Here is a 50,369-nt window from a genome sequence, read left to right as displayed (position 1 = left end):
CTCGGCGCAGGGATGCGCCACCGACGTCCAGGCGTCCCCGCTTGAGCCCCCTCCGACGCTGGACTATGCTTCGGCCATGATCCGGCCGGCACTGCTCCTCGCGTTGTTGCTGCTCCCCTGCCTCATCGTCCAGGCCGGCGTCTATCGCTGGGTCGATGCCGACGGGCGGGTGCACTTCTCCGATCGACCCGCCGACGCCACCGCCGAGCGACTCGATCTCCATGTCGACGCCCCGGTCTCGCGCGGCGCCGACAGCCCCGTCGATCCGCCCCCTGCCAGCGCCCCCTTCCCCGGGCCCTATGCGCGCTTCGAGATCCTCTCCCCTGTCGATGCGGAGGTGCTGATGCGCGGCGAGGGTCGCTTCGCCGTCGAACTCGGACTCGAACCCGCGCTGCAACCGGGGCATCGCTTGGCGATGGTGCTCGATGGACTCGAGACGGTGATCGAGGCCGGCGCCACCCGCTTTGCCCTCAATGGCGTGGCCTTCGGTCCCCACCGCCTCGGCGCGTTGATCCGCGACGAGCAGGGTGTGCTGATCGCCCGCGCCCCGACACTTCGCTTCGAGCTGCGTCGCGACGCGCCCCCCGGCGAGCTCTGAGCACTCCTCCTGGCCGCACTGGCCTGTCTCTTGCTAGTCTTTTCTTCGACGACAGGATGCCCTGTCTCGTCCTCCGGTCTCGGATGACCTCACTCAGTCGCGCAGATGGACCATGACAGCTCAAACCACCGGTAAGCGCTCGCTGGAGCGGACGATCCTCGATCACGTCAACATGGCGGTGCTGCTGTTCGATCGAGGGCTGCGGCTCGAATACCTCAACCCGGCGGCCGAGATCCTCTTCGAGGCCAGCGCCCGACACATGATCGGTCAGGCTGCCGCCGACCTGCTGCCCTGCCCCGATGGCCAGGTCGAGGCCCGGCTGGCGGCGGCGCTGCGTTCGCGCCACCCCTTCACCGAACGTGAGATCAACGTCACCGTGGCCGACGGGCGCACCAAGACGGTGAACTGTACCGTGCTGCCCCTGCACCATTTTGGTGCGGACGAGGGGGTGCTGGTCGAGCTCTATCAGGTCGATCGTCAGCTGCGCATCACCCGCGAGGAGCACCTGCTCACCCAGCACCGGGCCACCCAGGCGCTGATCCGCGGCCTCGCCCACGAGATCAAGAATCCGCTCGGCGGGTTGCGCGGCGCGGCCCAGCTGCTCGAGCAGGAACTGCCCGACCCCGCGTTGTGCGAATACACCCGGATCATCATCGACGAGGCCGACCGCCTGCAGTCGCTGGTCGATCGCATGCTGGGGCCCAACCGCATGCCCCAGCGCGAGACGCTCAACATCCACGACGTGCTCGAGCACGTGCGCGGGCTGATCCTCGCCGAGTTCCCGCGCGGCCCCGAGGTGGTGCGCGACTACGACCCCAGCATCCCCGACCTGATGGGCGACGGTGACCGGCTGATCCAGGCCTTCCTCAACCTCGCGCGCAACGCCGCGGCCGCCACCGGCGCGGACGGACGCGTCGAGCTGCGCACCCGGGTGCTGCGTCAGTTCACCATCGGCAGTCGTCGCTATCGGCTGGTGTTGCAGACCCAGGTTCGGGACGATGGCCAGGGGATCCCCGAGGACATCCGCGACAAGATCTTCTTCCCGATGGTCTCGGGCAAGCAGGGTGGCACCGGACTGGGGCTGCCCATCGCACAGGAACTCATCAACCAGCACGGCGGGCTGATCGAATGCGAGAGCCGGCCGGGCGAGACGGTGTTCTTCGTCTATCTGCCGCTGGAGTCGGAGCATGCATAGGAACCTGCAACCACCCCATTCGCCAACCTCGTCGGCGTCGCCGTGCCCACGCCGCCCGAGGCATGCCGTCGGCATGCCGGGAGCGCGATGATGCCGCACAGTCTCGAGCGCGGGAATCGCGAGCCCCGGGTCTGGGTGATCGACGACGATCGGTCGATCCGCTGGGTACTGGAACGGGCGTTGCGCAAGGCGCAGATGCACGTCACCTGTTTCTCCAACGGGGTCGGGGTGATGGAGGCGCTGGAGCGCGAGCAGCCCGACGTCATCCTCTCCGACATCCGCATGCCGGGGATCGACGGGCTCGATCTGCTCGAACAGGTCTCGGCCCGCTACCCCGGGCTGCCGGTGATCATCATGACCGCGCACTCGGACCTCGACAGCGCCGTCTCCGCCTTCCACGGCGGCGCCTTCGAGTACCTGCCCAAGCCCTTCGATCTCGACGAGGCGGTGGCGCAGGTCAGCCGCGCCTGCCGGCGTGGTCGCGAGGAGCGTCAGGAGGAGGTGGCGCGTCCGACCGGACCCGACATCATCGGCGAGGCGCCGGCGATGCAGGAGGTGTTCCGCGCCGTCGGGCGGCTGGCGCGCTCCAACATCACCGTGTTGATCAATGGTGAGTCGGGCACCGGCAAGGAGCTGGTGGCCCAGGCGCTGCATCGTCACAGCCCGCGCAGCGAACGTCCGTTCATCGCCCTCAACATGGCGGCGATCCCGCGCGACCTGCTCGAGTCCGAGCTGTTCGGTCACGAGCGCGGTTCCTTCACCGGTGCCCAGGCGCGCCGCGAGGGGCGTTTCGAGCAGGCCGACGGCGGTACCCTGTTCCTCGACGAGATCGGTGACATGCCCGCCGAGCTGCAGACCCGGCTGCTGCGGGTGCTCGCCGACGGCGAGTTCTATCGTGTCGGCGGGGTCGCGCCGATCAAGGTCGACGTGCGCATCATCGCCGCCACCCACCAGGACCTCGAGTCGCTGGTGCGCGAGGGACGCTTTCGCGAGGACCTGTTCCACCGACTCAACGTCATCCGTATCCATCTGCCGGCGCTGCGCGATCGCCGCGAGGACATCCCGCTGCTGATGCGCCACTTCCTCGCGCAGGCGGCGCGCGAGTTGAGCTGCGAGCCCAAGGTGCTGATGCAGGGGGCGATCGAGCGGCTCGAGCGACTCGACTGGCCGGGTAACGTGCGTCAGCTCGAGAACACCGCGCGCTGGCTCACGGTGATGGCCTCGGGCAAGCAGATCCATGCCGAGGACCTGCCCGAGGATCTCAGCGCCTCGCTGACCCAGGAGCAGCCCGAGACATCCTGGGAGACGGTGTTGCGGCGCTGGGCGCGGCAGCGGTTGCAGCAGGGCGAGCGCGGTCTGCTCGACGAGGCGCTGCCGGTCTTCGAGCTGACCCTCATCCAGTGCGCCCTCGAACAGACCGGCGGGCGGCGCCAGGAAGCGGCGCGGCTGCTCGGCTGGGGGCGCAACACCCTGACCCGCAAGATCAAGGAGCTCGGGCTCGAGAGCGAGTCCGAGACCGGGGTGGACTGAGCGCCGGGCTTGGCTTGGGCGGCGGCTGCCGCGACACTAGGTCGACGAGGCCCGGACGTCGTGGACCGGGCATGGCGATGGAGTGAGTCGAGTGGACAGCATCAGTATCGATCTCAAGGGCTCGACGGTCGATGCCGTCGAGCAGCGCGGCGGGCAGCTGCGGATCCATTTCTCGCGCGCCTATCAGCTCAAGACCATGACCGGCTCGCGCGAGCGGACACGCTGGTGGCAGGCCGGAACCCTGGTGTTCGAAGGGGCCGACGAGACCGTCCTGCCCCCTCCGGGTGAGCTGTGCTGCAGCGGTGGCGAACTCGAGGACAACCTCTATGTCTATCGCGACATGATCCCGGTGCCCTTCGAGAGCCGGGGACGGGTGGGGTGCAGTCTGGAGTTCGAGGGGCTGGAGGCGCCGCTGGTGGTGCGGGGCGAGGCGGTGCGGCTGGAGCTGGAGGCGGTGCCTCGATATATCGAGCACCTGCGCCCGGAGACGGGGTGACTGCGGCGGCCCCGGCGGCTGCCGGGGCCTGTCGGGTCAGAGTCGCGAGGACCCGACGAGTTCGTGGGCGATGTCGACAACACGGTTGGCCATCGTCATGTACTCGTCACGGTAATTGGCCAGCAGGCCCTCCTGGGACCCCCAGTAGTCCTTACCCGAGACGCCGTTTTCGTGTTCGTAGTCGATGAACTGCTGCTGCATCTCGACCATCTTCTCGATCAGCGCTTGCTTCTCTGCTTTCAGCGCGGCGATGTCACTCATGGACCTGTCCCCCACTATGGCGTGAGCCGTCTGCGACGGCGAATTTAGCAAATGCCGAAGTCTTAATATATCATGCGTCCGCGCGCCGGGGACAACCGTTAAACCCTGGTGCGCGGGCGGATATCTCGCCGTCCGCAAAGGATTTTCCTCCGCCCTCCGCTGCTTCCTGACGAGTCCCGCCCGCGATGTTCGATATCATCCTCTACGAGCCCGAGATCCCGCCCAACACCGGCAATGCGATCCGTCTGAGCGCCAACGCCGGGGCCCGGCTGCACCTGATCGAGCCGCTCGGTTTCGTGCTCGAGGACAGCAAGCTGCGTCGCGCCGGGCTCGATTATCACGAATGGGCGGAGGTTCGCGTACACGCCTCGCTCGAGAGCTGTCTCGGGCAGCTCGCCCCGCGGCGGCTGTTCGCGCTCACCAGTCATGGTCAGGTGCCCTATACCGAGCCCGACTACCAGCCCGGCGACGCGCTGCTGTTCGGTCCGGAGACCCGGGGGCTGCCGCGCGCGCGCATCGAGGCGCTGCCCGAGTCGCAACGGCTCTATATCCCGATGTGTCCGGGCAATCGCAGTCTCAATCTCTCCAACGCGGTCGCGGTGGTGGTCTTCGAGGCCTGGCGCCAGCAGGGGTTTGCCGGTGCCGCGCCACGCTGAGGGCGGGCGCCCGGACCGCGTGCGGTCCGGGCGTGGGGGTCAGTGGAACTCGGGCTTGGGTTCGCGCTCGAGCAGTGCCTGGGTCGCCTGTGCCGGCGAGACCCCGGCGTGGAGCACCAGATAGACCTGTTCGCTGATCGGCATCTCGATGCCGAGACGCTGGGCCAGGCCGTGGATCGCCTTGGCGGTGATCACGCCCTCGACCTCCTGGCCGATGCGCGCGCGTGCCGCCTCGATGCTCTCACCCCGGGCCAGCGCCAGCCCCATGCGGCGGTTGCGTGACTGGTCGTCGGTGCAGGTGAGCACCAGGTCACCCATCCCGGCCAGCCCCATGAAGGTCTCGGGGCGGCCGCCGAGTGCCTGACCGAGCCGGATCAGCTCGGCCAGACCGCGGGTGATCAGCGCCGCACGGGTGTTGGCGCCGAAGCCGAGACCGTCGGCGATGCCGGTGGCGATCGCCAGCACGTTCTTCGCCGCGCCGCAGATCTCCACCCCGACCATGTCGCTGCTGGTATAGGCGCGGAAGCGCCCGCCGTGGAGCAGGCCGGCGACGTGTTGGGCGAAGGGCTCGCGTTCGGCGGCGACGGTGACCGCCGTCGGCAGGCCGTCGCCGACCTCGCGGGCGAAGCTCGGCCCGGAGACCACCGCCAGCGGGCGCTCGCCGAGCTCCTCCTGGGCGACCTGATGGAGCAGCTGGTTGCTGCCCGGGTCCAGCCCCTTGGTCGCCCAGGCCACGCCGAAGCCCTTGGAGAGGTGTGCGGCGAGCTGACGGGCGACGGTGCGGAAGGCATGGCTCGGCACCACCACCAGACAGTCGCTGGCGTCGGCCAGGGCCTCGGCGAGCGAGGCGGTGGGGATCAGCCCTTCGGGCAGCGCCACGCCGGGGAGGAACTGGCGATTCTCGCGGTCGCGCTGGAGTGCCGCGATCTGTTCCGGCTCATGACTCCAGAGCCGTACCTGATGGCCGTTGGCCACCAGCTGCAGCGCCAGCGCCGTGCCCCAGGAGCCGGCGCCGATGACTGCGATCCGGGCGCTGGGGGTGGTGCTCAATGCTGGACCGCCTCGGCCGGCTCGGTGCCGCCCTGCTGGGCCTCCTGCTGGGCGCGCTGCTGCTGGTGCTGGGCGAAGAGCATGTCGAAGTTGACGTGCTGCAGCACCAGTTGCGGGAAGCTGCCCTTGACCACCAGGTCGGAGACCACCTCTCGGGCATAGGGGAAGAGCAGGCTCGGGCAATAGGCGCCGAGCATCGGGCCGAGCTCCTGTTCGGGGAAACCGGCGATGTTGAAGATGCCGGCCTGCTGCACCTCGACGATGAAGGCGGTCTTGTCGCCGACCTTGACCGTCACCGTGACCTCGAGCACCACCTCGTAGTGGTCCTTGTCGAGATCATTGATCCTGGTGTTGAGGTTGAGGGTGTGCTTCGGGGTCCAGTCGCCGCGGAAGAGTTCGGGCGCGTTGGGGGACTCGAAGGAAACATCCTTGATATAGACGCGCTGGACGGAGAATTGACGCTCGGGGGTCTGCTGTTGCTTGTCGGCCATGCCGCGATTCCTGTGTCTGGTGGTGCCCCCGACGTCCTTGACTGGCGTCGGGCGGCGGGAACGGATCGGGCCCGGCCCCGGCGCGCCGGGACGGGGCGAGGGTGCCCGCGCTCGCGCGGGCCGATCAGGCCCGCCGCGCGGCGGGGCTCAGCGCTTCTTCTTGCCGCCGCGGGCCAGCGGCAGGCTCGCCGCCTCCCAGCCCATGATGCCGCCGCGGAGGTTGTAGACCTCCTCGAAGCCCTCCTTGCGCAGCTGGGCGCAGGCCATCTGCGACTGCGAGCCGGAGCGGCAGTTGACGATGATCGGCTTGCCCTTGTGCTTGGCGACGGTGGCGAGCTGATTCTTGAAGCCGTTCATGGGGATGTTGATGGCGTTGAGGATGTGACCCTTGGCAAAGTCGGCCGCCGGGCGCACGTCGATCACCACCGCATCCTGGCGGTTGATCATCTCGGTGGCCGCGAGCGGTTCGACGCTGCCCTTGCTGCCGACGATCAGGTTGTGGATGAGCAACCCGAGGATGACGACGAGCGCCAGGAACAGGAGCCAATGGTTGCCCACGAACTGGACGAGCTGGTCTAGCGACATCGCGATGCAGTCTCACATGAATGTTGGAGCGCCGCCCGCGTGCCGCCCGTCACCGCTGCTGATCGGGGTGCGGCGGCGAGATCGCGCGAACCGGCGCTGGTGCAAAGGGGGTTCAGAGTATAAGGAGCCGCGGCGGTGGGCGACACCCCGGAGGTGTCAGCGCACGTGCTGACAGAAGACCTCGCGCATCATCCCGATCAGCTGCAGGGTGCGACCGTCGCTGACACGGTAGTAGACACGGTTGGCGTCCTTGCGCGAGGCCAGGATACCCTTGTCGCGCAGGATCGCCAGATGCTGGGAGATATTGCTCTGCGAGGTGCCGACATGGTCGACGATCTCCTGCACGCTGACCTCCTGCTCGCCGAGCGTGCACAGGATCTTCAGTCGCAGCGGATGCGACATCGCCTTGAGCGAACGCGAGGCGCGTTCGATATCCGCGTCGTCGGCGAACAGGTCGAGTGGCTCGGAGCCGGCGGCGTTGAGGATCGGGGGAGGAGACTGGCTCAGCTTGCTCACCATCGTGATCGTGTCTAATCAATGTTTCACCATATGATGATAAACGCTTTGCCCGTCAAGCGCGATGCGGCGCGCTGTGAGCCGAATCCGCCCGGATCGATCGCGGATGCCGGGGCTGGGGCGGCGACCGCGCACGCCGCGGCGGAGAGCGCATCATCGAGCAGACATTGACCGGGGGTGGGTGAGTTGAACGCGGCGTCCTGTGTCCCTCGTGCCTGGCCGTGGCTGTGTCTCTGCACGCTGCTGGCGGTCGCGGCGCCGACGGCCGGCTCCGAGCCCGCGCTCGAGACGCGCCAGCGCGACCTCGTCGAGCTCGAGCGCGAGGTCGAGCGCCTCGGCACCGCGCTGGCCGATCAGCAGCGCACCCGTGGCGAGCTGATCGCCGCGCTCGAGGGGCACGAGCGTGAGATCGCCCGACTCGCGCTGGCCGAGCGCGAGATCGCGCAGCAGGAGGCCCGTCAGCGCGTCCGTGCCGAGGCGCTCGCGCAGCGTCGCCTCACCGCACGCGCCGCGCTCGACGGCCAGCTCGGCGAACTGGCCGAGCTGGTGCGTACCGCCCACGTGGTCGGGCGCGCCGACCGGTTGCGGCTGCTGCTCAATCAGGAGGACCCGGTTCGCGCCGGGCGGGTGCTGTCCTACTTCGCCTATCTCAATCGCGACCGGGTGCAGCGCATCGATCGGGTACGCGGCGAGATCGAGCGTCTCGCCGCGCTCGCCGCCGCCGCCGCCGAGCAGGCCGCGTTGCTGGCCGAGCTCGGCGCCGAGCGGGGCGCGACGCGCGCCCGGCTGGAGGCCGCCCAGGACGAGCGCGAAACGGTCCTTGCCGCGCTCGAGACGGCGATCGCCGCGCGTCGTGACGACCTCGCCGCGCGCCGCGCCGATGCCGAGACGCTGCGTCGGTTGATCGAGCACCTGCGTCAGCGCGCCGCCATCCAGGCCGAGCTCGAGATCCGTCGCGATCCCTTCGCCGCACGCAAGGGGCGGCTGACCTGGCCGCTCATCGAGGGTCGGGTGCTGGCCGGCTTCGGCAGCCGCAAGGCCGACTCCCAACTGCGTTGGGACGGCGTGCTGCTCGCCGCCGAGGCCGGCGAGGAGGTGCATGCGGTCTACGACGGCCGGGTGGTCTACGCCGACTGGCTGCGCGGCTTCGGCCTGCTGCTGGTGCTCGAGCACGGCGACGGTTTCATGAGCCTCTATGGCCACAACCAGGCGCTGACCAAGGAGGTCGGCGAGTGGGTCGGCGCCGGCGAGGTGATCGCACTCAGTGGCAACAGTGGCGGCCAGCCGCGCCCGGCGCTCTATTTCGCCATCCGCCACGACGGCAAGCCACAGGATCCGACCCAGTGGTGCAGTCGTCCCGGCGCGCGCGCTGCGCTCGGTCACCCACCGGTCGCCGGGAACATGTCGCCGCGCGCGTCGTCCAATGCGCCGTTGCCCGGGGCGGCGCTGTCGGCGCGTGCGGAAACATGCGATCCTTACGCCATCAGGGATGTCCGCGGTGCGCCGGTCGGCCGCCGCGTCGCCGAATCCATCATCGATCGAGAGATCCCCGCGTCATGATGATCATGCCTCGTCCGCTCGCCCTGGCCCTGGGGCTGTTGCTCGCCGTCGGTCCGTCGGCGTATGCCGCCGAACCCGCCGGTGATGAGATCGCCGCCGCTGACACCGCCTCCGAGGCGCTGCCGCTCGACGAGCTGCGCACCTTCGCCGAGGTCTTCGGTCGCATCAAGACCGACTATGTCGAGTCGGTCGCCGACGGCGAGCTGCTCGAGAGCGCCATCCGCGGCATGCTCGCCGGACTCGATCCGCACTCGGCCTATCTCGACGCCGAGGAGTACCGCGACCTGCGTGTCGGTACCAGCGGCGAGTTCGGCGGACTCGGCATCGAGGTCGGCATGGAGAACGGCTTCGTCAAGGTGATCGCGCCGATCGACGACACCCCGGCACAGCGCGCCGGGCTGCGCGCCGGCGACCTGATCGTGCGCATCGACCACAAGCCGGTGAAGGGGATGAGCCTCAACGATGCCGTCGAGCTGATGCGCGGCGAGCCAGGCACCGAGGTGGTGCTGATGCTGATGCGCGAGGGCGAGGAGGCGCCGCTGGAGCTGACCCTGGAGCGCGCCGTCATCCAGGTCGAGAGCGTCAGGAGCCGGGTGCTCGAGCCCGGCTACGGCTATGTCCGCATCGCCCACTTCCAGTCGCGCACCGCCGAGGACATGACCGCGGCGATCGAGACGCTGAAGGCGGGCGAGACCCCGCTCGCGGGGCTGGTGCTCGACCTGCGCAACAACCCCGGCGGGGTGCTCAACAGCGCCGTCGGGGTGAGCGACGCCTTCCTCACCGGCGGGCTGATCGTCTATACCCAGGGGCGCGATCCGAGCAGCCGGCTCGACTTCAAGGCCGGTCCCGACGACGTGCTCGACGGCGCCCCGCTGGTGGTGCTGGTCAACGGTGGCAGCGCCTCGGCCTCGGAGATCGTCGCCGGCGCGCTGCAGGATCAGCGCCGCGCCATCGTCATGGGTGCCCAGACCTTCGGCAAGGGGTCGGTGCAGACCATCGTCCCGGTCGACGACGAGACCGCGCTCAAGCTCACCACGGCGCGCTACTACACCCCCTCCGGACGCTCGATCCAGGCCCAGGGGATCAGCCCCGACATCCTGCTCGAGCGCGGCGAGTTCCGCCCCCTCGCCGGCGCCTCGGTGGAGCCGCTCAAGGAGGCCGATCTGGTGCGTCATCTCGACGATCCGGACGGGGACGGGACGGTTCCGGTCGAGGCGGACGAGCCCGCCGAGGCCGCGACCACCGAGTCGCTCGACGCCGAGGTCGAGCCGACGCCGTTGCGCGCCCGCGACGACTACCAGTTGCTCGAGGCGCTCAACGTGCTCAAGGGTGTCAACATCCTCGGGCGGTCACGCGCCGATTGAGTGCGCCCCTGGCCGCCGATCCATCCATCACTGCAAGTTAAGGAGTGTCAAGCCATGCCCAGGGTACTCGTCCCGCTCGCCGAAGGTCTCGAGGAGCTCGAGGCGGTGACCATCATCGATCTGCTGCGTCGCGGTGAGGTCGAGGTGGTGACGGCCGCGCTCGGTGCCCGTGAGGTCACCGCCAGTCACGGTACCGTGCTGGTGGCCGACACCTCCCTCGACGCGGTCGCCGATGAGCAGTTCGACATGGTGGTGCTGCCCGGCGGCCTGCCCGGCGCCGATCATCTCGATCAGGACCCGCGGGTGCGCGCCCTGCTCCAGCGCCATCACGCCGCCGGCGCCTATACCGCCGCGATCTGCGCCGCGCCCAAGGCGCTGGCCAACCTCGGGCTACTCGACGAGCGTCGCGCCACCCACTATCCGGGCGCGCTCAATGCCGCCGACTTCCCGCGGGCCGAACTGGTCGACGCCCCGGTGGTGATCGACGGCAAGGTGGTCACCGGCCGTGGCCCCGGCACCGCGATGGACTTCGCCCTGGAGCTGCTCGAACTGCTGCAGGGCAGCGAGTGTCGCGCCCGGGTCGAGACGGGGCTGACACGCGCCGCCTGACCCCTTCCCGATGCAACCGCGCCCGGCCCGCGCCGGGCGCCGACCTCGAACCATTCCGAGATGATCCCACAGACCCCGATCCTGGCCGTGGCGGTGCTCGCCGCCCTGCTCCTGAGCGCGCTCGCCACGCGCTGGCTGTCTGCGCGCGCCGGCACCCGGTTCGGTGCGCTCGACGTCCCCAACGCCCGCTCGCTGCACAGTGCGCCGGTGCCCCGCACCGGCGGTCTGGCGGTGCTGCTGGGGCTGGCGCTGCCGCTGCTCGCGCTCGCCGTGCTGGGGCTGGCGCCGGGCGTGCTCGGCTGGATCGCACTGGCGCTGGCGCCGGTGGCGGCGGTCGCCTTCGTCGACGACCTCGGCGAGGTCGCGCCGCGCTGGCGGCTGCTCGCCCAGGTGCTCGGCGCGCTGGTGCTGATCGCCGTCGGGTTGCGCTGGGGCGTGGTCGAGCTGCCCGGGGTGGCGTGGGCGCTGCCGCTGGTCGCGAGTCTGCCGCTGACCCTGCTGGCGGTGGTGTGGATGACCAATCTCTACAACTTCATGGACGGCATGGACGGGCTGGCGGCGAGCATGACCCTGTTCGGTTTCGGTGCCCTGGCGCTGCTCGGCTGGAACGGCGGCGAGCCGGGCTATGCCGCCGTCGCCGGTTGCGTTGCCGCTGCCGGTGCCGGCTTCCTCAGCGGCAATTTCCCACCGGCGCGGATCTTCCTCGGTGACGTCGGCTCGGCCTCGCTGGGGCTGCTGGCGGCGGCCCTGGCGCTGTGGGGCGCGCAGCTCGGGTTGTTCCCGCTGTGGGTGGCGCTGCTCGCCTTCTCGCCCTTCGTGGTCGATGCCACCTGGACCCTGCTCGTACGGCTCGCGCGCGGCGAGCGGGTGTGGCAGGCGCATCGCTCGCACCACTACCAGCGCCTGGTGCTCGCCGGCTGGTCGCACCGCCGCACCCTGCTGCGTGCCCAGCTGCTGATGGCCGCCGCCAGCGCCTGCGCGGTCGCCGCGCCGGGGCTGGTGGCGCGCGATCAGTGGCTGGTGATCGGTGCCTGGTGCGCGATCTATCTGCTGGTACACCTCAAGGTCGGGCTGGTCGAGCGCGCCGCCGCGGGGTCGCGCGCATGAACCCGGTGCTCGACCGGCTGCGCTCGCGCACCGCCGCCTTCGCCCACGATCTCGTCACCATCCCCGCGGCCTGGCTGCTGGCCTACTGGCTGCGCTTCAACCTCGGCGAGATCCCCCCCGAGTTCCTCGCCGGGGCGCTGCAGGTGCTGCCCTGGGTGATGCTGGTGCAGGGCAGCGTCTATTGGGCCTTCGGGCTCTATCGCGGGGTGTGGCGCTTCGCCTCGCTGCCGGACCTGATCCGTATCCTCAAGGCGGTGGTGGTCGGCTCGCTGCTGGTGATCGCGGTGCTCTTCATCGTCAACCGCTCGCTGGCGCTGCCGCGCTCGGTGCCGGTGATCTATCTCGGCCTGCAGCTGGCGCTGCTGACCGGGCCGCGCCTGCTCTATCGCTGGCTCAAGGATCGCAAGCTCGACCTCTCCGGCGGTCAGCGGGTGCTGATCGTCGGTGCCGGGCGCGCCGGCGAGATGCTGGTGCGCGACATGCTGCGCGACCCGCGCCGCGCCTATGTCCCGATCGGCTTCCTCGACGACAAGCTGCGCCGTCAGGGCAGCGAGGTCCACGGCGTGCCGGTGCTGGGGTCGACCACGGCGCTGCCGGCGCTGGCCGCGCGTCACGACGTCGAGCTGGTGCTGTTGGCGGTGCCGAGCGCCGGGGCGCGACAGATGCGCCGCCTGGTGGCGCTGTGCGAGCGCGCCGGGGTGGCCTTCCGCACCGTCCCCGAGCTGGCCAGCCTGATGCGCGGCGAGGTCAGCATCGGCCAGCTGCGCCCGGTGTCGATCGAGGACCTGCTCGGGCGCGACCCGGTGCGGCTCGACTGGGACGGGATCTGTGCCGGGCTCTCGGGACGGGCGATCCTGATCACCGGCGCCGGCGGTTCGATCGGCTCGGAGCTGGTGCGCCAGCTCGCCGGCGCCGCCCCCGAGCGACTGATCCTGGTCGACAGCTGCGAGTACAACCTCTATCGCATCGAGCTGGAGCTGCGCGAGCGCCACCCCGGGCTGGCCTTCTCGCGCCACCTGCTCGACGTCACCGACGCCACCGCGATCGATGCCCTGTTCGCCGCCGAGCGCCCGGCGATCGTCTTCCACGCCGCCGCCTACAAGCACGTGCCGATGCTCGAGGATCAGGTCGGGGTGGCGGTGCGCAACAACGTCGGCGGCACCCGGGTGGTAGCCGAGGCGGCGGTCGCCCACGCCTGCGAGCGCTTCGTGCTGATCTCCACCGACAAGGCGGTGCACCCGGCCAACGTGATGGGTGCGACCAAGCGGCTGGCCGAGGCGCTGTGCCAGCGCCTCGATCGCGCCGAGGGCTGTCGTTTCATCACCGTGCGCTTCGGCAACGTGCTCGGCTCGGCCGGGAGCGTGGTGCCGCTGTTTCGCCGTCAGCTCGAACGCGGCGGTCCGCTCACCGTCACCCATCCCGAGATCGAGCGCTTCTTCATGACCATCCCCGAGGCCTGCCAGCTGATCATGCAGGCGGCGGCGATCGGCGAGGGCGGCGAGATCTTCGTTCTCGACATGGGCGAGCCGATCCGCATCGCCTATCTCGCCGAACAGATGATCCGGCTCGCCGGGCGCGAGCCCGGGGTCGACGTGGCCATCGAGTACGTCGGCCTGCGCCCCGGCGAGAAGCTCTACGAGGAGCTGTTCTACGACGGCGAGGACCTGGTCGAGACCGCGCACCCGAAGATCCGCGCCGCGCGCGGCGCCGGGGTCGCGCTCGATCCAGATCGCCTCGAGGCGCTGTGCCGCAGCGCGGTCGATGGCGACGAGCGCGCCGCCCGCGCGCTGCTGCAGGGGCTGTTGCCGGAGTGGCAGAGCCCGGTGATCGCGCCGGAGGGCGCCTGCGCATGTCCGCCGCCCCCGAGCTGAGCGCGGCCGAGTCCGCGGCGCTGGCGCGTCTGGCGCGCGCCGGCCGGCTCACCGAGAGCGATCTGGCGCGCGCCCGGCGCCTCGCCGAGGAGGGCGGCGAGGCACTGCTGCCGATGCTGTTGCGGCTCGGGTTGGTGGCCGAGCGCGCGCTCGCCGAGGCGCTGGCCGCCGAGCTCGGGCTCGAACTGGTCGAGCCCGAGCGCTTTCCGGGTGCGCCGGTGGCCGAGGAGCGCTTCACCCCGCGTTTTCTCAAGGACGCCCGGGTGTTGCCGCTGGCCGAGCGCGACGGCGTGCTGGAGGTCGCACTCGCCAACCCCGCCGATTCCTTCGTCGTCCAGGCGGTGCGACTCGCCGCCGCCGGCCCGGTGCGTCTGGCGGTGGCGCTGCCGAGCGTGCTCGAACAGAGCTTCGAGCGGCTCTACGAGGCCGCGCCCGAGCCCGCGGCGGAGGAGCCGAGCGGCGAGATCGACGCCACCGACATCGAGCAGCTCAAGGACCTCGCCAGCGAGGCCCCGGTGATCCGCATGGTCAACCAGCTGCTGCAGCGCGCCGTCGAGGCGCGCGCCTCGGACATCCATCTCGAGCCCTTCGCCGACACCCTGCGGGTGCGCTATCGCGTCGACGGCGTGTTGCAGGAGGTCGAGGCGCCGCCGGTGCGCTCGAGCGCGGCGGTGATCTCGCGGGTCAAGATCATGGCGCGGCTCAACATCGCCGAGCGCCGCCTGCCGCAGGACGGGCGCATCCCGCTGCGGGTGCAGGGGCGCGAGCTCGATCTGCGCGTCTCCACGGTGCCGACCCTGTTCGGCGAGAGTCTGGTGATCCGGCTGCTCGACAAGGACCGGGTGCGCTTCGATCTCGACGTCCTCGGTTTCGACGGCGCGCTGCGCGCGCGGCTCGATCGGGTGCTCGAACACCCCTACGGCATCCTCCTGGTCACCGGGCCGACCGGCTCGGGCAAGAGCACCACCCTCTACACCCTGCTCGCGCGGCTCAACACCGAGTCGCGCAAGATCATCACCGTCGAGGACCCGGTCGAGTATCAGCTCGCCGGGATCAACCAGATCCCGGTGCGTCCGGCCATCGGCATGACCTTCGCCAGCGCGCTGCGGGCGATCGTGCGCCAGGACCCGGACGTCATCATGGTCGGTGAGATGCGCGACCTGGAGACGGCGCGCATCGCGGTGCAGTCGGCGCTGACCGGACACCTGGTGCTCTCCACCCTGCACACCAACGATGCCGCAAGCGGTGCCACCCGGCTGCTCGAGATGGGGGTCGAGGACTATCTGCTGACCTCCACCGTCAACGGCATCCTCGCGCAGCGGCTGGTACGGCGGCTCTGCCCCCACTGTCGCGCGCGCTATCGCGCCGACGCCGAGCTGGCCGCGCGACTCGGCCTCGCCACGGACGCGCTCGACCTCCACCGCGCCGTCGGCTGCGACGCCTGTCGCGGCACCGGCTATCACGGCCGGCTGGTGATCGGCGAGCTGCTGATCCTCTCCGAGGCGGTCCGTGCCGCCGTGCTCGATCATGCCGGGGCCGCCGAGATCCGCCGCATCGCCCGTGCCGAGGGCATGGTGACCATGTTCGAGGACGGGGTGACGAAGGCGCGCGCCGGGCTGACCAGCATCGAGGAGGTGCTGCGGGTGGCCGAGGACTGAGACCATGGCGCGCTTCCAGTTCCGCGCAGTCAGGCTCGAGGGCGAGACGCTCGACGGCGAGCGCGAGGCGCCGGATCTGGCGGCGCTGCGCGCGCAGCTGCAGCACGAGGGCCTGCTGGTGCTGGAGCTGCGCCCGGCCGGCGGGCTGCGGGCGCGGTTGCGCGCGCGCGCGCGTCGTCGGCTCGGGCGCGCCGAGGTCACCGCGCTGACCCGCCAGCTCGCCACCCTGCTGGAGTCGGGCATGGCCCTCGATCGTGCGCTGCAGATCCTCATCGAGCTGGCCGCCGCGGGGCCGACCACCCGGGTGCTCGGCGACCTGCAGCAGCGGGTGCGCGGTGGTGCGAGCTTCTCGGCGGCACTCGCCGAGCAGGACGGTCAGTTCTCCAGGCTCTATGTCAGCATGGTGCGCGCGGGCGAGGCCGGCGGCGCGCTCGATCGCGTGCTGGGGAGTCTGGCCGATTATCTCGAACGCATCGCCGAGCTGCGCCAGACGGTGATCTCGGCGCTGGTCTATCCGGCGATCCTGGTCACGGTGGCGGGGCTGACGGTGGCCCTGTTGCTGATCTTCGTCGTCCCCCAGTTCGCCGGCCTGTTCGCCGACATGGGCGCGACCCTGCCGCGCTCGACCCGCATCCTCATCGGTCTCGGCGAGCTGCTGCGCGACCACTGGTGGGTGCTGCTCTGTCTGCCCGCGCCGATCGCCCTGGCGCTCGAACGCTGGCTGGAGGACCCGGCGCGCCGCGTCCGGCTCGATCGCCGCCTGCTCGGGCTGCCGCTGGCCGGTGCGCTGTTGTGGCGGCTGGAGACGGCGCGGCTCTGTCACACCCTCGCCACCCTGCTCGGCAACGGTCTGCCGCTGGCCGGCGCGCTCGATCTGGCCCGCGAGGTGGTGACCAACCGCGCGCTCGCCGAACGGCTCGAGGCCGCCGGCGACGAGCTGCGTCGCGGGCGTGGTCTGGCCGGCCCGCTGGCGCGCCACCAGGCGCTGCCGCCGCTGGCGCTGCAGATGGTCCGGGTCGGCGAGGAGTCGGGCGGACTGGAGCCGGTGCTGGCGAAGGTCGCGACGATCTACGATCGCGAGACCCGCGCTGCGGTGCAGCGCCTGCTCGCGTTGCTCGAACCGGCGCTGATCCTCGGCCTCGGGGTGGTGGTCGCCGGGATCATCCTCTCGATCCTCGGCGCCATCCTCGGTGCCAACGCCCTGGTGGTTTGAGGCCGGCGCGGGCGTTTGCCCGTGCTTTCCCCGGCCCTCTAGAATGGCCTCCCCTTCACTCGCGTATCGGCATTGCCATGGATTCTCAGCGTTCGCGTACGTACGGTTTCACCCTGGTCGAGCTGCTGGTGGTGCTCGCCATCCTCGGACTGCTCGCCGGGGTGGTCGGTCCCCAGGTGATGAAGTTCCTCGACAGCTCCAAGAGCAAGACCGCCAAGCTGCAGGTCGACAGCCTCGCCGCCACCCTCGATCTCTACCGGCTCGAGGTCGGGCGCTATCCGAGCACCAGCGAGGGGCTCGAGGCGCTGGTGCGCAATACCGCCGACCTCGACACCTGGAACGGCCCCTATCTCACCAAGGGCGAGGTGCCCACCGACCCCTGGGGCAACCCCTATCATTACCGTTTCCCCGGCGAGCACGGCGGTTTCGACCTGTGGACCTTCGGCGCCGACAACCGCGAGGGCGGCGAGGGCGAGAGCGCCGACCTCCACAGCTGGGACTGAGCGCGTGCGCGCCGCTCGCGCGCCCGGGTTCACCCTGGTCGAGCTGCTGGTGGTGCTGGCGATCCTCGGCCTGGTGCTCGCCGCGCTCCCCGGCGCCTTCAGCGCCGCGCTCCCCGGGGTCGAGGCCAAGGCTGCGGCGCGGCGCACGGTGGCCGCGCTGCGCCTGACGCGCGAGCGGGCGATCCGCGAGGCCCGCGCCGAGGCGCTGCTGGTGCGCCCCGCCGCGCACCGTCTGGAGCCGCCGGGTGCGGCGCCGGTGCAGCTGCCGCGGCGTCTGGCGCTGCATCTGGAGACGGCCCGCGCCGAGCTGGTCGGTGCGCGCGCCGGGGCCATCCGTTTCTTCCCCGACGGCAGTTCGAGCGGCGGGCGCATCGTGCTGAGCGCCGAGGGGCGCGGCTATCAGGTCGGGGTGCACTGGCTGACCGGGCGGGTGTACATGGCCCCCTGGAGCGCGCCATGAGCCGGGCGCGCGAGCGCGGCTTCTCGCTGCTCGAGGCGGTGGTCGCCTTCGCCATCCTCGCCCTTGCCCTCGGGGTGCTGCTGGAGATCTTCTCGCGCGCCTCGCTCGCCAGTCAGCGCGCGACCATGCTGGCACGCGCCTCGGCGCTCGCCGAGTCGCGCCTGGCGCTGGTCGACGGCGGTGCCGTCGACCTCGTCCCCGGGGTGATCGAGGGCGGCGAGGCGGCGGGGATGCGCTGGAGCCTGGCGATGATCCCGCTGGCGCGCGCCGGGCTCGCCGCCGGCGATCCCCAGCCCTACCGGGTCGAGGCGCGGGTGCGCTGGGTCGAGGCCGGGCGCGAGCGTCGGCTGGTGCTGCCCACCCAGCGTCTCGGCGCGCCGCTGCCATGAGCCCGCGCCGCCGCGCGCGCGGCTTCACCCTGCTCGAACTGCTGGTGGCGCTGGCGCTGCTCGGGCTGATCGCGACCCTGGTGTTCGCCGGTCTGCGCCTCGGTGCGCGCACCTGGGAGGCGGTCGACGCGCGCGCCGAGGCGCTCGCCGAGCTGCGCGCGGTGCATGGTTTCGTCGGTCGCGCGCTGCGTCAGGGGCGGGCGCTGGCGCTGACCCGCGAGGACGGCGTGCACCCGGTGTTCGCCGGTGACAGCGAGCGTCTGGAGTGGGTTGCGCCCTTGTCGACCCATGTCGGCCTGCCCGGTCTGCATCTGCTGCGTCTGACCCGCGAGCGGGGTCCGCGCGGCGAGGTGCTGATGCTCACCCACTGGCTGTTCCATCCCGAGGTGCTCGCCGGCGCGTCCGGTACGCCGCCCTGGGTGGCGCTGGCCGATGAGCCGCCAGCGCCCGGTGCGCCGGGCGAGGAACTGGACCTGGGCGACGGCGCCTTTGGCCGGACCCTGCTGCTGGCGGGGCCGATGCGCTTCGTGCTGGCCTATTACGGCACCCGCGAGGGCGAGCCGGGCCCGGCCTGGCATCGCGACTGGCTGGGTCAGCCGCGCCCGCCGCGGTTGGTGCGGATGCGGTTGCGCACCGCGGCGCTCGACTGGCCCGAGCTGGTGGTGGCGCTCGCCGATGAGGCGGCGCGATGAGTGCGTCGCGTCAGCGCGGGGTGGCGCTGCTGCTGGTGCTCTGGGTGCTGGCGCTATTGACGGTGATGGCCGCCGGGCTGACCGCCACCGGGCGCAGCGAGTTGGCGCTGGTCGACAACGCGCTCGCCGCCGCGCGCTTCCGCGCCGCCGCCGATGCCGCGCTCGCCGAGGTGGCGCTACGCCTGACGCTGCCGCCGGGGCGGCTTGGCGAGCCGCTGTGGCGGGTCGACGCCACGCCCCATCCCTGGACCTTCGGCGGCGAGCGGCTGGAGGTCCGCATCCAGGACCTCGGCGGGCTGATCGATCTCAACCGCGCCGACCCGCAGCGGCTCACCGACCTGTTGCGGGTCCTCGGGGTCGAACCGGGGCGAGCCGGACGGCTGGCGGCGGAGATCGTCGACTGGCGCGATGGCGATGCATTGACCCGCGCGGGGGGCGCCGAAGACGCCGATTACCGCGCCCTCGGTCGCGCCTTCGGGGCCCGCGATGGCGATCTGCCGCTGGTCGACGAGCTGGCGCTGCTGCCGGGGATGACGCCCGAGCTGGTCGCGGCGCTGGCGCCGCTGACGCGGGTGACGGGTGACGCTGGCGGGATCGCGCGCGCCTTCGCCCCGGCGGCGGTGCTCGCCGCACTCGACGGTCTCGGGCTGGAGCAGGCGCAAGCACTGCGCGCGGCGCGCGAGATCGATCCCAGGCTGCGCGGTGGGCCGCGCTATCGCGTCGAGGTGCGCGCCCGCGACGGTGGCTGGCGGTTGCTGGCGCTGCTCGAACTCGGTGCCGACCCGGGGCGCCCCTATCGCGTGCGCTGGCGCCGTCTCGTCTATCCCGGCGCCTGAGCCGGGCGGTTCAGACGCCGGGCTCGGCGAGCAGCCGCTCCAGGGCGGGGAGGTCGGCGCCGCGCCAGGGGCGGTCGTCGACCGGGTCGAGCGGCGGCTGGCGCCGCGCCCGTGGCGGCAGCACGATCAGCTCGAAGGGCTGGTCGCCGGCGACGAAGCTGAAGGCGGGGTGGGCATTGCGGGCACCGCCGGGATAGCGCAGGGTGCGCTCGCCCTCGTCCCAGGGAATGCCCTGGTCGTGGAGACGGAAGAGCACGTCCTCGGGGCGCTCGGCATAGAGCAGCAACTCGACCCCGAGGCTGGGGTCGCCGACGCCCTGCAGCGCCGCGCCGACCAGTCGCGGCGAGAAGTCGGCGAGGTTGCGCATCGCCCCGGCGGCGGCCTCGCGCATCCGCCGCAACTGCGCGGCGTCGTCGTCGCGGAACAGCCGGCGCTGGGTCAGCAGCGCCTCCTGCACGGTCTCGTTGTCCGGCCAGTGCCGACGGTCGCGGATGCCGGTGCGGGTGGCGGCCTTGCGTCTGGCCCGGTCGAAGTCGGACAGGCCCTGTTCGATCATGATGCGCGCGGCCTCGTAGGCCATTCGCGCACGCAGGGCGTCGGTGCGCGCTCGTGCGGTCATCGCTGAACCCCTCCGCTCGTTCGCCGGTCCCGCCGGGGCGGGTCTGTGGACGACCATCGCGGGCGTCGTCACGCCCGTATCGGCACCGACACTAGCATGGCCGACGGCGGCGGCGGAAGGGTGTTCCGGCAAGGGCACCGTGCGTGGCGCGGCGATGAGCTCGGTTGTCGGGGCGCGGACCGGGTGGTGGTGCCGCCAGGATGGTCGTCGCGACGATGAATGCTCGCGAAAGCGCAAAATTTTGATATCTTTAGAGCCATTATCGTAGAAGTCGGTTTACCCGCTCCGGGTACGATCGAGCAGACGAGATCACTGAATGTTCGGCCTCATCAGCAAGAACCGTACACTGATCGGTGTCGATATCGGCTCGACCTCGGTCAAGCTCATCGAACTCTCGCGCGGGCACGCCAACGCCTCGAGCGGGTTGCGCCTCGAGCACTTCGCCATCGAGCCGCTGCCGGCCAATGCGGTCGCCGAGAAGAAGATCGTCGAGTCCGAGGCGGTGGGCGAGACCATCGCCCGTGCGGTGAGTCGCTCGGGCACCGAGACCAAGCGTGCCGCCGTGGCGGTGGCCGGCTCGGCGGTGATCACCAAGATGATCGTGATGCCGGGCGGACTCGAGGACGCCGAGCTGGAGAGCCAGATCGAACTCGAGGCCGACCAGTACATCCCCTATCCGCTCGAGGAGGTCAATCTCGACTTCGAGGTGATCGGTCCCTCGCAGACCAACCCGGGGATGATCGACGTGCTGCTCGCCGCCTCGCGCACCGAGAACGTCGACGACCGGGTCAACGCCCTCGAGACCGCCGGGCTGGTGCCGGCGATCGTCGATGTCGAGGCCTATGCCATGGAGAACGCCTGTGCGCTGCTGCTCGAGGAGGACGGCGAGCCGGGCGCGACCGTCGCCCTGGCCGACGTCGGCAGCGCGACCACCACCCTGCACGTGCTCCACGAGGGGCGCATCGTCTATACCCGCGAACAGAACTTCGGCGGGCAGCAGCTGCGTGACGAGGTGCAGCGTCGCTACGGCTTCTCGCGTGAGCAGGCGGCGGCGAAGATCCTCGACGGCGATGTCGCCGAGGGCTACGACATCGATGTACTCGCGCCCTTCAAGGAGGCCTTGGCGCAACAGATCGGCCGTGCGCTGCAGTTCTTCTATTCGGGCACCAGCTACAACCGGGTCGACCGGCTGGTGATCTCCGGCGGCGTGGCCTCGCTGCCCCGGCTCGATCAGCTCGTCAGCGAGCGACTGCGTATTCCGACCACCATCGCCAATCCCTTCGCGCGCATGACCCTGGCCCCGACGCTCGACGCCCAGGCGTTGATGCGCGAGGCGCCGGGGATGATGCTCGCGCTCGGCCTGGCCCTGCGGGGAGTGGACTAGAGATGCCACGGATCAACCTGCTGCCGTGGCGCGAAGAGGCGCGACAGCGGCGCAAGAAGGAGCTGGCGATCGCCGCCGGCGCGGCGCTCGGCGCGACCCTGGTGCTGGCGGTGCTGGTGCACCTTCATTACGACGGGCGCATCGCCTATCAGGAGAGTCGCAACCAGCTGTTGCAGCAGGAGATCGCCCAGCTCCAGCGCAAGATCCGCGAGATCGACCGGCTCGAGCAGACCAAGGCCGACCTGCTTGCGCGCATGGAGGTCATCCAGAACCTGCAGCAGAGTCGGCCCGAGATCGTCCACCTCTTCGAGGAGCTGGTGGTGACCATCCCCGAGGGGGTCTATCTCAACCGTCTCGAGCAGAAGGGGCGTTCGGTGGTGGTCGAGGGGCGCGCCCAGTCCAACGCCCGGGTCTCGGCCTTCATGAGCAGCATCGAGTCATCGGACTGGGTCGGCAATCCGCGGCTGATGCTGATCGAGAACAAGGACAAGACCGGGACCGGGCTGAGCCACTTCCGGCTGTCCTTCGATCAGGTCCGCCCCGGCGGCGAGGACGAGGACCAGCCGGCATGATCGGCGCGACACGTGGCTCGCCCCCGACGGAGACCGCGACGCGGCGGAGATCGTCATGGATCTGAATCAACTCAACGAACTCGATCTCAGCACCATCGGCGACTGGCCGCTGCCGGCCAAGGCGGCGGTGATCGCGGTCGGCTGTCTGCTGCTCGGCGTCGCGGCCTACCATTTCGACATCAAGAATCAGCTGATGCTGCTCGAGACCGCCGAGCGTCAGGAGCAGCAGCTGCGCGCCGATTTCGAGAAGAAACAGCGCAAGGCGGCCAACCTCGCCGGCTATCGTCAGCAGCTCGCCGAGATGGAGGAGTCGTTCGGCGCCATGCTGCGCCAGTTGCCGAACAAGACCGAGGTCGCCTCGCTGCTGATCGATGTCTCCCAGACCGGGCTGGCCAACGGGCTGGAGTTCGAGCGCTTCGAGCCCGAGGGCGAGAACCAGCGCGACTTCTACGCCGAGCTGCCGATCCGGATCCGCGTCAACGGCAGCTATCACGAGTTCGGTCGATTCATCAGCGGGCTCGCGGCGCTGCCGCGCATCGTCACCATCCACGACATCGAGATCGAGCAGCCCGGCGGTCGCGACCGGGATGTCGCCGAGGCGGGGCGCAAGCTCTCGCTCGATGCCACCGTCAAGACCTATCGCTATCTCGACGAGGGGGCGGCGCAATGAACCGGATCCGCCTGTCCGTCCCGGTCGCCGCGCTGCTGGTGCTGGCCGGCTGTGGTGGCGGCAACATGTCCGATCTCGAACGCTATGTCGGCGAGGTCAAGTCGCGTCCGCCGCGTCCGGTCGAGCCGCTGCCCGAGATCCAGCCGGTCGACAGCTTCGTGTTCGACCCCGGCGATCGACGTGACCCCTTCGTCCCCGATCGCGGGCTCGCCCCGCTCGCCGCCGAGGAGAGCGACAACGGTCTGGCGCCCGACCCCAATCGCCGCAAGGAGGTGCTCGAGGGCTATGCACTCGATGCCTTGCGCATGGTCGGGACGCTCGAGCAGACGGACCTGCGCTGGGCGCTGGTGCGGACCCAGGACGGGGTCCTGCACCGGGTGCGGGTCGGCAACTACATGGGGCTGAACAACGGGCAGATCGTCAGCATCGACGAGGACTCGATCGAGCTCATCGAGATCGTCGCCGACGCCCCGGGGCAGTGGCGCGAGCGCGACGCGGCCCTGGAGCTTTCCGAATGATTTCTGGAGGGGACCCCGGCATGAACGCACCATCTCAATCCGATGCACGCCTCGGGAGGGCGCTGGCGCGCGGCGTGCGCCGGCCGGTCGTGTCGCTGTGTCTTCTGCTCCTGCTGCTCGCCGGCTGGAGCACCGCGACGATGGCCGTGGAGCTGCGCGACGTGCAGTTCGCCGCCCAGCCCGGCAACCGGGTCGAGATCCAACTCGAGCTCTCGGCGCCGGTGAGTCCGCCCGAGACCTTCGCCACCGATGCGCCGGCGCGGATTGCGCTCGACTTCCCCGGGGTGAGCAACGGGCTCGATGAGCGCTCGCTGCCGATCGGCATCGGTTCGGTGCACAGCCTAGTGGCGGTGGAGGCGAGCAATCGCACCCGGGTGGTGATCAATCTCAGCGATCCCGTCCCCTATCGGGTGAGCAGCGAGGGCAACCGGGTGCGTCTGATCATCGAGACCCAGGCCGACGCGGCCGGCTCGCCGCCGAGTCGGCAAACGACAGCGGCGCTGTCCCGACCGACCGCGACGCGCGCGCCGTCGACGCCGGCCTCCGGCGGTTCGGTGCGCGATATCGACTTCAGACGCGGCGCCGAGGGTGAGGGGCGGGTGCTGATCCGTCTGCCCAACCCCGAGACCCGGGTGACGGTGCGCGAGCAGGGGCGGCGGGTGATGGTCGAACTGCACGACACCTCGCTGCCGCGCCGGTTGTTCCGCCGACTCGACGTGGTCGACTTCGCCACCCCGGTGGTGGCCGTCGAGTCGCGCCCGCGCGGGCGCAACGTCGAGGTCGCGGTGGAGACCGGCAGCGATTACGACTACATGGCCTATCAGACCGACGACCTCTTCACCCTCGACTTCCGTCCGCTGACCGCGGCGGAGAAGGAAGAGCAGCTGCGCAGCAAGGTCGTCTACGAGGGCGAGCGGCTGTCGCTGAACTTCCAGGACATCGAGGTGCGGGCGGTGCTGCAGGTGCTGGCCGACTTCACCGATCTCAACCTGGTGGCCAGCGACACCGTCACCGGCAACATCACCCTGCGGCTGAAGAACGTCCCCTGGGACCAGGCGCTCGACATCATCCTCAAGACCAAGGGACTGTCGATGCGCCGTACCGGCAACGTCATCATGGTTGCGCCGACCGAGGAGATCGCCAGCCAGGAAGAGCTGGAGATGCGCTCGATGCAGAAGATCGAGGAGCTGGCGCCGTTGCGCTCGGAGTTCATCCAGGTCAACTACGCCAAGGCCGCCGATCTCGCCCGTCTGCTCAAGAGCGAGGAGAATCAGCTGCTGACCAAGGATCGCGGCAACGTCACCGTCGACGAGCGCACCAACACCCTGCTGGTGCAGGACACCGCCGCGCGGCTCGAGGACATCCGCGGCATCGTCACCCGGCTCGACGTACCGGTGCGCCAGGTGATGATCGAGTCGCGGGTGGTGATCGCCGAGAGCAACTTCGCGCGTGATCTCGGCGTGCGCTTCGGGCTGTCGACCTCGTTCGGCGCCGCGGGCGGCAACGAGGTGATGATCGCCGGCGCCCAGCCCGGCACCCTCGAGATCGGTGGCTTCGACAAGGGCCCCTTCGGTCTCAACGTCGACACCGGCAGCCCCTACAACTCCGGGATCATCGACGAGGACGACAACCAGACCCTGATGGTCGACCTCGCCGCCCCCAACCCATCCGGCGCGGTCAACTTCCTGATCGGCAAGGTCGGCTCCTATCTGCTCCAGCTCGAACTCTCGGCGATGCAACAGGAGGGACGCGGCGAGATCATCTCCAGCCCGCGGGTGATCACCTCCGATCAGCACCAGGCGACGATCAAGGTCGGTCAGCAGATCCCCTATCAGACGGTGTCGCAGAACGGCACCCAGACCCAGTTCAAGGACGCGGTGCTGCAGCTCGACGTCACCCCGCACATCACCCCCGATGACAGGGTGATCATGGACCTGTTGGTCAACAAGGACGCGCCCAACTATACCAACGAGACCGATAGCGGCATCGCCATCGATACCCGCTCGGTGGAGACCTCGGTGCTGGTCGACAACGGCGAGACCGTGGTGCTCGGCGGCGTCTACGAGCGCACCCGCGGCTTCAAGAAAGAACAGGTGCCCTGGCTCGGCGACATCCCGGTGGTGGGACGGCTGTTCAAGCAGGAGCTGCGAGAGGATAACAACAGCGAACTGCTGATCTTCGTGACCCCCAAGATCCTCCGCGGCGATCTCGCGCGACGCTGATGGCGCCGTCCCGGCGCCCTCGGGAACCCGCATCTTTCCCGGGGATGCCGGCGTTTTTTTCGCGTATCCGGGACGCAACTTACCCCATGGGGCTAGAATGTCGCGCGAGCCGGGCGTTGCCCCGCTCCGCTGATGGGCGCGCTCGACCCGTCCCGCCGTGCCTGCGACCGCATGCGTGCCGGGGTGCCCGGTCGATCGTCCATGTCATCCGAGGGCTGCCTGGGGAGTCGGTCTCGAGCCGGGCAAGGCGTGCACGGTGGCCGGCATCCCGCCGCCGTCGTCGCCCGCGTCGAGACACCTCCTTGGTCCTCGTTCCAATGTTTCCGCAGCCCGAGCAGGCGCTGGCCCACCGTTCGCCGGTGTCGTCGGGTCGCCCGGGTCGGCAGGCGATGTAGGTCACCGCCATCCCCGCCGGTTCGCGCTGCGCGCTCATCCAACTCGATGCGAGGGAGGACGCGAACCTCACCCGCGTACAGACAACCTGGCATATCTTTCGCTATGATCCGTGCACAGAACATCTTCATCGTCGGCCCGATGGGGGCCGGAAAAAGCACCGTCGGGCGTCAGCTCGCCGAGGCGCTCTCCTACACCTTCAAAGACAGCGACCAGGAGATCCAGCGTCGTACCGGTGTCGATATCCCCACCATCTTCGAGTTCGAGGGCGAGGCCGGCTTCCGTGCCCGCGAGCGTCAGGTCATCGTCGACCTGATCGCCGGTGAACGGATGGTGCTGGCCACCGGCGGCGGGGTCATCATCGACCCCGAGAACCGTCAGGACCTGGCCGCGCGTGGCGTGGTCATCTATCTCCACTGCAGCGCCGAGCAGCAGCACGCCCGCACCGCCCGCGACCGCAATCGTCCGCTGCTCGACACCGAGGAGCCGCTGCAGCGCCTGCGCGAACTGATGGAGGAGCGCGAGCCGCTCTATCGCCAGGTCGCCGACATGGTGGTGACCACCGAGAAGCGCGGCACCGGCTCGGTGGTCAAGGAGATCGTGCGGCGGCTCGAGGAGGGCGCCACCGGCGTGCTCTGACCCCGATTTACGTTTGGGGTCGAACCCCTTCGCTCTGTGAGGGCGTCGCCCGGGACGGTCACAGCCACGGGCGCGTCGTGTCGGCGTCGGCGGTTGATGCGGACGATCGGGCGGGGTGTCTGGTCGGGTGATGCGATTGCAACTCCGTGTCAGACCGCTAAGATGCCAATAAGACCGATCATCAACCCGTGCGCGCGCATCCCTTGCGCCAGCCGTGCCAAGGACCGGGCTGGCCCCGGTCGCTGACGCCCAGCGCCATCCCGTCATCGGCCCGCCGTAATGCGTCGCCGCTGACGGGGGACGACGAGCCGGCGCCGGTGTGCGAGCCAACCCGCCAAGAGCTGCCTTATGACCAGAACCCTTGAAGTCGATCTTGGGGACAGAAGTTACCCGATCCATATCGGTCCCGGACTGCTCCACGACCCCGTGCTCTACCGCCCCCATATCCGTGGCCGGCAGGTGATGATCGTCACCAATGAAACGGTGGCACCCTTGTATCTGGCCCCCTTGCGCGCAGCCCTCGATGGTCTCGAGGTGCGCGAGGTGGTGCTGCCCGATGGTGAGCAGTACAAGACCCTTGAGGTGTGGAACCGCATCTTCGACGCCCTGCTCGATGCCCGTTTCGCGCGTGACTGCACCCTGATCGCGCTCGGCGGCGGGGTGGTCGGCGACATGGCCGGGTTCGCCGCGGCCTGTTATCAGCGTGGCGTGCCCTTCATCCAGGTGCCCACCACCCTGCTCTCCCAGGTCGACTCCTCGGTCGGCGGCAAGACCGGCATCAACCACCCCGCCGGCAAGAACATGATCGGCGCCTTCCATCAACCGCTGGCGGTGATCGCCGATACCGAGACCCTCGACACCCTGCCCCAGCGCGAACTCTCGGCCGGTCTGGCCGAGGTGCTGAAGTACGGACTGATCCGCGATCCCTCCTTCCTCGACTGGCTGGAGTCGCACATGGCCGAGCTGCTCTCGCGCGACCCCGAGGCGCTCGCCCACGCCATCCGCCGCTCCTGCGAGATCAAGGCACAGATCGTTGCCGAGGATGAGCTGGAGTCGGGACAGCGCGCCCTGCTCAATCTCGGTCACACCTTCGGACACGCGATCGAGACGGCCTCGGGCTATGGCAACTGGCTCCACGGCGAGGCCGTCGGCGCCGGCATGTGCATGGCCGCCGATCTCTCGGCGCGCATGGGCTGGCTGGCCGAGGCCGATGTCGAGCGGGTGCGCAGCCTGGTCACCTGCGCCGGGCTGCCCACCGAGCCGCCGCCCGAACTCGACGCCGAGCGCTTCCGCGAGCTGATGGCGGTCGACAAGAAGGTGCTCGACGGGCGTCTGCGTCTGGTGTTGCTCACCGCCGTCGGCGAGGCGGTGATCAGCGACGAGATCGATCAGGATCAATTGATGGCGACCCTGTCGGCGCGACGTCCCTGAGGGTGGTCGCCCACGCCCCGTGATCCGCACGCGCGCATAGATAGTGGCGTGCGCCGGTGTTCGACGTTATTATTAGGGGTTCGCGATTTCAACCCGGCCTGGTCGCTGGGGTTCGCATGCCTCGAACCCCGCTCGCCGAACACCGGCGTCGGCGGCCCGTGCCGACGCGCTCCGGACACCCTGGAGATCGCACGCCGAGCGTATTGCGATGACGAGCGAGCCTGCTCTCTGGATCCAGGACACAGGATTGTGACGCCAACCGCCTGGCGGTCGGCACGCGCCCTGGTGCTCGATCACCAAGGTCTTCCCGTCCACGGCGGCGTCGACAGTCGGAATCATTTACCCCAGGTATCAACGAGGTCAGCGATGAGCCTTCGTGCCTTGCCTCCTGCACAGGGTCTCTATGACCCAGCCAATGAGCGCGACGCCTGTGGCGTCGGCTTCGTCTGCAACATCAAGAACGAGAAGCGTCACGCAATCGTTCAACAGGGACTCGAGATCCTCGAGCGACTGACCCATCGCGGTGCCGTTGGCGCTGATCCCAAGGCCGGCGATGGCGCCGGTATCCTGGTGCAGATCCCCGACGCCTTCTTCCGCGCCGTGGTCGATTTCGAACTGCCGCCCGTGGGCGCCTATGGCGTCGGCATGGTGTTCCTGCCCAAGGACGCCGATGCACGCGCGCGCATGGAGGAGACCGTCACCCGCCACCTCGAGGAAGGTGGTCAGCGCGTGCTCGGTTGGCGCGACGTCCCGGTCGACAACAGCTCGCTCGGCGAGAGCGTGCTGCCGAGCGAACCGATGGTGCGCCAGGTGTTCGTCGGCTGCGGCGACAACTGTCCCGACCAGGACGCCTTCGAGCGCCGTCTGTTCGTCATCCGCAAGCGGATGGACAACGAGATCCGCAGCGCCGGCTTCGACAAGACCGCCTACTACGTGGTCTCGCTGTCCTCGCGCACCATCAACTACAAGGGCATGCTGCTCGCCGATCAGGTCGGCAAGTACTACCTCGATCTCGGCGACGAGCGCTTCACCTCGGCCCTGGCCCTGGTGCACCAGCGCTTCTCGACCAACACCTTCCCGACCTGGGACCTGGCGCAGCCGTTCCGCATGATCTGCCACAACGGCGAGATCAACACCGTGCGCGGCAACGTCAACTGGATGGCCGCGCGCCGTCACACCATGCGCTCGGAGATCCTCGGCGACGATCTCGACAGTATCTGGCCGCTGATCCCCGAGGGTCAGTCCGACTCGGCCTGCTTCGACAACGCGCTCGAGCTGCTGGTGATGGGCGGCTACTCGCTCGCCCACGCGATGATGATCCTGATCCCCGAGGCGTGGTCGGGTAACAAGCAGATGGACGCCGAGCGGCGCGCCTTCTACGAGTACCACGCGGCGCTGATGGAGCCCTGGGACGGTCCGGCGGCGGTCGCCTTCACCGACGGTCGCCAGATCGGCGCCACCCTCGACCGCAACGGCCTGCGTCCGGCGCGCTACCTGGTCACCAACGACGACATGGTGATCATGGGCTCGGAGATGGGCGTGCTCGACATCGCCGAGGAGCGCATCGTCAAGAAGTGGCGACTGCAGCCGGGCAAGATGTTCCTGATCGACCTCGAGCAGGGCCGCATCATCGACGACGCCGAGATCAAGGCCGAGCTGGCCGGCGCGCAGCCCTACGGCGAGTGGCTGGGCAAGACCCAGATCCACCTCGACGAGCTGCCCACCGACGTCGCCCCGATGGCCCCCGACGAGGCCACCCTGCTCGACGCCCAGCAGGCCTTCGGCTACACCCAGGAAGACCTCAAGTTCCTGCTCGCGCCGATGATCGCCAGCGGTCAGGAGGCGATCGGCTCGATGGGTGCGGACAACCCGCCCTCGGTGCTGTCGAGCCGTCCCAAGCACCTCTCGACCTACTTCAAGCAGAACTTCGCCCAGGTCACCAACCCGCCGATCGATCCGATCCGCGAGGAACTGGTGATGTCGCTGGTGTCGCTGATCGGCCCGCGCCCCAACCTGCTCGGTCTCAACGAGATGGGCAAGAACTGGCGTCTGGAGGTCAACCAGCCGGTCCTCACCAACGAGGACCTGGAGCGGGTGCGCCACATCGAGGACAACTGTGGCGGCGCCTTCCGCACCACCACCCTGCACATGGTCTATGCCTCGAGCGAGGGCTCCGCGGGCATGGCCGCTGCGCTCGAGCGGTTGTGCAAGGAGGCCGAGGATGCGGTGCTCGCCGGCTACAACATCCTCATCCTCTCCGACCGCAACACCAACCGTGACCACATCGCCATCCCGGCGCTGCTGGCCACCTCGGCGGTGCATCACCACCTGATCCGTCGCGGGCTGCGCACCAGCTCCGGCCTGGTGGTCGAGACCGGTGCGGCGCTCGAGGTGCATCACTTCGCCACCCTCGCCGGTTACGGCGCCGAGGCGATCAACCCCTATCTGGCCTTCGACACCATCCAGTCGATGCTTGCCGCCGAGGACGACGCGCCGAGCTTCGAGGAAGCGCAGTCGCGCTACATCAAGGCCGTCGGCAAGGGGCTGAAGAAGGTGATGTCGAAGATGGGCATCTCCACCTTCCAGTCCTACTGCGGCGCGCAGATCTTCGACGCGGTCGGTCTCAACAGCGGCTTCGTCGAGGCCTACTTCACCGGCACCCCGACCACGGTCGAGGGCGTGGGTCTGCCCGAGGTCGCCGAAGAGGCGGTGCGCTGGCACGCCCAGGCATTCGGTGGCGAGCAGATCTATCGCAAGCATCTCGATGTCGGCGGCGACTACGCCTTCCGGCTGCGCGGCGAGGAGCACATCTGGACCCCGGACAGCATCGCCAAGCTGCAGCACGCCACGCGTGCCAACGACGCCAACACCTTCGCCGAGTTCTCGCGTCTGATCGACGAGCAGAGCGAGCGGTTGCTGACCTTCCGCGGGCTGATGGACTTCAGGTTCGCCGAGACCCCGGTGCCGATCGACGAGGTCGAGCCGGCCAAGGAGATCGTCAAGCGTTTCGTCACCGGCGCGATGTCCTTCGGCTCGATCAGCTACGAGGCGCACTCGACCCTGGCCAAGGCGATGAACGCCATCGGCGGCAAGTCGAACACCGGTGAGGGTGGCGAGGAGCCCGAGCGCTTCAACCCGCTGCCCGACGGTTCGAGCAACCCCGAGCGCTCGGCGATCAAGCAGGTCGCCTCGGGTCGTTTCGGCGTCACCGCCGAGTACCTGGTCAACGCCGACGACATCCAGATCAAGATCGCCCAGGGCGCCAAGCCCGGCGAGGGTGGTCAGCTGCCCGGTCACAAGGTCAACGCGCAGATCGCGCGGGTGCGTCACTCGACCCCGGGCGTCGGTCTGATCTCGCCGCCGCCGCACCACGACATCTACTCGATCGAGGATCTCGCCCAGCTGATCCACGACCTGAAGAACGTCAACCCCAAGGCGCGCATCTCGGTCAAGCTGGTCTCCGAGGTCGGTGTCGGCACCGTGGCCGCGGGCGTGTCCAAGGCCCATGCCGATCACGTCACCATCTCCGGCTATGACGGCGGCACCGGCGCCAGCCCGCTGACCTCGATCAAGCACGCCGGCTCGCCCTGGGAGATCGGTCTCGCCGAGACCCATCAGACGCTGGTGCTCAACCGTCTGCGCGGGCGCATCTCGGTGCAGGTCGACGGCGGCATGCGTACCGGTCGCGACGTGGTCGTCGGCGCGCTGCTCGGCGCCGACGAGTTCGGCTTCGCCACCGCGCCGCTGATCGTCGAGGGCTGTCTGATGATGCGCAAGTGTCATCTCAACACCTGCCCGGTCGGCGTCGCCACCCAGGATCCGGAGCTGCGCAAGCGCTTCACCGGCAAGCCCGAACACGTCATCAACTACTTCTTCTTCGTCGCCGAGGAAGTGCGTCAGCTGATGGCCAAGCTCGGCTTCCGCACCATCAACGAGATGATCGGTCGCTCCGATCGCCTCGAGATGCGTCGCGCCATCGATCACTGGAAGGCGCAGGGGCTCGACTTCTCGCGTCTGTTGGCCAAGCCCGAGGTCGGTCCCGAGGTCGCGATCCACAACACCGAGGCCCAGGACCACGGGCTCGACCAGGCGCTCGACAACGAGCTGATCGCTCAGGCCGCGCCCGCGCTCGAGCGCGGTGAGTCGGTACGCATCGAGACCCCGGTGAAGAACTTCAACCGTTCCTTCGGCGCCATGCTCTCGGGCCGCGTCGCCGAGCGCTACGGTCACGCCGGGCTGCCCGACGGCACCATCCACATCAAGGCCAAGGGCACCGCCGGTCAGTCGTTCGGCGCCTGGGTCGCCGGTGGCGTGACCGTCGAGCTCGAGGGCGAGGGCAACGACTACGTCGGCAAGGGCCTCTCGGGTGGACGCATCATCATCTACCCGCCGGCCGAGTCGGCCATCGGCAAGGCCGAGGAGAACATCATCGTTGGCAACACCGTGCTCTACGGTGCCATCAACGGCGAGTGCTTCTTCCGCGGTGTCGCCGGCGAGCGCTTCTGCGTGCGCAACTCCGGCGCCGTGGCGGTGGTCGAAGGCGTCGGCGATCACGGCTGTGAGTACATGACCGGCGGTGTCACCGTGGTGCTCGGCGCGACCGGGCGCAACTTCGCCGCGGGCATGTCCGGCGGTGTCGCCTACGTGCTCGACGAGGCCGGCGACTTCGCCGATCGCTGCAACCTGGCGATGGTCGAGCTCGAGCCGGTCGCTGCCGAGGACGACGCACTCGAGGCGCTCGACCATCAGGGCGGCGATCTCGAGACCCATGGACGGGTGGATCTCAGCCGCGACATGACGCGCCACGACGCGTTGCGTCTCAAGCAGCTGATCGAGAAACACCTGCACTACACCAACTCCGCGGTGGCGCGGCGCATCCTCGACGACTGGGCGGCCTGGCTGCCGAAGTTCGTCAAGGTGATGCCGGTGGATTACCGTCAGGCGCTGGAAGGCATGCGTGCCAGCCAGAGCCGTCCGCCGCAGTCGAACAAGCAGCTCAAGGGGATCGTCGACCATGGGTAAGCCGACCGGTTTCATGGAATACGACCGTCGCGACCGGCGCTACGAGCCGGCCGGCGATCGCGTCGTCCACTACAACGAGTTCGTCATCCCGCTGACCGAGGCCGAGGTCAGCGAACAGGGTGCGCGCTGCATGGACTGTGGCATCCCCTTCTGTCACCAGGGGTGCCCGGTCAACAACATCATCCCGGACTGGAACGATCTGGCCTATCGGGGTGACTGGCAGGCGGCCATCGAGGTGCTGCACTCGACCAACAACTTCCCCGAGTTCACCGGTCGAATCTGTCCCGCGCCCTGCGAGGCCTCGTGCACGCTCAACCTCGAGGACACCCCGGTGGCGATCAAGACCATCGAGTGTGCGATCGTCGACAAGGCCTGGGAGGAGGGCTGGATCAAGCCCCAGGTGCCCGAGCGGCGTACCGGCAAGCGGGTCGCCGTGGTCGGTTCCGGCCCGGCGGGCCTGGCCGCCGCGCAGCAGCTCGCGCGCGCCGGCCACAAGGTCTCGCTCTACGAGAAGGAAGACCGCATCGGTGGCCTGCTGCGCTACGGCATCCCCGACTTCAAGCTCAACAAGCAGTTGATCGATCGGCGCATGGCGCAGATGCGTACCGAGGGCGTGGAGTTCCACACCAACGCCCACATCGGTGTCGACATCTCGGTCGCCCAGCTGCGCGATGAGTACGATGCGGTGGTGCTGGCCGGCGGCTCGGAGAAGCCGCGCGACCTCGACGTGCCCGGTCGCAGCTTCGCCGGCATCCACTTCGCGATGGACTTCCTCACCCGCAACAGCAAGCGGGTGCAGGGCTCCCACGTCCCCGACGACGACTTCATCAGCGCCGAGGGCAAGCACGTGGTGGTCATCGGTGGTGGTGATACCGGTTCGGACTGCATCGGCACCTCCAACCGTCACGGCGCCAAGTCGGTCACCCAGGTCGAGATCCTCGACCGTCCGCCGGAGCGCGAGGACAAGTCGCTGACCTGGCCCAACTGGCCCAACCGCATGCGCACCTCCTCCTCCCAGGAAGAGGGCTGCGAGCGGATGTGGAACGTCGCCACCAAGGGCTTCGTCGGTGATGCCAACGGTCAGGTGACCGGGGTGCGCTACAACCTGGTGCGCTGGGAGCGTGACGCCGACGGTCGCTGGCAGATGCACGACGTCCCCGGCACCGAGGGCGAGCTCAAGGCCGATCTGGTGCTGCTGGCGATGGGCTTCGTCCACCCGGTCCACGAGGGCATGCTCGCCGAGCTGCGCGACGAGGCCGGGCTCGAGCTCGACGCCCGCGGTAACGTCAAGGGCACCACCGAGGGTCCCGAGGCCTATCGCACCAGCGTCGACGGCGTGTTCGCCGCCGGCGACATGCGTCGCGGCCAGTCGCTGGTGGTGTGGGCGATCCGCGAGGGCCGTCAGTGCGCCCGCGCCGTCGACGAGTGGCTGATGGGCTGCTCCGACCTGCCGCGCTGAGCGCCGCCGTCCGCCCCGGTCGATCCGGGGCGAGACGGTCCCCGACCCCAGGAGAAGCGGCCCGCGAGGGCCGCTTTTTCGTTGTCCACATCCCGGTCACGGGCAGGGTCTTGTCGGTGCCGGCGAGGTGATACACTCGATGGCTGAGAACCAACGAGGTATCGCCATGGATCGCCAACAGGCCGCGCGTTTCATGCTCGACTGTCTGCGCAAGATGGTCGCCAAGAAGGGCTCCGATCTCTTCATCACCGCCGGCTTCCCTCCCGCTTGCAAGATCGACGGCCGTCTTACCCCGATCGGCGATCAGCCGCTGAGCGCGGCGCAGACCAACATCCTCGTGCGCTCGATCATGAACGATCGGCAGATCCGCGATTACGACATGCACAAGGAGTGCAACTTCGCGATCCATCCCCAGGACATCGGCCGTTTCCGCGTCAACGCCTTCGTCCAGCAGGGCAAGGGCGGCGCGGTGCTGCGCACCATCAACGCCCGCATCCCCTCCGCCGACGAGCTCAAGCTGCCGCCGGTGCTGCTCGACATCGTCATGGCCAAGCGCGGCATGGTGCTGCTGGTCGGCGGTACCGGTTCGGGCAAGTCGACCTCGCTGGCGGCGATGGTCGGACACCGCAACCAGGAAACCTATGGCCACATCGTCACCATCGAGGACCCGGTCGAGTACGTCCATCCCCACGGTAACTGTCTGATCACCCAGCGCGAGGTCGGAGTCGATACCGAGAGCTGGGAGGCGGCGCTGGTCAACACCCTGCGCCAGGCCCCGGACGTCATCCTCATCGGCGAGATCCGCAATCGCGAGACCATGGAGCACGCGATCAACTTCGCCGAGACCGGCCATCTCTGTCTCTCGACGCTGCACGCCAACAGCGCCAACCAGGCGCTCGATCGCATCATCAACCTCTTCCCCGAGGAGCGCCGCGCCCAGCTGCTGATGGATCTCTCGCTCAACCTCAAGGCGGTGATCTCGCAGCGTCTGCTGCCCTGCACCGACGGTGGTCGCATCCCCGCCGTCGAGGTGCTGATCAACTCGCCGCTGATCCAGGACCTGATCTTCAAGGGCGACGTCAGCGGTATCAAGGAGGTGATGAAGCGCTCGCGCGAGCAGGGCATGCAGACCTTCGATATGTCGCTGTTCGACCTCTACGAGGCGCGCAAGATCAGCTACGAGGACGCGCTGCGCAACGCCGACTCGATGAACGAGCTGCGGCTGATGATCAAGCTCCAGGGACAGGAGGCGCGCGAGAAGGATCATTTCGAGCCGGCCGACGGGCTGTCCATCCTCGGCGACGACGATGAGCCGCCCTTTCGTTAGGTGACGGGCTGCCGCTGTCCGGCGAGCGCGGTGCTAGAGGATTGAAACGGCTGGCCGCATCGCGCGCCGCCCGCTGCGGAGGCGCAAGCGCGTCGAGCAAAAGCCATTGACGCGGAACAAAGATAAATGCATAAGGATATAAGAATTCCTTTATAAGTTAACCTTGCAGTTTCTCCGTCTTCACCCGCGCGTCCGCGCCGACCCCCGGAGCCCGACATGGCGATGGATATCACCCCCTATCTCGAGATGATGATCCGGCACAACGCCTCCGATCTCTTCCTCACCCCGGGTATGCCGGTGAAGATCAAGATCGAGGGCGTCATCCGCCCGATCGGCGAGACCATGCTCACCCCGACGGTGTGTCGCGAGGCCCTTGCCTCGTTGCTCGATCCGGCCAAGGCGCGCGAGTTCGAGGAGGAGCTGGAGGTCGACTTCGCCGTCGCGCTCGACAATCGCGCCCGCTTCCGCGTCAACGCCTATCACCAGCGCGGCTACCCCTCGATGGTGCTGCGCTATATCCGCACCACGGTCCCCACCTGCGACGAGCTCGGTCTGCCGGCGGTGTTGCCCAAGCTGATCATGCACCGGCGCGGCATCATCCTCATGGTCGGCGCCACCGGCTCGGGCAAGTCGACCACCCTCGCGGCGATGCTCGATCACCGCAACAGCACTGCCCCGGGCCATATCATCACCATCGAGGACCCGATCGAGTTCGTCCATCCGCACAAGCAGTGCATCGTCAGCCAGCGTGAACTCGGGCTCGACACCAAGAGCTATGCCAAGGCGCTCAAGAGCGCGCTGCGCGAGGCCCCCGATGTGGTGCTGATCGGCGAGATCCGCACCCGCGAGACCATGGAGGCGGCGCTCGAACTGGCCGGTACCGGCCATCTGGCCGTCGCCACGCTGCACGCCAACAACGCCTATCAAGCGATGGAGCGCATCATCAACCTGTTCCCCCAGGCGCAGCACAAGACGCTGTTCACCGACCTCTCGGTCTATCTGCGCGCGATCATCTCGCAGCGCCTGGTACGCACCCAGGCCGGGTCGCGCTGCGCCGCGATCGAGGTCATGGTCAACACCCCGCACATTGCCGACCTGATCCGCGACGGTCAGGTCGAGGCCCTCGGTCAGGCGATGCAGCAGAGCGGCGAGGAGGGCATCCGCACCTTCGACGACGCCCTGCTCGCGCTCTATCGCGACGGCACCATCTCGCTGCAGGAAGCACTCGACAACGCCGATTCCGCCGCCAACCTGGAGGCGAGGATCCACTTCGGCTGATCTGGATGGACCCGCGCGCGACCACAGCGGTGGCCGGACGCTCCGGCACCCGAACGACCAACCGGCGGCCCAGGGGTCGCCCGCTATCCCGCCCTGGGCACACGGACCGGGGTCTCTCGCGGAGGAATGGATGATCATCGGACTGGACGTCGGCGGCACGCACGCCGACATCGTCTTGCTCGGCCCCGAGGGGGTGCGCGCGCGCGCCAAGGTCGACACCGACCCCGACGACCTGGGCGCGACCCTGCTCGAGGCCCTCGACCGGGTGCTGCACGCCACCGAGCCGACGGCGGTGCGCCGGGTGGTGCTGAGCACCACGCTGACCACCAACGCGGTGGTCGGCGCCGGTCTCTCCCCGGTGGGGATGCTGGTGTGCGCCGGTCCCGGGGTCGATCCCGCGCTCTATCGCACCGGCGAGCATTACGCGGTGGTGCCGGGCGCGATCGATCATCGCGGTCGCGAGATCAGCCCGCTTGATCTCGACGCCGTCGATCTCTGCGCCGAGCGCTTTGCCGCCGCCGGCATCCGCTATGTCGGCGTGGTGGGCAAGTTCTCCACCCGCAACCCGGCCCACGAGCTGGGCATCGCCGAGCGTATCGCCGAGCGCTTCGAGCGGGTGTTCACCGGCCACCGCGTCTCCGGGCAGCTCAACTTCCCCCGGCGCATCGCCACCACCCATCTCGCCGCCTCGGTCTATCCGCTGCACCGCAACTTCTACGAGGCGATCGCCGAGGCGCTGCGCACCCGCGGGGTGAGCGCCCCGGTGCACCTGCTCAAGGCCGATGGCGGCACCCTGTCGCTGGCCGCCTCGCTCGACTCCCCCGCCGAGACCGTGCTCTCGGGGCCGGCGGCGAGCGTGATGGGGGCCATCCCGGTGGCCTCGCCCGAGGAGGACGTGGTGGTGCTCGACATCGGCGGCACCACCACCGAGATCGCCCTGCTCAGCGGCGGTTCGCCGCTGCTCGAACCGCTCGGCATCACCATCGGCGCCACCCGCACCCTGATCCGCGCCCTGCTCAGCCGCTCGATCGGCGTCGGCGGCGACAGCGAGGTGCGCTGTGTCGAGGGCAAGATCACCATCGGTCCACGCCGACTCGGCGCACCGCTGGCGCGCGGCGGACCGGCGCTCACCCCCACCGACGCGCTGATCGCCCTCGGCGAGAGCGAGCGCGGCGACCCGCAGGTGGCCGCCGCCGGGGTGGCCGAGCTCGCCGCCGAACTCGGCTGCGAGCCGGCGATGGCCGCGCGCGCGGTGATCGATCACGCCTGTCGACGGATCATGGCCGCGGTCGATGGCCTGGTCGATCAGGTCAACGGCAGCCATGTCGACACCATCCACGAGCTGCTCGACGGGCATCGCATCCGCCCGGCGCGCATCCTGGTGCTCGGCGGGCCGGCCGAGTCGCTGGCCCCGCACCTGGCGCGGCGCAGCCAGCTGCCGGTCGAGCTGGTGCCCGATTCGGGGGTGGCCAACGCGATCGGTGCGGCGATGGCGCGCCCGACCGATGCCCTGAGCCTGATCGCCGACACCGAGCAGGGCTGGGTGAGCTGCTCCGGGAGCGACCGGCAGTGGCGCTGCGATCGGAGTTATCGGCGCGAGCAGGCGCTGGAGCAGGCCCGGGCATTGCTCTTCGAGCGTCTCGGTCCCGAGGCCGGGACCCCGGAGCTGGAGGTGGTCGAGGACCTCGAGTTCAACATCGTGCGCGGCTTCTCCACCGTCGGGCGCAACATCCGTCTGACCCTCCAGGTCAAGCCCGGGCTGCTCGAGCCCTTCACCCCGGAACACGCCAAGGTCGCCGTATGCTGAGTGCCAGACACGAGACCGGGCTGGTCCTCTTTCCCGCCTTCGACTGGGCGATCGAGGCCACCCACCCCGAACGCGAGGAGCGCCTGCTCTACACCCGCGACCAGATCTGCGAGGAGGGCCTGCTCGATCTCGAGGGGGTGCGCGAATACCGCCCCGAGCCGGTCTCCGTGGCCGACGTGCAGCGGGTCCACTTCTGCCCGTCCGGGGTCGAGACGGTGGCCGGCGAGTCGCACCGCATCGCCGCCGGTGGCGCGCTGCGTCTCGCCCGCGCCTGGCACGCCGGCGACATCGAGCGCGGCTTCGCGCTGGTGCGCCCGCCGGGTCATCACGCCCAGCGGGTGATGCACGGCGGGCGCGGCTTCTGCGCGATCAACAACGAGGCGATCATGATCGAGGCGCTGCGCCAGCAGCACGACATCCGCCGCGTCGCCATCATCGACACCGACTGCCATCACGGTGACGGCACCCAGGACATCTACTGGCACGATCCCGACGTGCTCTTCATCTCCATCCATCAGGACGGTCGCACCCTCTATCCCGGCACCGGCTTCATGGACGAGCAGGGCGGGCCCAACGCGGTCGGCGCCACCGTCAACATCCCGCTGCCGCCGCGCACCTCCGACGCCGGTTATCTGGAGATCGTGCGCGACACCGTGCTGCCGATCCTCGAGGACTTCGAGCCCGAGCTGGTGATCAACTCCGCCGGTCAGGACAACCACTTCGCCGACCCGCTCACCGACATGGACTTCAGCGCCCGTGGCTATGCCGAGCTGACCCGGCTGCTCGCCCCGGACCTGGCGGTGCTCGAGGGCGGCTACTCGATCGAAAGCGCGCTGCCCTATATCAACATGGGCATCCTGCTGGCGATGACCGGGCTGGAGAGCGATCATGTCGTCGAGCCCTACCGCCGCCCCTCGGGCGGGGTGCAGCCCGAGGAGATCACCGAGGCGGTGCGCCGCATCGGCACCCGCACCCGCGCCGTCTGGGCCAAGCGCGAGCAGCGTCAGGCACAGCTCCACGCGGTCAGCGACGAGTGTGCCCATCGCACCCGCGAGATCTACTACGACACCATCGACGCCTTCGAGCATCAGCACGAGGCGGTGCGGCTGTGTCGGCACTGCGGCGGCGCGCTGCGTATCGCCACCCGCATCGGCGACGGTCCGCAGACGCTCGCCGTCCATGTCCCGCTCTATGCCTGCGACGACTGCCGTCGCGCCGCGCTGCGCTGGTTCGAGCTGGCGCCCGACGAGGGCTTCGCCGCCGCCTTCCTCCAGGACCGTCCCGCCGATCGTTATCTGATCCGCTGATCGCGATCTTCCCCCGCCTCGCCCGCCGCTGCCGTTCGTCGGCGGTGCACGAGGCGCCTCTCCCCGTTCGACTCCAGGCGCCGGCGTCTCTGCGCCGTCGTGACGGGCGCTCGTCTGTCTGATCGTCAGCGTCCAGTGTGATATCTGGACGGTGATTTATCATGTTCAACGTTTGCATAAACATGGTTCAGAGTACTAAGCTAATGTTCAAATACTAATTAGTGATGTCTGAGACATGATTACAGCCGCGCAACTTCGTGCCGCCCGCGCCCTGCTGGGCCTCGATCAACGCCGACTGGCCGAGGCGGCGGCCCTGTCGCTGCCGACCATCCAGCGTATGGAGGCCAGCGACGGCCAGGTGCGCGGCAATGTCGAATCCCTGGTCAAGGTGGTCGAGGCGCTCGATCGGGCCGGTATCGAGCTGATCGGCGAAGGTGCGGTCAGCGCCGGTGGCGGACGCGGGGTGCGGCTGAAGGTCATGCCGCCGGACGACGATCGTCCATGAACATGCATCCCGCCCTGTCACTGGCCCTGCTGGCGCTGACCCTGGCGCTGGCCTCGGCGCTGGTCGCGCTGCCGGCCGCACGTTGGCCGCGGGCGCTGCGTTGGGCCTCGCTGCCGCTGCTCGGGCTCTCCGGGGTGGCGGCGAGCAGCGCCGGGCTGTGGGCGCTGGTCGAGGGGCTCGACCTCGGTCTCGTCCTGCCGCTGGGGCTGCCCTGGCTGCCCTGGCACCTCCAACTCGACGCCCTCGCCGGCTTCTTCCTCGCGCTGATCGGTATCCTCGTCACCGCCGCCGGCATCTACGGCCCGGCCTATGTGCGCGGGCTGGAGAACGGACGCGAGTCGCTCGCCGCGCTCGGCGGCTTCAGCGGGCTGTTCGTCGCCGGCATGCTGCTGGTGGTGCTCGCCGCCGACGCCTTCGTGTTCATGGTGGCCTGGGAGCTGATGTCGCTGGCCTCCTATTTCCTCGTCGCCTTCCACCACGACAACCCGGCCAACCGTCGCGCCGCCTTCCTCTATCTGCTGATGGCCCATGTCGGCGGGCTGGCGATCCTGCTCGGCTTCGGCGTGCTCGCCGCCTTCGCCGGCGGTTTCGAGTTCACCCTGCTGCGCGAGGCGGCGCTGTCGACGTCCTGGGCGAGCCTGTGCTTCGCCCTGGTGCTGCTCGGCTTCGGCATGAAGGCGGGGCTGGTGCCGCTGCACGCCTGGCTGCCCGAGGCGCACCCGGTGGCGCCCTCGCACATCTCGGCGCTGATGTCCGGGGCGATGCTCAAGGTCGCCGTCTACGGCTTCGTGCGCGTGGTCTTCGACCTGATCGGTCAGTTCCACTGGCAGTGGGGCGTGGTGATGCTGGCCGTCGGCAGCCTCTCGGCGCTCACCGGGGTGCTGTTCGCGATGATGCAGAGCGACCTCAAGCGGCTGCTCGCCTACTCCTCGGTGGAGAACCTCGGCATCATCTTCATCGCCCTCGGTCTGGCGGTGCTGTTCATGGCCACCGGCCATCCGACGCTCGCCGCGCTGGCCTTCGTCGCCGCGCTCTATCACGCCATCAACCACGCGCTGTTCAAGGGGCTGCTGTTTCTCGGCGCCGGGGCGGTGCTGCACAGCACCCACGAGCGCGACCTCGAGCAGATGGGCGGGCTGCTGCGGCGCATGCCCTGGACCGGGCTGTTCTTCCTCATCGGTTGTGTCGCGATCTCGGCGCTGCCGCCGCTCAACGGCTTCGTCTCCGAATGGCTGACCTTCCAGGCCGCGCTTCAGGCCTGGCAGCTCGACAGCGGCGTGCTGCGCAGCCTGATCCCGATCGTCTCGGCGGTACTCGCGCTCACCGGCGCGCTGGTGGCGGCGACCTTCGTCAAGGTCTATGGCGTCGCCTTCCTCGGCCAGGCGCGCTCGCGTCACGTCCGGCGGGCGCGGGTGGTGCCGCTGGGGATGCGCTGGGGACAGGGGCTGCTGGCGCTCTTCTGCGTGCTGCTCGGGGTGCTGCCGACCCAGGTGATCGCGCTGCTCGACCCGGTCGCCGTGGCCGTCGTCGGCACCGGGCTGCCGCAGGCCGCTGCCGGCGGCTGGCTGTGGCTGACCCCGGTCTCGGCCGAGACCGCGAGCTACAGCGCGCCGCTGTCGATCCTGCTGCTGGCGCTGATCGCCGGTGCGGCGATCCTCTGGGCGCGGCGCGGGCGGGTACGACGGGTGCGCCGCTGCGACCCCTGGGACTGCGGTCTGACCCCGCCGACGCCGCGGATGCAGTACAGCGCCGCGGCCTTCGCCCAGCCGATCCGCCGGGTGTTCGCGCTCGCCTTCGCGATCGACGAGCGCAAGCCCGCGGCCACCGATACCCGGCCGCGCTATCGCCTGCGCATCGCCGACCGTGCCTGGTCGCTGCTCTATGTGCCGCTGGCCCAGGCGGTGGAGTCGGCCGCGCGTCGGGTGGTGCTGCTGCAGTCGGGGAACGTGCGGGTCTATCTGGGCTGGACCCTGGCGACGCTGCTGGTGCTGCTGTGGATCATCTCGTGATCGCGGCGCGCGCCCTGCTCAACCCGGTGGCGTCGCGCCCAGTCGCGGCGCGCCCACTGCCGTGCGGGACCCTGTGCGATGGATGAACCTGTGATGCTCTCGGCCTGGGGGATGGCGCTGTTGCAGGCGCTGCTCTACCCCGCGCTGGCGCCCCTGCTGATCGGCTGGGTGCGCAAGGTCAAGGCGCGGCTGAACAACCGCCGCGGCGCCTCGGTGCTGCAACCCTATCGCGACCTGCGCAAGCTGCTGGCGAAGGAGACGCGGGTGGCGCACACCGCCTCGCCGCTGTTTCGTCTGGCGCCCTACGTGGTGTTCGTCGCCACCTGGCTGGCCGCGGCCACGGTGCCGCTGGTGGCGCGCGACCTGCCGACGGCGCAGATCGCCGACATCATCGTGCTGGTCGGCCTGCTCGGTCTGGCGCGCTTCTTCCTCGCGCTGGCGGGGATGGACGTCGGCACCGCCTTCGGCGGCATGGGCGCCTCGCGCGAGATGATGGTCTCGAGCCTCGCCGAGCCGGCGATGCTGGTCGCGGTCTTCACCCTGGCGATGAGCGCCCACAGCACCAGCCTGTCGAGCGTGATCGGCTATCACCTGGCCGACGGCTTCGTGGTCCGCCCGTCCTATCTCTTCGCCTTCGGCGCCCTGGTGCTGGTGGCGCTCGCCGAGAGCGGACGCATCCCGGTCGACAACCCCACCACCCATCTCGAACTGACGATGATCCACGAGGGCATGCTGCTCGAGTACACCGGTCGCCACCTGGCGCTGATGGAGTTGGCGGCGTATCTCAAGCTGATGCTCTACGGGGTGCTGATCGCCAACGTCTTCGTGCCCTGGGGGATCGGTCAGGCGTTCGCCCCGGCGGCGCTGGCGCTCGGCCTGGGGGCGATCCTGCTCAAGCTCGCGGTGCTCGGCGCGGCGCTCGCCGTCGGCGAGACGGTGGTGGCCAAGATGCGGCTGTTCCGCGCCCCGGCCTTCCTCAACCTCGCCCTGCTGCTGGCCCTGCTCGGGCTGCTCAGTCACGTCATCCTGGAGGTGGGCGCATGAGTCTCACGCAACTGCCGCTGCTCGAACAGTTCGTGCTGCTGCAGGCGGCGCTGGTGCTCTTCCTGTCCTTCGGGCTGCTGTCGCAGACCCGACTGCTCGCCGCCATCCACGCCTTCGCCTGGCAGGGCGCGCTGATCGCCGCGGTGACCCTCACCGTGGCGATCGCCGGCCACGCCCACCACCTCTATTTCTCGGCGCTGCTCACCCTGGCGCTGAAGGCGATGCTGATCCCCTGGATGCTGCACCGGCTGGTGCGCCGTCTCGCCCTGGAGCGCCACACCGAGACCCTCAGCCACCCGGCGCTGGTGAGCATGGCGGCGGTGGCGCTGGTGATCTTCAGCTACTGGGTGGTGGTGCCGATCGTTGCCGAGGAGCTGACCTTCACCCGCAACATCGTCGCGGTGAGCCTGGCGGTGGTGCTGATCGGGCTGCTGATGCTGGTGGCGCGCCAGCAGGCGGTGGCCCAGGTGCTCGGCTTCATGTCGATGGAGAACGGGCTGTTCCTGGCCGCGGTCTCCGCCACCGCCGGCATGCCGCTGGTGGTCGAGCTGGGCGTGGCCTTCGACGTGCTGGTGGCGATGGTGCTGTTCGGGGTGTTCTTCTTCCAGATCCGCGACAGCATCGACTCGCTCGACGTCGACCGCCTCAACCGCCTCACCGAGACCGAGGAGGAGACGCCATGAGCGCGCTGATCCTGATCCTGCTGCTGCCGCTGGCCGGGGCGCTGGCGCTCGCCTTCGTCAGCTCGGTGCGCTGGGCCGGCTGGATCAACCTCGGCGTCGCCGCGCTCACCCTGGCCGCCGCGTTGTGGCTCGGCTGGACGGTCGCCGAGCACGAGGTGGTCGCCGGGCTGCACTTCAGGGTCGATGCCTTCAACGTCTATCTGGTGGTGCTCACCGCCTTCGTCGGTCTGACCACGGCGATCTTCTCGCGCCCCTACATGCGTCACGTCTGCGCCAACGCCCGTATCAGTCCGCCCGGGGTGCGCATCTATCACAGCATGTACCAGACCTTCATGCTGACCATGCTGGTGGCGCTCACCACCGACAACCTCGGCGTGCTCTGGGTGGCGGTCGAGGGCGCGACCCTGGCCACGGTGCTGCTGGTCTCGCTCTATCGCACCCCGGAGGCGGTCGAGGCGGCGTGGAAGTACTTCATCCTCTGCGGCGTCGGCATCGCCCTGGCGCTGTTCGGCACCGTGCTGACCTACTTCGCCGCCCAGCAGGTGCTCGCCGACCCCACCGAGGGGCTGACCTGGAGCGTGCTCTACGCCGACGCCGCGGCGCTCGACCCCACGGTGATGCGCATCGCCTTCGTCTTCCTGCTGGTCGGCTACGGCACCAAGGTCGGGCTGGTGCCGATGCACCAGTGGCTGCCCGATGCCCACTCCGAGGGGCCGACGCCGATGTCGGCGGTGCTCTCCGGGCTGCTGCTCAACGTCGCCCTCTATGCCGTGGTGCGGCTGAAGATGCTGGTCGACGGCTCGCTGGCGGCGACTGATACCCCGCACCTGGCCGGTGCGCTGCTGATGGGCTTCGGGCTGATCTCCTTCCTCGTCGCCGGGCTGTTTCTGCACCGCCAGCGCGACATCAAGCGGATGTTCAGCTACTCCTCGATCGAGCACATGGGGCTGATGACCTTCGCCTTCGGGCTCGGCGGGCCGCTGGCCACCTTCGGCGCGCTGCTGCACATGCTGGTGCACTCGCTGACCAAGTCGGCGATCTTCATCACCGTGGGGCACGCCGCGCACATCGCCGGCACCCAGTCGATCGACCGCATCCGCGGGCTGATCCGTACCCAGCCGGCGGTCGGCTGGTCGCTGTTGCTGGGGGTGGTGGCGATCGCCGGCTTCCCGCCGTTCGGGGTCTTCGCCAGCGAGTTCCTGCTGCTCACCGCCACCATCCAGACCCAGCCCTGGTTGAGCGTGGCGCTGCTCGGCGGGCTGGCGGTGGCCTGCGCCGGGCTGTTTCGCCATGTCCACCCGATGGTCTACGGCACGCCGCCCGAGGGTCAGCAGCCGGTCGAGGCCAACATGCTGCCGGTGATGATCCATCTCGGGCTGGTGCTGTGGCTGGGGCTGGCGATCCCGGCGCTGCTCGCCGGCTGGCTCGACCGGGCGACCGGACTGATCGCGGGGAGTCATCTGCTATGAACGTCACCGATCCGCTCGCCGACCTGCAGGGGCTGCTCACCGCCCCGGGTATCGGCGCCACTGCATGCGCCGGCGTCGCCGGGGTCGAGTCCTGTCTGGCGCTGCCGGCGGCGCACTGGGGCCTGCTCGCCGAGCTCGCCGCCGACGCCGGGCTGCGTCACGCCGGGCTCTGGGCCGATGCGCTCGATGACGAGCGGCTGCGCGTGCAGGCGCTGTTCGCCGCCGCCGACGGCTATCTGCTGGCGCAGACCGAGGTGACGGGCGCGCCGCCCGAGCTGGCCTCCCACACCCCGCTCTTCCCCGGTGTCGACCGTCTCGAACGCCATGCCCAGGACCTCCTCGGGGTGCGCTTCCTCGGTCATCCGCGCGGTGCGGTGCGCTGGACCCGTCACCAGGCCTGGCCGGAGACGGCCCACCCGCTGCGTCCCGGCTTCCCGCTCGCCGGCGACCATCCCGGTCGCACCCCCGCCGATGGCGACTACCCGATCGTGCGGCTGCAGGGCAACGGCGTCTGCGAGGTGCCGGTGGGGCCGGTGCACGCCGGGGTGATCGCCCCCGGACACTTCCGTTTCCAGGTGATGGGCGAGGACGTGCTGCGGCTCGAGGAGCGTCTCGGCTATGTCCACAAGGGCATCGAGAAACACGCCGTCGGCCGTGATGCCGCGGGGCTGGTGCGACTCGCCGCGCGGGTCGCCGCCGACAGCACCGTGGCCCATGCCTGGGCGGCCTGTCAGGCACTCGAGCGCGCCTGCGACACCGAGGTGCCGGCGCGCGCGCTCTATCTGCGCGCGCTGCTCGCCGAGCGCGAGCGGGTGGCCAACCATCTCGGCGACATCGGCGGGATCTGCAACGACGTCGGTTTCGGCTTCGGCCAGAGCCAGTGCGCGCTGCTGCGCGAGCGCTGGCAGCGCGACAACGCCAGCCATTTCGGCCATCGTCTGCTGATGGACACCCTGGTCCCCGGCGGCGTGGTGCGCGATCTCGACCCCGCCGCGCCGGAGCGTCTGATCCAGGCCCATGGCGAACTCAGACGGGTGCTGCGGCGGCTGTTCGACATCCTCGACGATCATCCGCCGCTCAACGACCGGCTGCTCACCACCGGCATCCTCGCGCAGGGCACGGCGCGCGCGCTCGGCTGCACCGGCTATGTCGCCAAGGCCAGCGGGATCGACCACGACCTGCGCCATCACGTCCCCTACGCACCCTACGACCGGCTGCGGCTGGAGACGGCGGTGGTCGAGCACGAGGGCGACGTGGCGGCGCGGATGCGGGTGCGGATGCGCGAGATCCACGCCAGCCTGGGGCTGATCGAGCAGCTGCTCGCCGCGCTCCCCGAGGGCGCGATCGCGGCGCCGCTGACGCCGCGCCCCGAGGCCAGCGGGCTGGGGCTGGTCGAGGGCTGGCGCGGCGAGTCGGTCGCGCTGGTGCGGCTCGATGTCGCCGGGCGGGTGGCGCGCTACTTCCCGCGCGACCCGAGCTGGTTCAACTGGCCGGCGCTCGAACACCTGATCCTCGGCAACATCGTCCCCGACTTCCCGGTGTGCAACAAGTCGGTCAACGGCTCCTACTCCGGGGTGGACCTGTAGCGCCCGCCCCAGCATCGACAGGCACTGAACCATGTTCCGCATCCTCAACCAGATCGTTCGCACCGGGCTGCGCACCGAGCCGGTCGCGCGTCCCGACGCCGCCGGCCTCGAACGTCTCGGCATCGAGCTGCGCCGCCGGGTCGACGCGCGGTTCGGCCACAGCCTCGCGATCCGTCAGGTCGATGCCGGTTCCTGCGGTGGTTGCGAGATCGAGATCCACGCCCTCGCCAACGCCTACTACGACCTCGAACGCTTCGGCATCCGCTTCTGCGCCTCGCCGCGTCATGCCGACGCGCTGCTGGTCACCGGGCCGGTGTCGCGTCACATGGAACAGGCGCTGCGTCGCACCTGGCGCGCCATGCCCGCGCCCAAGTTCGTCATCGCCGCCGGCGACTGCGCCTGCGACGGCGGCGAGTTCGGCGAGAGCTATGCCAGCTGCGGCGCGGTCGAGCGGGTGATCCCGGTCGACGTGCGCATCCCCGGCTGCCCGCCCACCCCGCTGCAGCTGGTCGAGGGGTTGCTGGCGGCGCTGGCGCAGGATCGCGACTGATCGCGATCGCCGGCGACGGTATCCTTGGCACTCATCCCCATCGCACGAGTGTCACCATGAGCGAGCCCCGTCTCTCGATCCTGATGTATCACCAGGTCGGCGATTTCGCGCCGATGCGCGCACATCGCGCCAACTACTGCGATCGCCGTCGCTTCAGCGCGCAGATGGCGTTGCTCGCGCGTCTCGGCTATCGGGTGATCGGGCTCGACGAGGCGCTCGCCGGGCTGCGCGGCGAGCGCGCGCTGGCGCCGCGCTCGGTGGTACTGACCTTCGACGACGGTTATCGCAACTTCGTCGACCACGCCCTGCCGGTGCTCGCGCGTCACGGCTTCCCGGCCACCGTCTATGTCATCAGCGACTGGGTCGGGCGGCGCGCCGAGTGGTTCGCCAAGGACCCAGGCCGCCCGGTCCCCGAGCTGATGGACGCCGCCGCGCTGCGCGAGATCCATGCCGCTGGCATCACCATCGGCTCGCACACCGCCAATCACGTCAAGCTCGGCGAGTGCCCGCCTGCGCGTCAGGCCGAGGAGCTGGGCGCCAGTCGTGCACGGCTCGAGGACCTGCTCGGCGCCCCGGTGCAGCATCTCTGCTATCCCTTCGGCAGCTTCGATCACCACACCCCGGGGCTTGCCGCCGCCGCCGGCTATCGCTCGGCGACGACCTGTCTGCGCGGTGCCGCGACCCGCGCCGATCATCCGCTGGCGCTGCCGCGCAAGGCGATCTCCTTCGGCGACGACCTGCTCGGTTTCTGGTGGAAGGTCGCGGTCAAGCACGCCCCCAAGCCCGATCTGGTGAGCTGGCGGGCGCGATTGGCGGGTGAATGAGCGGGTGAAATTCATTACACTTTTCGCGTGAATCATGCGCTGCGGGCACACCATGGAGCGATGACCTGGAGCGATCCCCCGACGATCGATCTGCGGTGTTCGTTCTATGGCCACAGCAAGCATGGATATCGATCCGAGCGCGCTCGACGCGCTGCCCTCGCCACCCCAGGTGCTGCTCGAACTGCTCGATGCCTTCGTCGACGAGGCCGTCGAGTTCGAGACCCTGGCGCGGATCTGCGCGCGCGACCCGTCGCTGACCACGCGGATGCTGGCGATCGCCAACTCCGCCGCCTTCCGCCGTCGTGCGCCCACCTTCACCTCGCTCGAACGGGTGCTGGTCACCCTCGGGCTCGACACCATCAAGACCATCGCCCTGACCACCGCGCTGGTCCAGGCCTTGGCCCCCGAGCGCGCGCTGTCCGCCGCGACGCTCGCCGCCTTCTGGCGTCATGCCCTGGTCACCGCCGCGCTCGCCCGCGCCCTGGCCCATACCCTCTCCATCGACGTGCCCGAGCGGCTCTATCTTGCCGGTCTGCTGCACGACATCGGTCGTCTGGTGATCGCCACCCAGCGCGGTGAGTGGCCGCCCGAAGGCGCGGGCGAGGGTGATGCCGCGCGTCTGCTCGCGTGCGAGCGCGAACGGCTCGGTGTCGATCACTGCGCCGTGGGTGGCGCGTTGCTCGGCGCCTGGCGGTTGCCGGCGCCGCTGGTGATGGCCGCGCGCCATCATCACGCCCCGCTCGCGGCGCTCGCCGACGCGCCGCCGGCGCTGCGTCTGGTGCATCTGGCCAACGCACTCGACAGTCCGCACTGGCGCGAGTCCGAGGCCCTGGCGCTGGCCGATGCGCTGTTCGGCCTGACCCCGGCGCTGGCGCAACGGCTGCATCGCGAGGCCGTGCAACAGGTCGAGCCGCTGTGCGCGGCGCTGGGGTTCGAGACCGGCGCCGCGCCGGGCGCGCCGTTGACGCGTGCGCTGTGCGATCGCGCGCTGGTCGACGGGCTCGACGGCCAGCTCGCCCGCGCCGAGGACGAGGACGTGCTGCTCGCGACCATCGCGCGCTGCGTGGTGGTGCTGTTCGGCATCGACCGGGCGCGCTTCCTGGTGGCTGAGGACGGGCGCTTGCGCGGTCGCGATCCGCTGATGGCCGATCCCGGGTTCGCGGCGATCGACTGTGCCGCCGACGGTGAGCACCTGCCCGCTCGCGCACTCGCCGGCGAGCCCTGCTCGACGCTGCTCGCGGACGACGGGCCCGGGGTGCTCGAACACCAGCTCGCCGCCGGCGCCGAGGCGCTCTATTGTCTGCCGCTGCGCGCCGCCGGCGAGCCCGGCGCGGTGCTGGTGCTGGCGCCGAGCGCGGCGCAGCTCGCCCGGCTGCGCGCGCGCGAGCGGCTGCTGCGGACCTTCGGCGAG

General features: G+C 69.7%; 45 protein-coding genes. 39 read left to right on the top strand and 6 right to left on the bottom strand.

Annotation, left to right across the window (positions count from 1 at the left end; genetic code table 11):
* The 4 genes from EBL85_RS09755 to EBL85_RS09740 all read left to right on the top strand — a co-directional run.
* The coding region (locus EBL85_RS09755; protein WP_223806109.1) for a DUF4124 domain-containing protein at positions 1-598 on the top strand (598 nt) is incomplete at its 5' end.
* Positions 599-710: 112 nt separating this feature from the next.
* Positions 711-1,793 carry a nitrogen regulation protein NR(II) gene (gene glnL / locus EBL85_RS09750; protein WP_123139072.1) on the top strand — a complete coding sequence of 361 codons (1,083 nt, stop codon included), beginning with the start codon at positions 711-713 and terminating at the stop codon, positions 1,791-1,793.
* A 90-nt stretch (positions 1,794-1,883) separates the two neighbouring features.
* Entirely contained in the window at positions 1,884-3,323 is a 1,440-nt protein-coding gene (gene ntrC / locus EBL85_RS09745; protein ID WP_123142806.1) for a nitrogen regulation protein NR(I), read from the top strand.
* A gap of 91 nt (positions 3,324-3,414) precedes the next feature.
* Positions 3,415-3,819 carry a hypothetical protein gene (locus EBL85_RS09740; protein ID WP_123139071.1) on the top strand — a complete coding sequence of 135 codons (405 nt, stop codon included), beginning with the start codon at positions 3,415-3,417 and terminating at the stop codon, positions 3,817-3,819.
* A 36-nt stretch (positions 3,820-3,855) separates the two neighbouring features.
* Here the strand turns inward: EBL85_RS09740 and EBL85_RS09735 are convergent, their stop codons facing one another.
* Positions 3,856-4,080 (bottom strand): hypothetical protein, encoded by a 225-nt coding sequence (locus tag EBL85_RS09735; RefSeq protein WP_062272772.1) that lies wholly within the window; start codon positions 4,078-4,080, stop codon positions 3,856-3,858.
* A gap of 185 nt (positions 4,081-4,265) precedes the next feature.
* On the opposite strand from EBL85_RS09735, the gene EBL85_RS09730 reads away from it, so the two are divergent.
* Complete coding sequence (locus tag EBL85_RS09730; RefSeq protein ID WP_123142803.1) at positions 4,266-4,736, top strand: tRNA (cytidine(34)-2'-O)-methyltransferase; 471 nt, start codon at positions 4,266-4,268, stop codon at positions 4,734-4,736.
* Between the two features lie 39 nt (positions 4,737-4,775).
* On the opposite strand, the gene EBL85_RS09725 is transcribed toward EBL85_RS09730, so the two are convergent.
* From EBL85_RS09725 to EBL85_RS09710, 4 genes are all read right to left on the bottom strand, one after another.
* A complete protein-coding gene (locus EBL85_RS09725; RefSeq protein ID WP_123139069.1) occupies positions 4,776-5,786 on the bottom strand; it encodes an NAD(P)H-dependent glycerol-3-phosphate dehydrogenase in 1,011 nt (336 codons plus the stop codon).
* Positions 5,783-6,277: a protein-export chaperone SecB gene (gene secB, locus EBL85_RS09720; RefSeq protein ID WP_123139068.1), complete on the bottom strand. Its 495-nt coding sequence runs from the start codon at positions 6,275-6,277 to the stop codon at positions 5,783-5,785. The genes EBL85_RS09725 and secB overlap by 4 nt, the downstream gene beginning before the upstream one ends.
* 147 nt (positions 6,278-6,424) lie before the next feature.
* A complete protein-coding gene (locus EBL85_RS09715; RefSeq protein ID WP_062272671.1) occupies positions 6,425-6,862 on the bottom strand; it encodes a rhodanese-like domain-containing protein in 438 nt (145 codons plus the stop codon).
* A 156-nt stretch (positions 6,863-7,018) separates the two neighbouring features.
* Positions 7,019-7,381, bottom strand: a complete 363-nt coding sequence (locus tag EBL85_RS09710) for a helix-turn-helix transcriptional regulator (protein ID WP_123139067.1) — start codon at positions 7,379-7,381, stop codon at positions 7,019-7,021.
* 183 nt (positions 7,382-7,564) lie between these two features.
* Between EBL85_RS09710 and EBL85_RS09705 the strand changes: the two genes are divergently transcribed.
* The 12 genes from EBL85_RS09705 (at position 7,565) to EBL85_RS09650 (ending at position 19,640) form a co-directional block, all read left to right on the top strand.
* The gene (locus EBL85_RS09705) at positions 7,565-8,938 is read left to right on the top strand and encodes a murein hydrolase activator EnvC (RefSeq protein WP_223806108.1); all 1,374 of its coding nucleotides are present in this window, start codon (positions 7,565-7,567) and stop codon (positions 8,936-8,938) included.
* Complete coding sequence (locus EBL85_RS09700) at positions 8,935-10,302, top strand: S41 family peptidase (protein WP_123142802.1); 1,368 nt, start codon at positions 8,935-8,937, stop codon at positions 10,300-10,302. The genes EBL85_RS09705 and EBL85_RS09700 overlap by 4 nt, the downstream gene beginning before the upstream one ends.
* A gap of 54 nt (positions 10,303-10,356) precedes the next feature.
* Entirely contained in the window at positions 10,357-10,911 is a 555-nt protein-coding gene (locus EBL85_RS09695) for a DJ-1 family glyoxalase III (protein WP_123139065.1), read from the top strand.
* A gap of 60 nt (positions 10,912-10,971) precedes the next feature.
* Entirely contained in the window at positions 10,972-12,018 is a 1,047-nt protein-coding gene (locus tag EBL85_RS09690) for a glycosyl transferase (RefSeq protein ID WP_123142801.1), read from the top strand.
* Positions 12,015-13,889, top strand: coding sequence for a nucleoside-diphosphate sugar epimerase/dehydratase (locus EBL85_RS09685; protein ID WP_123142800.1), 1,875 nt, complete (start codon positions 12,015-12,017; stop codon positions 13,887-13,889). Before EBL85_RS09690 ends, EBL85_RS09685 begins: the two co-directional genes overlap by 4 nt.
* Positions 13,868-15,547, top strand: coding sequence for a type II secretion system ATPase GspE (gene gspE, locus EBL85_RS09680; RefSeq protein ID WP_123142799.1), 1,680 nt, complete (start codon positions 13,868-13,870; stop codon positions 15,545-15,547). Before EBL85_RS09685 ends, gspE begins: the two co-directional genes overlap by 22 nt.
* A gap of 4 nt (positions 15,548-15,551) precedes the next feature.
* Positions 15,552-16,760: a type II secretion system F family protein gene (locus EBL85_RS09675; protein ID WP_123142798.1), complete on the top strand. Its 1,209-nt coding sequence runs from the start codon at positions 15,552-15,554 to the stop codon at positions 16,758-16,760.
* 77 nt (positions 16,761-16,837) lie between these two features.
* Positions 16,838-17,263, top strand: a complete 426-nt coding sequence (gene gspG, locus EBL85_RS09670; RefSeq protein ID WP_123142797.1) for a type II secretion system major pseudopilin GspG — start codon at positions 16,838-16,840, stop codon at positions 17,261-17,263.
* Positions 17,264-17,267: 4 nt separating this feature from the next.
* Positions 17,268-17,723 (top strand): GspH/FimT family pseudopilin, encoded by a 456-nt coding sequence (locus tag EBL85_RS09665; RefSeq protein WP_123142796.1) that lies wholly within the window; start codon positions 17,268-17,270, stop codon positions 17,721-17,723.
* Positions 17,720-18,112, top strand: a complete 393-nt coding sequence (locus EBL85_RS09660; protein WP_123142795.1) for a prepilin-type N-terminal cleavage/methylation domain-containing protein — start codon at positions 17,720-17,722, stop codon at positions 18,110-18,112. Before EBL85_RS09665 ends, EBL85_RS09660 begins: the two co-directional genes overlap by 4 nt.
* Positions 18,109-18,804 carry a prepilin-type N-terminal cleavage/methylation domain-containing protein gene (locus tag EBL85_RS09655; protein WP_123142794.1) on the top strand — a complete coding sequence of 232 codons (696 nt, stop codon included), beginning with the start codon at positions 18,109-18,111 and terminating at the stop codon, positions 18,802-18,804. The genes EBL85_RS09660 and EBL85_RS09655 overlap by 4 nt, the downstream gene beginning before the upstream one ends.
* Positions 18,801-19,640 (top strand): general secretion pathway protein GspK, encoded by an 840-nt coding sequence (locus EBL85_RS09650; protein ID WP_123139056.1) that lies wholly within the window; start codon positions 18,801-18,803, stop codon positions 19,638-19,640. The genes EBL85_RS09655 and EBL85_RS09650 overlap by 4 nt, the downstream gene beginning before the upstream one ends.
* A gap of 10 nt (positions 19,641-19,650) precedes the next feature.
* Here EBL85_RS09650 and EBL85_RS09645 read toward each other — a convergent pair whose 3' ends face one another.
* The gene (locus tag EBL85_RS09645; protein WP_123139055.1) at positions 19,651-20,259 is read right to left on the bottom strand and encodes a hypothetical protein; all 609 of its coding nucleotides are present in this window, start codon (positions 20,257-20,259) and stop codon (positions 19,651-19,653) included.
* 316 nt (positions 20,260-20,575) lie between these two features.
* On the opposite strand from EBL85_RS09645, the gene EBL85_RS09640 reads away from it, so the two are divergent.
* From EBL85_RS09640 to EBL85_RS09535, 22 genes are all read left to right on the top strand, one after another.
* Complete coding sequence (locus tag EBL85_RS09640; protein ID WP_123139054.1) at positions 20,576-21,643, top strand: pilus assembly protein PilM; 1,068 nt, start codon at positions 20,576-20,578, stop codon at positions 21,641-21,643.
* Positions 21,644-21,645: 2 nt separating this feature from the next.
* Positions 21,646-22,215: a PilN domain-containing protein gene (locus EBL85_RS09635; RefSeq protein WP_123139053.1), complete on the top strand. Its 570-nt coding sequence runs from the start codon at positions 21,646-21,648 to the stop codon at positions 22,213-22,215.
* Between the two features lie 55 nt (positions 22,216-22,270).
* On the top strand, positions 22,271-22,885 hold the full coding sequence (locus EBL85_RS09630; protein WP_123139052.1) for a type 4a pilus biogenesis protein PilO: 615 nt from the start codon (positions 22,271-22,273) through the stop codon (positions 22,883-22,885).
* Positions 22,882-23,403, top strand: coding sequence for a pilus assembly protein PilP (locus EBL85_RS09625; protein WP_123139051.1), 522 nt, complete (start codon positions 22,882-22,884; stop codon positions 23,401-23,403). The genes EBL85_RS09630 and EBL85_RS09625 overlap by 4 nt, the downstream gene beginning before the upstream one ends.
* Positions 23,404-23,423: 20 nt before the next feature.
* On the top strand, positions 23,424-25,625 hold the full coding sequence (gene pilQ, locus EBL85_RS09620) for a type IV pilus secretin PilQ (protein ID WP_123139050.1): 2,202 nt from the start codon (positions 23,424-23,426) through the stop codon (positions 25,623-25,625).
* A gap of 498 nt (positions 25,626-26,123) precedes the next feature.
* Positions 26,124-26,657, top strand: a complete 534-nt coding sequence (gene aroK / locus EBL85_RS09615; RefSeq protein ID WP_123139049.1) for a shikimate kinase AroK — start codon at positions 26,124-26,126, stop codon at positions 26,655-26,657.
* Positions 26,658-27,005: 348 nt separating this feature from the next.
* Positions 27,006-28,088 (top strand): 3-dehydroquinate synthase, encoded by a 1,083-nt coding sequence (gene aroB / locus EBL85_RS09610; RefSeq protein WP_123139048.1) that lies wholly within the window; start codon positions 27,006-27,008, stop codon positions 28,086-28,088.
* Positions 28,089-28,454: 366 nt separating this feature from the next.
* A complete protein-coding gene (gene gltB, locus EBL85_RS09605) occupies positions 28,455-33,110 on the top strand; it encodes a glutamate synthase large subunit (protein WP_123139047.1) in 4,656 nt (1,551 codons plus the stop codon).
* The gene (locus EBL85_RS09600) at positions 33,103-34,569 is read left to right on the top strand and encodes a glutamate synthase subunit beta (protein WP_123139046.1); all 1,467 of its coding nucleotides are present in this window, start codon (positions 33,103-33,105) and stop codon (positions 34,567-34,569) included. Before gltB ends, EBL85_RS09600 begins: the two co-directional genes overlap by 8 nt.
* A gap of 166 nt (positions 34,570-34,735) precedes the next feature.
* Positions 34,736-35,896: a PilT/PilU family type 4a pilus ATPase gene (locus EBL85_RS09595; RefSeq protein ID WP_123142793.1), complete on the top strand. Its 1,161-nt coding sequence runs from the start codon at positions 34,736-34,738 to the stop codon at positions 35,894-35,896.
* 222 nt (positions 35,897-36,118) lie between these two features.
* Entirely contained in the window at positions 36,119-37,174 is a 1,056-nt protein-coding gene (locus tag EBL85_RS09590) for a PilT/PilU family type 4a pilus ATPase (protein WP_123139328.1), read from the top strand.
* A 130-nt stretch (positions 37,175-37,304) separates the two neighbouring features.
* Positions 37,305-38,981: a hydantoinase/oxoprolinase family protein gene (locus EBL85_RS09585; protein ID WP_123139044.1), complete on the top strand. Its 1,677-nt coding sequence runs from the start codon at positions 37,305-37,307 to the stop codon at positions 38,979-38,981.
* A complete protein-coding gene (locus EBL85_RS09580; protein ID WP_123142792.1) occupies positions 38,975-40,288 on the top strand; it encodes a histone deacetylase in 1,314 nt (437 codons plus the stop codon). Before EBL85_RS09585 ends, EBL85_RS09580 begins: the two co-directional genes overlap by 7 nt.
* A 235-nt stretch (positions 40,289-40,523) precedes the next feature.
* Entirely contained in the window at positions 40,524-40,793 is a 270-nt protein-coding gene (locus tag EBL85_RS09575; RefSeq protein ID WP_005224898.1) for a transcriptional regulator, read from the top strand.
* The gene (gene hyfB, locus EBL85_RS09570) at positions 40,790-42,802 is read left to right on the top strand and encodes a hydrogenase 4 subunit B (RefSeq protein ID WP_123142791.1); all 2,013 of its coding nucleotides are present in this window, start codon (positions 40,790-40,792) and stop codon (positions 42,800-42,802) included. The genes EBL85_RS09575 and hyfB overlap by 4 nt, the downstream gene beginning before the upstream one ends.
* A 78-nt stretch (positions 42,803-42,880) precedes the next feature.
* Positions 42,881-43,846, top strand: a complete 966-nt coding sequence (locus tag EBL85_RS09565; RefSeq protein WP_123139041.1) for a respiratory chain complex I subunit 1 family protein — start codon at positions 42,881-42,883, stop codon at positions 43,844-43,846.
* On the top strand, positions 43,843-44,529 hold the full coding sequence (locus EBL85_RS09560; RefSeq protein ID WP_123139040.1) for a formate hydrogenlyase: 687 nt from the start codon (positions 43,843-43,845) through the stop codon (positions 44,527-44,529). Before EBL85_RS09565 ends, EBL85_RS09560 begins: the two co-directional genes overlap by 4 nt.
* Complete coding sequence (locus EBL85_RS09555) at positions 44,526-45,998, top strand: hydrogenase 4 subunit F (protein ID WP_123139039.1); 1,473 nt, start codon at positions 44,526-44,528, stop codon at positions 45,996-45,998. Before EBL85_RS09560 ends, EBL85_RS09555 begins: the two co-directional genes overlap by 4 nt.
* Complete coding sequence (locus tag EBL85_RS09550; protein WP_123142790.1) at positions 45,995-47,584, top strand: NADH-quinone oxidoreductase subunit C; 1,590 nt, start codon at positions 45,995-45,997, stop codon at positions 47,582-47,584. Before EBL85_RS09555 ends, EBL85_RS09550 begins: the two co-directional genes overlap by 4 nt.
* A gap of 31 nt (positions 47,585-47,615) precedes the next feature.
* A complete protein-coding gene (locus EBL85_RS09545; RefSeq protein WP_062272728.1) occupies positions 47,616-48,134 on the top strand; it encodes an NADH-quinone oxidoreductase subunit B family protein in 519 nt (172 codons plus the stop codon).
* 56 nt (positions 48,135-48,190) lie between these two features.
* Positions 48,191-48,958, top strand: a complete 768-nt coding sequence (locus tag EBL85_RS09540) for a polysaccharide deacetylase family protein (protein WP_123139037.1) — start codon at positions 48,191-48,193, stop codon at positions 48,956-48,958.
* A gap of 106 nt (positions 48,959-49,064) precedes the next feature.
* On the top strand, positions 49,065-50,369 hold a 1,305-nt coding region (locus EBL85_RS09535; RefSeq protein ID WP_148040529.1), incomplete at its 3' end, for an HDOD domain-containing protein.

The organism is Marichromatium sp. AB32 (assembly GCF_003718675.1).
In the GTDB taxonomy this organism is placed as follows: domain Bacteria; phylum Pseudomonadota; class Gammaproteobacteria; order Chromatiales; family Chromatiaceae; genus Marichromatium; species Marichromatium gracile.
Note: the sequence above shows the minus strand (reverse complement) of the source record. Positions and strands in the feature narration are given on the sequence as shown.

What these genes read in the sequence shown, in the direction of transcription:
- glnL (WP_123139072.1), top strand. Translation starts at nt 711, where the DNA reads ATGACAGCTCAAACCACCGGTAAGCGCTCGCTGGAGCGGACGATCCTC.
- ntrC (WP_123142806.1), top strand. Translation starts at nt 1,884, where the DNA reads ATGCCGCACAGTCTCGAGCGCGGGAATCGCGAGCCCCGGGTCTGGGTG.
- EBL85_RS09735 (WP_062272772.1), bottom strand. Translation starts at nt 4,080, where the DNA reads ATGAGTGACATCGCCGCGCTGAAAGCAGAGAAGCAAGCGCTGATCGAG.
- EBL85_RS09730 (WP_123142803.1), top strand. Translation starts at nt 4,266, where the DNA reads ATGTTCGATATCATCCTCTACGAGCCCGAGATCCCGCCCAACACCGGC.
- secB (WP_123139068.1), bottom strand. Translation starts at nt 6,277, where the DNA reads ATGGCCGACAAGCAACAGCAGACCCCCGAGCGTCAATTCTCCGTCCAG.
- EBL85_RS09715 (WP_062272671.1), bottom strand. Translation starts at nt 6,862, where the DNA reads ATGTCGCTAGACCAGCTCGTCCAGTTCGTGGGCAACCATTGGCTCCTG.
- EBL85_RS09710 (WP_123139067.1), bottom strand. Translation starts at nt 7,381, where the DNA reads ATGGTGAGCAAGCTGAGCCAGTCTCCTCCCCCGATCCTCAACGCCGCC.
- EBL85_RS09700 (WP_123142802.1), top strand. Translation starts at nt 8,935, where the DNA reads ATGATGATCATGCCTCGTCCGCTCGCCCTGGCCCTGGGGCTGTTGCTC.
- EBL85_RS09695 (WP_123139065.1), top strand. Translation starts at nt 10,357, where the DNA reads ATGCCCAGGGTACTCGTCCCGCTCGCCGAAGGTCTCGAGGAGCTCGAG.
- EBL85_RS09690 (WP_123142801.1), top strand. Translation starts at nt 10,972, where the DNA reads ATGATCCCACAGACCCCGATCCTGGCCGTGGCGGTGCTCGCCGCCCTG.
- EBL85_RS09685 (WP_123142800.1), top strand. Translation starts at nt 12,015, where the DNA reads ATGAACCCGGTGCTCGACCGGCTGCGCTCGCGCACCGCCGCCTTCGCC.
- gspE (WP_123142799.1), top strand. Translation starts at nt 13,868, where the DNA reads ATGTCCGCCGCCCCCGAGCTGAGCGCGGCCGAGTCCGCGGCGCTGGCG.
- EBL85_RS09675 (WP_123142798.1), top strand. Translation starts at nt 15,552, where the DNA reads ATGGCGCGCTTCCAGTTCCGCGCAGTCAGGCTCGAGGGCGAGACGCTC.
- gspG (WP_123142797.1), top strand. Translation starts at nt 16,838, where the DNA reads ATGGATTCTCAGCGTTCGCGTACGTACGGTTTCACCCTGGTCGAGCTG.
- EBL85_RS09660 (WP_123142795.1), top strand. Translation starts at nt 17,720, where the DNA reads ATGAGCCGGGCGCGCGAGCGCGGCTTCTCGCTGCTCGAGGCGGTGGTC.
- EBL85_RS09655 (WP_123142794.1), top strand. Translation starts at nt 18,109, where the DNA reads ATGAGCCCGCGCCGCCGCGCGCGCGGCTTCACCCTGCTCGAACTGCTG.
- EBL85_RS09650 (WP_123139056.1), top strand. Translation starts at nt 18,801, where the DNA reads ATGAGTGCGTCGCGTCAGCGCGGGGTGGCGCTGCTGCTGGTGCTCTGG.
- EBL85_RS09645 (WP_123139055.1), bottom strand. Translation starts at nt 20,259, where the DNA reads ATGACCGCACGAGCGCGCACCGACGCCCTGCGTGCGCGAATGGCCTAC.
- EBL85_RS09640 (WP_123139054.1), top strand. Translation starts at nt 20,576, where the DNA reads ATGTTCGGCCTCATCAGCAAGAACCGTACACTGATCGGTGTCGATATC.
- EBL85_RS09635 (WP_123139053.1), top strand. Translation starts at nt 21,646, where the DNA reads ATGCCACGGATCAACCTGCTGCCGTGGCGCGAAGAGGCGCGACAGCGG.
- EBL85_RS09630 (WP_123139052.1), top strand. Translation starts at nt 22,271, where the DNA reads ATGGATCTGAATCAACTCAACGAACTCGATCTCAGCACCATCGGCGAC.
- EBL85_RS09625 (WP_123139051.1), top strand. Translation starts at nt 22,882, where the DNA reads ATGAACCGGATCCGCCTGTCCGTCCCGGTCGCCGCGCTGCTGGTGCTG.
- pilQ (WP_123139050.1), top strand. Translation starts at nt 23,424, where the DNA reads ATGAACGCACCATCTCAATCCGATGCACGCCTCGGGAGGGCGCTGGCG.
- aroK (WP_123139049.1), top strand. Translation starts at nt 26,124, where the DNA reads ATGATCCGTGCACAGAACATCTTCATCGTCGGCCCGATGGGGGCCGGA.
- aroB (WP_123139048.1), top strand. Translation starts at nt 27,006, where the DNA reads ATGACCAGAACCCTTGAAGTCGATCTTGGGGACAGAAGTTACCCGATC.
- gltB (WP_123139047.1), top strand. Translation starts at nt 28,455, where the DNA reads ATGAGCCTTCGTGCCTTGCCTCCTGCACAGGGTCTCTATGACCCAGCC.
- EBL85_RS09600 (WP_123139046.1), top strand. Translation starts at nt 33,103, where the DNA reads ATGGGTAAGCCGACCGGTTTCATGGAATACGACCGTCGCGACCGGCGC.
- EBL85_RS09595 (WP_123142793.1), top strand. Translation starts at nt 34,736, where the DNA reads ATGGATCGCCAACAGGCCGCGCGTTTCATGCTCGACTGTCTGCGCAAG.
- EBL85_RS09590 (WP_123139328.1), top strand. Translation starts at nt 36,119, where the DNA reads ATGGATATCACCCCCTATCTCGAGATGATGATCCGGCACAACGCCTCC.
- EBL85_RS09585 (WP_123139044.1), top strand. Translation starts at nt 37,305, where the DNA reads ATGATCATCGGACTGGACGTCGGCGGCACGCACGCCGACATCGTCTTG.
- EBL85_RS09580 (WP_123142792.1), top strand. Translation starts at nt 38,975, where the DNA reads ATGCTGAGTGCCAGACACGAGACCGGGCTGGTCCTCTTTCCCGCCTTC.
- EBL85_RS09575 (WP_005224898.1), top strand. Translation starts at nt 40,524, where the DNA reads ATGATTACAGCCGCGCAACTTCGTGCCGCCCGCGCCCTGCTGGGCCTC.
- hyfB (WP_123142791.1), top strand. Translation starts at nt 40,790, where the DNA reads ATGAACATGCATCCCGCCCTGTCACTGGCCCTGCTGGCGCTGACCCTG.
- EBL85_RS09565 (WP_123139041.1), top strand. Translation starts at nt 42,881, where the DNA reads ATGGATGAACCTGTGATGCTCTCGGCCTGGGGGATGGCGCTGTTGCAG.
- EBL85_RS09560 (WP_123139040.1), top strand. Translation starts at nt 43,843, where the DNA reads ATGAGTCTCACGCAACTGCCGCTGCTCGAACAGTTCGTGCTGCTGCAG.
- EBL85_RS09555 (WP_123139039.1), top strand. Translation starts at nt 44,526, where the DNA reads ATGAGCGCGCTGATCCTGATCCTGCTGCTGCCGCTGGCCGGGGCGCTG.
- EBL85_RS09550 (WP_123142790.1), top strand. Translation starts at nt 45,995, where the DNA reads ATGAACGTCACCGATCCGCTCGCCGACCTGCAGGGGCTGCTCACCGCC.
- EBL85_RS09545 (WP_062272728.1), top strand. Translation starts at nt 47,616, where the DNA reads ATGTTCCGCATCCTCAACCAGATCGTTCGCACCGGGCTGCGCACCGAG.
- EBL85_RS09540 (WP_123139037.1), top strand. Translation starts at nt 48,191, where the DNA reads ATGAGCGAGCCCCGTCTCTCGATCCTGATGTATCACCAGGTCGGCGAT.